At 54.0% G+C, this 41,076-nt stretch carries 31 protein-coding genes; 22 read left to right on the top strand and 9 right to left on the bottom strand.

Annotated elements, in window-relative coordinates; translation table 11 throughout:
- The first annotated feature begins 266 nt into the window (after positions 1-266).
- From IK012_RS11845 to IK012_RS11800, 10 genes are all read left to right on the top strand, one after another.
- Positions 267-1,886 (top strand): fibrobacter succinogenes major paralogous domain-containing protein, encoded by a 1,620-nt coding sequence (locus tag IK012_RS11845; RefSeq protein ID WP_290954851.1) that lies wholly within the window; start codon positions 267-269, stop codon positions 1,884-1,886.
- Between the two features lie 270 nt (positions 1,887-2,156).
- Positions 2,157-2,987 (top strand): Cof-type HAD-IIB family hydrolase, encoded by an 831-nt coding sequence (locus IK012_RS11840; RefSeq protein ID WP_290954841.1) that lies wholly within the window; start codon positions 2,157-2,159, stop codon positions 2,985-2,987.
- Between the two features lie 12 nt (positions 2,988-2,999).
- Positions 3,000-3,611: a hypothetical protein gene (locus IK012_RS11835; RefSeq protein ID WP_290954838.1), complete on the top strand. Its 612-nt coding sequence runs from the start codon at positions 3,000-3,002 to the stop codon at positions 3,609-3,611.
- Positions 3,612-3,642: 31 nt separating this feature from the next.
- Positions 3,643-4,557, top strand: a complete 915-nt coding sequence (gene rfbD, locus IK012_RS11830) for a dTDP-4-dehydrorhamnose reductase (RefSeq protein ID WP_290954835.1) — start codon at positions 3,643-3,645, stop codon at positions 4,555-4,557.
- A 2-nt stretch (positions 4,558-4,559) separates the two neighbouring features.
- Positions 4,560-4,700 (top strand): hypothetical protein, encoded by a 141-nt coding sequence (locus IK012_RS11825; protein WP_012820363.1) that lies wholly within the window; start codon positions 4,560-4,562, stop codon positions 4,698-4,700.
- Between the two features lie 9 nt (positions 4,701-4,709).
- Positions 4,710-8,678, top strand: a complete 3,969-nt coding sequence (gene hrpA, locus IK012_RS11820; protein WP_290954833.1) for an ATP-dependent RNA helicase HrpA — start codon at positions 4,710-4,712, stop codon at positions 8,676-8,678.
- Positions 8,679-8,745: 67 nt separating this feature from the next.
- Positions 8,746-9,567: a hypothetical protein gene (locus IK012_RS11815; RefSeq protein ID WP_290954831.1), complete on the top strand. Its 822-nt coding sequence runs from the start codon at positions 8,746-8,748 to the stop codon at positions 9,565-9,567.
- On the top strand, positions 9,564-10,850 hold the full coding sequence (locus IK012_RS11810) for a peptidylprolyl isomerase (RefSeq protein WP_290954828.1): 1,287 nt from the start codon (positions 9,564-9,566) through the stop codon (positions 10,848-10,850). Before IK012_RS11815 ends, IK012_RS11810 begins: the two co-directional genes overlap by 4 nt.
- Positions 10,851-10,869: 19 nt before the next feature.
- Positions 10,870-11,559 (top strand): cell division ATP-binding protein FtsE, encoded by a 690-nt coding sequence (locus tag IK012_RS11805; protein ID WP_173378150.1) that lies wholly within the window; start codon positions 10,870-10,872, stop codon positions 11,557-11,559.
- Between the two features lie 74 nt (positions 11,560-11,633).
- Entirely contained in the window at positions 11,634-13,316 is a 1,683-nt protein-coding gene (locus IK012_RS11800; RefSeq protein ID WP_290954823.1) for a glycoside hydrolase family 9 protein, read from the top strand.
- Positions 13,317-13,781: 465 nt separating this feature from the next.
- Here the strand turns inward: IK012_RS11800 and IK012_RS11795 are convergent, their stop codons facing one another.
- Positions 13,782-14,522, bottom strand: a complete 741-nt coding sequence (locus IK012_RS11795) for a pseudouridine synthase (RefSeq protein WP_290954820.1) — start codon at positions 14,520-14,522, stop codon at positions 13,782-13,784.
- 26 nt (positions 14,523-14,548) lie between these two features.
- Entirely contained in the window at positions 14,549-15,658 is a 1,110-nt protein-coding gene (gene hisC / locus IK012_RS11790) for a histidinol-phosphate transaminase (protein WP_290954817.1), read from the bottom strand.
- 162 nt (positions 15,659-15,820) lie between these two features.
- On the opposite strand from hisC, the gene IK012_RS11785 reads away from it, so the two are divergent.
- A complete protein-coding gene (locus IK012_RS11785) occupies positions 15,821-16,585 on the top strand; it encodes a fibrobacter succinogenes major paralogous domain-containing protein (protein ID WP_290954814.1) in 765 nt (254 codons plus the stop codon).
- 15 nt (positions 16,586-16,600) lie between these two features.
- Positions 16,601-17,137, top strand: a complete 537-nt coding sequence (locus tag IK012_RS11780; RefSeq protein ID WP_290954811.1) for a ribonuclease domain-containing protein — start codon at positions 16,601-16,603, stop codon at positions 17,135-17,137.
- A gap of 3 nt (positions 17,138-17,140) precedes the next feature.
- Here IK012_RS11780 and IK012_RS11775 read toward each other — a convergent pair whose 3' ends face one another.
- The 5 genes from IK012_RS11775 to IK012_RS11755 all read right to left on the bottom strand — a co-directional run bounded on the left by IK012_RS11775 (position 17,141) and on the right by IK012_RS11755 (position 20,946).
- Complete coding sequence (locus IK012_RS11775) at positions 17,141-17,986, bottom strand: arginase family protein (RefSeq protein WP_290954808.1); 846 nt, start codon at positions 17,984-17,986, stop codon at positions 17,141-17,143.
- Positions 17,987-18,027: 41 nt separating this feature from the next.
- Complete coding sequence (locus IK012_RS11770; protein WP_290954805.1) at positions 18,028-18,963, bottom strand: SPASM domain-containing protein; 936 nt, start codon at positions 18,961-18,963, stop codon at positions 18,028-18,030.
- Positions 18,956-19,954, bottom strand: a complete 999-nt coding sequence (locus IK012_RS11765) for a tRNA-dihydrouridine synthase family protein (protein ID WP_290954802.1) — start codon at positions 19,952-19,954, stop codon at positions 18,956-18,958. Before IK012_RS11765 ends, IK012_RS11770 begins: the two co-directional genes overlap by 8 nt.
- 43 nt (positions 19,955-19,997) lie before the next feature.
- Complete coding sequence (rdgB, locus tag IK012_RS11760) at positions 19,998-20,624, bottom strand: RdgB/HAM1 family non-canonical purine NTP pyrophosphatase (protein ID WP_290954799.1); 627 nt, start codon at positions 20,622-20,624, stop codon at positions 19,998-20,000.
- Positions 20,625-20,754: 130 nt separating this feature from the next.
- A complete protein-coding gene (locus tag IK012_RS11755; protein ID WP_290954797.1) occupies positions 20,755-20,946 on the bottom strand; it encodes a TM2 domain-containing protein in 192 nt (63 codons plus the stop codon).
- A 112-nt stretch (positions 20,947-21,058) separates the two neighbouring features.
- Here IK012_RS11755 and IK012_RS11750 point away from each other — a divergent pair, with 112 nt between their 5' ends.
- From IK012_RS11750 to IK012_RS11735, 4 genes are all read left to right on the top strand, one after another.
- Positions 21,059-23,866, top strand: a complete 2,808-nt coding sequence (locus IK012_RS11750; RefSeq protein ID WP_290954794.1) for a TIGR02171 family protein — start codon at positions 21,059-21,061, stop codon at positions 23,864-23,866.
- The gene (locus IK012_RS11745; RefSeq protein ID WP_290954791.1) at positions 23,851-26,586 is read left to right on the top strand and encodes a TIGR02171 family protein; all 2,736 of its coding nucleotides are present in this window, start codon (positions 23,851-23,853) and stop codon (positions 26,584-26,586) included. Before IK012_RS11750 ends, IK012_RS11745 begins: the two co-directional genes overlap by 16 nt.
- A gap of 70 nt (positions 26,587-26,656) precedes the next feature.
- Positions 26,657-28,141: a glycosyl hydrolase family 8 gene (locus tag IK012_RS11740; protein ID WP_290954788.1), complete on the top strand. Its 1,485-nt coding sequence runs from the start codon at positions 26,657-26,659 to the stop codon at positions 28,139-28,141.
- 90 nt (positions 28,142-28,231) lie between these two features.
- On the top strand, positions 28,232-29,431 hold the full coding sequence (locus IK012_RS11735; RefSeq protein WP_290954785.1) for a hypothetical protein: 1,200 nt from the start codon (positions 28,232-28,234) through the stop codon (positions 29,429-29,431).
- A gap of 56 nt (positions 29,432-29,487) precedes the next feature.
- On the opposite strand, the gene IK012_RS11730 is transcribed toward IK012_RS11735, so the two are convergent.
- Both IK012_RS11730 and IK012_RS11725 read right to left on the bottom strand, forming a co-directional pair.
- Entirely contained in the window at positions 29,488-32,199 is a 2,712-nt protein-coding gene (locus IK012_RS11730) for a TIGR02171 family protein (RefSeq protein ID WP_290954782.1), read from the bottom strand.
- An 11-nt stretch (positions 32,200-32,210) separates the two neighbouring features.
- A complete protein-coding gene (locus IK012_RS11725) occupies positions 32,211-32,966 on the bottom strand; it encodes a TrmH family RNA methyltransferase (RefSeq protein WP_290954779.1) in 756 nt (251 codons plus the stop codon).
- A gap of 118 nt (positions 32,967-33,084) precedes the next feature.
- Here IK012_RS11725 and IK012_RS11720 point away from each other — a divergent pair, with 118 nt between their 5' ends.
- From IK012_RS11720 to IK012_RS11695, 6 genes are all read left to right on the top strand, one after another.
- Positions 33,085-34,137, top strand: coding sequence for a hypothetical protein (locus IK012_RS11720; RefSeq protein WP_290954777.1), 1,053 nt, complete (start codon positions 33,085-33,087; stop codon positions 34,135-34,137).
- An 86-nt stretch (positions 34,138-34,223) separates the two neighbouring features.
- Positions 34,224-35,015, top strand: a complete 792-nt coding sequence (gene surE, locus IK012_RS11715) for a 5'/3'-nucleotidase SurE (protein WP_290954774.1) — start codon at positions 34,224-34,226, stop codon at positions 35,013-35,015.
- Complete coding sequence (gene gyrA / locus IK012_RS11710) at positions 35,015-37,684, top strand: DNA gyrase subunit A (protein ID WP_290954771.1); 2,670 nt, start codon at positions 35,015-35,017, stop codon at positions 37,682-37,684. The genes surE and gyrA overlap by 1 nt, the downstream gene beginning before the upstream one ends.
- A 160-nt stretch (positions 37,685-37,844) precedes the next feature.
- A complete protein-coding gene (locus IK012_RS11705; RefSeq protein ID WP_290954768.1) occupies positions 37,845-38,960 on the top strand; it encodes a glycoside hydrolase family 11 protein in 1,116 nt (371 codons plus the stop codon).
- 122 nt (positions 38,961-39,082) lie between these two features.
- On the top strand, positions 39,083-40,171 hold the full coding sequence (locus IK012_RS11700) for a glycoside hydrolase family 11 protein (protein WP_290954765.1): 1,089 nt from the start codon (positions 39,083-39,085) through the stop codon (positions 40,169-40,171).
- 158 nt (positions 40,172-40,329) lie between these two features.
- Positions 40,330-41,076, top strand: a 747-nt coding sequence (locus tag IK012_RS11695) for a glycoside hydrolase family 11 protein (protein WP_290954763.1), incomplete at its 3' end; no start/stop codon positions are given.

Genomic DNA, 41,076 nt, shown 5'->3' with positions numbered 1-41,076 from the left:
CATCGCTCAACATCCTCATCAAGCTCATGACCATGGTGAGCGTCGTGTTCGCCGGTGTCATCGTCCGCTTCGGCGGAGTGTTCTTCTAGCTTGCGGAGTCTGTAGAATTTATAACCTATGCTGAATTTGAGTACTACCCAAAATATTCTGATTCAACCCTTTGCGAAAAAATTATCTCGTCGGCAAAGGTTAATGACGAAGACTGAGTGGCAACCTTGATTCGATGCTCGGGATGTTGTTATATTTGAATTATAGTAGGAGGATATATGCGTTCCCATTGGCTATACATTCTTCTTTGTGCGGCGATGTTCGTCGCCTGTGACGACAAGAGTGCATCGGATCCCTTAGTAAGCCCCCCTCCCTTCCTGGAAACGGAGACTTTTGATGAACTTCCCGAATGTACCGACCAGTGGGATGGGGCGGAGGCTTATGTGGTAGAGAATGCTGCCACTTATGTGTGCGTAGATAAAAAATGGATTAAGGAGGGGAATAGTTCTGCTGTATCGTCAAGCAGCAGTTCTGCAAAATCTTCTTCCAGCGTCACACCGCAGTCGAGCGATAGCGAGACAAGTGTCTCGAGCAGCAGTGCAAAGTCCAGTAGCAGTTCGGCGAAGTCCTCCTCCAGCGTTAAGCCGGAGTCAAGTTCAAGCGAGACGAGTGAGTCTAGCAGTAGTGTAAGTATTTTTAACCCGAAAATTTCGTATGGGGAAATGACCGATTCCCGCGATAGCCATACCTATAGAACGGTAAAGATCGGCAATCAGGTGTGGATGGCGGAGAACCTGAACTACGAATCGGCCAATAGTTACGAATCCATGTATGGCCGCCTTTACACTTGGTCTGCTGCTCTGGAATCCTGCCCGAGCGGGTGGCATCTGCCAAGTTGGGCCGAATGGGATACGCTGATTACAGTCGTTGGTAAAGGCAACGGATACGCAGGCATGAAACTTAAGTCTGGAGCTGATTGGGTCCATGAAACCGACTTCAACTCTGAAGTCTATGAATCTTCGAATGAGTCTGGATTCTCTGCGTTACCTGCCGGTGGTAAGACCGCCGATTTGTATGAGGGCCGCTCAGGCCAAGCGGCTTTCTTTTGGAATTCTTCGGAGTTCACTGACAATGATGCGTACACGACGAACCTGTACTATGATGATACGAATGTGTCTTGGAAACGTGTGTCCAAGGAATATGCATATTCCGTCCGTTGTCTCCAGGGTGAAAAACAGTCATCCCCGTCTAGTGAGAGCCCGTTCAACCCGAATGCTGAATATGGTGAGTTGACAGATTCCCGCGATGGTCAAACGTACAAGACTGTGGAAATTGGCGACCAGGTATGGATGGCGGAAAATCTCAATTTTGAAACGGAATCTAGTTACTGCTATAACGATTCTGCGAAATTTTGCAAAAAGTATGGCCGGCTTTACTGGTGGGCGGATGCGGTTGGCAAATCTGAAGAGGAATGCGGCTATGGGAAAACGTGCTCCTTGCCGTCGGGGAATATTCAGGGCGTTTGCCCGGATGGGTGGCATTTGCCGAGTTATACGGAATGGGATGCGCTATTGACTGCCGTCGGTGGAAAATCAAAGGCCGGTACGGCACTCAAGTCTGCGTTTGGTTGGTATGGTGGGTATCCTAGTTATTCTGGAATCTATGGCGCGAATGAGTCCGGCTTCTCTGCGCTTCCTGGTGGCCACATGTTTGGTAGTAGGGATAATCCTGCCTTCGATGATGATATGGATGTATCTAACGCACACTTCTGGAGTTCTACAGAGGAAAACGGCGAAGTGTACGACATGAACTTGGATAAGGACCTCAATAGTGCGGGTCTGCTTGCTGATGAAGATAGTAAGGCGTTCGGTTTCTCTGTCCGCTGCGTGAAGAACTAGGCTAATTTCAGATAGCAACTAAAATGTCCTCCCTTTGGGAGGATATTTTGCTTGTAATAAATAGGGCTTACTATATTTACCGCAGATGATAGGAGAAAATGTGCCTTGTATGTCACCCTGGAGCAAGCGGAGCGCCGCGATAGGGTCCATTTTGTTTGTCTTAATGATACTTGCCGCCTGTAACGATGATGGTGACTTTGCGACGCGGGCTCCAGATGATGAACCGTCTACTGTCCGCTGTGTAAAGGAATAATTCTATATTTGCCCGCGATGAAAATTCTGTTCACAGACCTTGACGGCACGCTCCTGACCGACGATAAGCGCATCTCGGATACCGACATGCGCTCTATCCGCTCGATGATCGATGCGGGCCACAAGTTCGTCATCTGTACGGGCCGTCCGCTCACGAGCGCCAAGAAGTTGGCGGAGCAGTACGGCTTTCTGGAACCGGGCTTTCTGCTCGTGAGTTTCAACGGCGGGCTCATTTACGATTGCGGCGCACAGAAGCCAATTCTCACTCGCTACATTCCCGTTAGTGAGGTAAAGGCCATCATGGATGCCGCACACGCAAACGGCATGCATGCGCATACCTACTCGGGCGACCTGGTGGTTTCGGAATACGAAACGGAACAGCTCAAGACGTACTGCCGCCTGATGAAGATGGATTATGTGGTCGTGAAGGATATCCGCGAGTATTACGGCGAGTTTGTCAATGTTGTTGTTAAACCGCCCATCAAGGTGAATATCATAACGCCCTTCGAACATTCGAGCCTTGTAGATTTCCGTGCTGAAATGCGCAAGACTACGGCGGGCAAGCTTTTTGACGTGTTCAGTAAGCCCGAGATGCTCGAATTTTCGCACATGCAGAGCAACAAGGGTGACGCAGTGCGCTTTATGGCCGACTATTACAAGGTGGGCATCGAAGATACGATTGCCGTGGGCGACGAAGAGAACGATTGCCCCATGATCAAAGCGGCCGGTGTCGGGGTTGCCATGGCGAATGCTTCGCAGATAGTGAAGGACTGCGCCGACTACATAACGGTAAGCGACAATAACCACTCGGGTATCACCGAGGTTATCGAGAAGTTCGTGCTTGGCTAGAAATAGAAAAATATGCCAAACACTTATAGGATTGTTCTTGCTGTACTTGCCTGTGTCGCAATTGCTGTGGCTGCTCCCCAGAAAGGCAAGATGAAGGACCCCCGCGATGGAAAGATGTACGGGACTGTGATTTCCCAAAAGACGGGTGATGCTCCTTTGACATGGATGGCCGAACCCTTGGGCGGTGACACTGCATATATGTACAAGGATGCGAAAAATGCTTGCCCTGATGGGTGGCGGCTTCCGACTTTGGCGGAGACGATGTCCTTGCTGGGTAATGACGGCGGAGGTAAGGATGCACAATCGTCACGCATTGAATTTTATGTTCCGAAGGGGATGATAGGTGCGTTTACGCAAGATTGCTACCTGCGCTTCTTTACATCTGATGGCTTTAGGGTGTATATTAGCGACAGTTTTGATGATAAAACAAAATGTAGTGTATCCATAATGACGCTTGAGGGGTCTGTGGTGGCGAGTCGCCGACTGTTGGCTGTATCTCGTCTGTTGTCGAATACTCCTCAGGACGAACCAGATGGAATTCCTCCGGAACGACTTGCGCAAGAAGCTGAAGAATGGCACGATCAAGTCCGTTGTGTGAAACAAGCAGAAATACGGAAGAAGTAGTTTTTCTATTTTTTGCGCTAGAGGTTTTTCTATGAAATTCTTTGTGACGGGTGTAGGTGGCCAACTGGGCCATGATGTGATGAACGAATTGGCGAAGCGTGGCCACACGGGCGTGGGCTCGGACATGGCTCCCGCTTACAGCGGAGTCGCTGACGGGTCTGCCGTAACGACGATGCCTTATGTGCAGCTCGACATTACGGATGCTGCGGCTGTCGAGAAGGCAATTTCGGAGGTGAACCCGGATGCGGTGATTCATTGTGCGGCATGGACCGCCGTGGATATGGCTGAAGACGACGCAAACGTGGCGAAGGTGCGCGCGGTGAATGCCGGCGGCACGCAGAACATCGCGAACGCCTGTAAAAAGCTCGGCTGCAAGATGACCTACATCAGCACCGACTACGTGTTCGACGGTCAGGGTACGGAACCCTGGAAACCTGATTGCAAGGATTACAAGCCACTCAATGTTTACGGCCAGACCAAGCTCGAGGGCGAACTCGCCGTGAGCGGGACTCTCGAAAAGTATTTCATCGTGCGAATCGCATGGGTGTTCGGCCTCAATGGAAAGAACTTTATCAAGACCATGCTGAATGTGGGCAAGACTCACGATACCGTGCGCGTGGTGAACGACCAGATCGGTACGCCGACTTACACGCTCGACCTTTCGCGTCTGCTAATCGACATGAATGAGACCGAAAAGTACGGCTATTACCATGCGACAAACGAAGGCGGATTTATCAGCTGGTACGATTTTACCTGTGAAATTTACAAGCAGGCGGGACTCACTACGAAGGTGGTGCCGGTAACGACTGCGGAATATGGACTTTCCAAAGCGGCACGCCCGTTCAACAGCAGGCTCGACAAGAGCAAACTGGTGGAATGCGGGTTCAAACCGCTCCCCACATGGCAAGATGCCTTGTCTCGCTACCTCAAGGAAATAGGGGGTTAATGATGGAAGAAAAAAAAACTTACCGTGAAGTGATGCCGGGCGAGCTCCCGTGCGAAGTGCCGGAATGCGACGGCGTGATGGTCGTCGACCCGGACAACAGCTACAAACTCACCTGCGACAAGTGCGGGCATATTAAGGAGTAGTGGCAGGCGGTGGACTTGTCCGCTTTGAAAATCGAGTACCCCGAGCTTCCCGTTGTCGAACATCGGGAAGAGTTTTTTGAGCTGCTCGAAAAACACCAGGTGGTGATTGTCAAGGCGGACACGGGTTCCGGCAAGTCGACGCAGTTGCCGAAATTTTTGCTGGAATGGTTTTGCAAGGATGCGGGCGCAGTCGATGGTGGCGGGAATGCGCGGCCTTTCAAAATCGGTGTCACGGAACCGCGGCGTTTGGCGGCGATTTCCATTGCAGACCGTCTGCGTGAAGAACTGAAAGACGAAACGCTCGTCTCTACCAAAATCCGTTTTTGGGAGCAGGGCCAGAGCGACGCTCCCATCAAGGTGATGACGGACGGCATCCTGTTGCAGGAATTCCGTCGCGACAGGCTTTTTCGCCAGTATTCTGCCATCGTGATTGACGAAGCGCATGAACGCTCGCTGAACATCGACATTCTGCTCGGCATTTTCAAGACGGTATTGCACGAACGCCCGGATTTCAAGCTGATTGTGGCGTCGGCGACGCTGGATGCGAAACTCTTTGAGGAATTTTACGACAACAGCTGCGTGATGGAGGCCGAAGGCCGCACCTTCCCGGTGGATGTGGAGTATTTCTTTGATGGCGGCTCGTCGGCGCGGGCGGCACTCGATACCAGCGGCAAGGGCGATTCCGGCTTGCTCGATGAGGCGCGCGATGCGATTCTCGATTTGGAAACGCGCCACCGCGACCACCTGCTTTGTTTTTTGCCGACGGAACGCGATATCCAGGATTTGGCGGGCGAGTTGGCGCACGAACTGGATTCCGCGACGTTCGATATCCTCCCGCTGTACGGGCGCATGAGCCCGGATGAACAGCGCCGCATTTTCAGGCATACGGGAAAGACCCGCGTGGTGCTCGCGACGAACATCGCGGAAACGTCGCTTACGATTCCGGGAATCGCCTATGTGGTCGATACGGGTACGGCCCGCATCTCGCGGTATAATGCGCAGTCGCGAATCCAGGGATTGCCTGTCGAGGACATCTCGAAGGCAAGTGCCCGGCAGCGCACTGGGCGTGCGGGGCGCGTGAAACCCGGTGTTTGCATCAGGCTTTATTCTCCCGAAGATTTCGAGAAGCGTGACGAGTTTACGGAGCCGGAAATCCGGCGGAGTAATCTCGCGAACGTTGTCCTGCAATTGAGAAGCCTCGGGCTGGAACTCGAAAACTTCCCGTTTTTGCAGTCACCGCCGCATTCGGCGTTCCGCGGCGCGTACAAGACGCTTTTTGAACTCGGCGCGTTGACCGCCGATAACTCCAGCGGGCATGTGACCAAGCTCGGGCGTGAAATGACCCGCCTCCCGATGGACGTGGCGCTTTCGGCAGTGCTCCTGCGGGCGCGCGATGCCGGCGTCTTGCAACCCGCATTGATTGTCTGCTCGGCCTTGAGCATTCAGGACCCGCGCGTGGTGCCGAGCGAAGAACCCGAACGTACCCGCATCAGGCAATTGCACCGCAAGTTTGCGGGCCACAAGAGCGATTTCATCACGTTCATCTGCATGTGGAACGCTTTCTGCGCCGAATGGGATGGCAAGACCTGGAATAAGTTGCGCAAGTTCTGCGACAAGAACAGCCTGCACTTTTTGCGGTGCCGTGAATGGATCGATTTGTACGAACAGTTCGGGCGCATCCTCGACGTGAAATTTGAGAATCGCGTGTGCCCGCTGGACAGTTTCCACCGCGACAACTTGCACATTGCGCTCCTTTCGGGATTTTTGGGCGGCATTGCGCGCCGCGATATCGAGAACGGCTGCTACCGCCTGGTGAGCGGCCGCGAGACGCATGTATTCCCGGGCAGTGACCTTTACGGCAAGAGCGCGGAATGGATGTTTAGCGCCGAAGTTCGCGAGACGAGCCGCATATTCCTCAACAAGGGCGCTGAAATCAAGCCCGAATGGATTTTGCAGGTGGCGGAACCTTTCTGCACGCGTCGCTGGTTTGCTCCCACATGGAACCAGGAACGCGGTTTCGTGGAAGCGGTGGAGGAAGTGAGCTTCCGCGGGCTTGTGATTAGCCGCGGCCACCGCGTGGATTATGCCCGCGTGAATCCTGAGGAATGTGCCGAGATTTTCTGGCGCGAGGCCGTAGTGCTTGGCCAGATGGCGCGTCCGTTCTCTTTCATGACGCACAACGAGCGTGTGGTCGAGGATTTGCATGCGCTGGAAGCTCGCAAGCGCCAGTTTGGCCTCGCCCCGAGCGAAGATGCGCTGGTGGATTACTACACGCGTATCGCGCACAACGTCAATTCCATCAAGACGCTCAAGGACTACATCCGCGAACATACGGACCAGTTCCTGAAATTCGATGCAAAATTCTGGCTGGACCAGAGCGAAACGGGCGTAAGCTATACGGATTCCGGATTTAGCAACCGCGCTTTCGATGTTTTGGCGAAGGGCGACAAGAAGAAAAACTCCGTCAAGGCTCCGGAACCCACTCTCGGCGGCTCCATTGAACAGTTCCGCTTTGAAGGTTTGAATGGCGCCAGCCGCATGGTGACGGGTGAGATGGTCTTCGATGCGATGCGTGACTGCGACGGCATTACGCTCGATTTCCCGTACGACCTTTTGCCCGATACGACGCCCGCGACGCTTGCACTTTCGATTCACCAGTGGCGTGAATGGATGGAAGAATCCGTCATTCGCGAGATGCCCAAGACTGCGAAAAAGCAATTGGAAGGCCGCCGCACGTTTATCGATGACGCTTTCTGCGACAAACTCAAGGAAAATCCGCACAAGGCGCCGCTTTTGCTTTTGTACGAAGTCTTTGCGGGCATCAAACAGCTCGATTGCGACATCCCGACGGTGACGCCCGAAAAGGAAAATCACCTGCGCCTGCACATGAAGGTGTTCAAGCCCGGCTTTCCGGAGAAATTTGCTGTTGAATTGAATCCAGAATGGGGAAGTTACCGCCTGTTCTTGGCGGTGCGCCCTGTGGTAGTGACCTTCGGTATCGATTTCTCGCTAGAGGATATGCGCTTTGGCTGGCGCCTCGGGGATTCCGCGCTGATGGCCCCGCAGGAATCCGCCTTCTGGCAGGATTTCCGCAAACGCGTCGAAGGCCGCGCGCAGTCTAATACTGGAAATGCTGCGCAGTCCAATGCCGGAGACCGCACCCAGCCCGATGCCGACTCTTCGCTCATTGTCGATCGCTTGAACATGCTCGAAACGGGTGGCCTGTACTCCGACGGTTTCAAGACCGCGCTCAAGTCGTGGGTCCTTAAATCGCTTACCGCCGATAAACTGGATGCGAACCGTTGCGTGCGTTTTTCTGGTCTTGAATATTCCCGCGGTAAAAAAATTCGCGACTTCAGGAACCTTGCTGCAAGTACCCGCAGCGAGGACGAAGAAATCCGGCTGGCGCTGGTGCGAGCCACGTATGAATCCGCTCTTCTCGGGGCCGAAGCCTTCGTGAAATTCTGGAGCATGCTGAAGGAATTCTCCGTGGCCATGCGCCAGGGGGCTGACCATGCCCGTGATACGCTGGCTGCATCTTCTTTCAAAAGCAAGCTGACGCAAATTCTCTCGCTTTACAGCCTGAACAGGGATGCTACTTTGTTTGAAAGGCTCGCAGTGCTTTCCGAAATCATCGGCGCGCATCTTGCGGCCGGTGACAAACAAATGCACCTTGTTGTCGGCGACAAACCCGCCCGCCCCGAACTGTCGGTTCGCGACCTCCGCGAAAAGTTTCGCCCCTTCCTCAAGGCGCGCTTCATGAAGGATCACGAGCTCAAAAACGCACGTGACGCCCTCTCGAAAATGGAGCGCATGCAGCAGGACGATTCTGAATATCCGGAACTCTACTTGCTGGCTTCCGCTATGCTCGAGGACTTCGAAATTCTCAAGTTCAAGCGCAAGGGCGACGATGCCGAAGAGGTTGTCGAGGAAGATTCCCTGGCAAAGCTCAAGGGCCGCTTCGGCCGCCTGCGATAGGCGCTCCCGCCCTTTTTCGGGGACTTTTTGTGGGCTGACTGTCGCGAATTTTCTAAATTATGGGGCGATGAATTCTTTAGTTCGCATTTTGTGCTCGTTATCGCTCCTTTTCTTAGTCGCGTGTAACGTTCCCTTTTTTGGCAGTGATGACCCCGTTATCGTTTCGGTCGGGTCTACCAAGCTCACGCAGTCGATGGTGCATAAGCTTGTACCGCAGTGGGATTCCCTGGATGACCGTTCCAAGCTCTCGTTCCTGGAACACTGGATGGAAGAGGAAGTCATTTACCAGGAAGCCATGGATGCGAAAATAACTAACGATACCGTCCTGTCGCAGCAAATCGAAAGTACCGTGCGTAAGATGGTCGTAGATTACTACCTGCAGACGTTTGCCGATACCATGATGGTGGGCGATGCCGAAAAGCTCCGTTACTATCAGGAACATCGGGATTCCTACCTCCGCGGGAAGACTACCATTACGGGTGCGATGCTTCGATTCAAGTCTTGGGCGAATGCGGATGCCTATTACCGCGAGATGAAGTCGCGCGTTTTCAACAAGATTCCGACGGAACATGCGCTCATTGTCGAAATCATTCCGTTCGATACGGTCGATGTTTCGCCTGATTCTTGCGTTATCCAAGATCTCGTGACGTTCCCTGTGGGGAAACTTTCTTCTCCGCGCTATTGCAATGGCGCCATGAAGATTGCTGTGGTTACGGAAAGGCTCGATTCCGCCGAAGTGCGCCCGTACAAGGAAGTCGCCGAGGATGTGTCGAACTTGGTCTGGCTTGAACACAAGAATATGGTTATGGAACGACTCAAGAAGGAATGGAAGATGAAACGTCCCATTTTCTCCAAGTCGACCGTGTTTACTGAAAAGGAAAATCAATGAAGAAGTTTGGATTGTTGTTTTTTGCTCTGGGTTCCCTGATTTCCACGGCGTTTGCTGCGCCGGTGCTGATGGAAGGCATTGCCGCGATTGTCGACGGCAAGCCCATCATGCGTTCGGAATTCCTGAACAATCTCTACCATTTCCAGGAAACTCCCGAAGGCTCCGCGATGAGCGAAGAGCAGCAGAAGCAGTATGTGCTCGACAAGCTTATCGAGGAGAAGGTTCTCCTGAGCCGCATCGACCGCGATTCCATCGTGGTTAGTGATGCCGAAATCGACCAGCGCGTGACGGCGCACCTGACCCAACTTGCGGCGAGCCAAAACGTGAACCTCGCGACGCTCGAGAAGGCTATCCGCTCGCAGCTCGGCGTGAGCATGGCACAGTACCGTGACCAGCTTGCGAAGCAGATTCGCAGCCATGTGGAAGTCCAGCGTGTCCGCCAGCGCCACGTGGGTATGGTGAGCCCGACCAAGAAAGAGGTCGACGCGTTCTACAAGGCGTTCAAGGATTCGCTCCCGCGCCAGTACAACTGCGTGCAACTCAGCCACATCCAGTTGAAGATTGAACCGGATTCCGCCATTGTGGATTCCGTGAGACGCGTTGCCGAAACTTTGGTGGACAGCCTCAATTTCGGTGTCAAGTTCGAACTGCTCGCCAAGAACCATTCGCAGGATTCTTCGGCGGCGAAAGGCGGTGACCTCGGCTACTTCAGGCGCGGCCTTCTGGACCCGGCCTTCGAGAGGACGCTCGACCAGCTGAAGAACGGCCAGTATGCGTCTACTCCGGTAAAGACGGACCGCGGCTGGCACATTGTGCGTGTAATCGGCCGCAAGGAAGACGGTGTGCGCTCTGCCCATATCTTGCTCCGCACGATTCCGACGTCGGCGGACTCTGCCCGCGTGCTGCGTATTGCGGATTCGCTCCGTGCTACCATCAAGACGAAGGATGATTTTGCCGCTGCTGCCAAGAAGTTCAGTATCGACAAGTCGAGCAACTTTGCTGGCGGCCTGCTCGGTTGGTTCCAGAAGAACGAGATGGAACCCGCTTACGTCGACCCTGTTGCGAACCTTGAAGTGGGCGAGGTTTCTGAACCTGTCGAAATTGACGGCTCGTACCACCTGTTCCGCCTGGACGATTCCCGCCAAATCCGCGAGTTTACGCTCGAAGAGGACTACGGCAAGATCGAGGCCATGGCGGCGAACCACCTCGAGAACGAAAAGTTGAACGCGCTCCTCAAGAAGTGGCGCGAAGAGGTCCACATCGAAATCCGCATGACGGAGTAGTTTCGGGAAGGCGCTTGCCATGATTCACTTCACCCACGTGACGAAGTCCTACGAGGACAACTGGAAGGCGCTGAACAACATCACCTTCCGTATAAACAAGGGTGAGTTTGTTTTCTTGACGGGACATTCCGGCGCGGGCAAGTCGACCGTGCTGAAGTTAATTTATATGGACGAGCGCCCGGATGCGGAACGTGGCGGCCAGGTGATGGTGAAGTTTACCGGCGACTGCGTGTACGACAGCAAGAGCACTCCCGACGGCAAGATTCAAGCATTCCGCCGCAAGATGGGCATCATTTTCCAGGATTTTAAGCTCTTGCCGGACAGGAACGTGTTTGAGAACGTGGCCTTGGCGCTGCGTATTGTGGGAACTCCGAGCAGCAAGATTAATGCGGCCGTGTTCGATGCGCTTGCCCTGGTGGGAATCAGCCAGAAGCGTTTTGCGATGCCTTACACGCTTTCGGGCGGTGAGCAGCAGCGCGTGGCGATTGCGCGCGCGATGGTCCACAATCCCTATGTGCTCCTGGCCGACGAACCGACCGGTAACCTCGACCCGAAAAACGCCGAAGAAGTCTTCAGCATCTTCAAGGAAATCAATGCCCGCGGCACGACCGTCGTGATGGCGACCCATAACCCGGACTTTTACTTGAATAGTCCGTTCCGCCGTTTGGTCCTCGATCACGGTGAACTTTTGACGAGAGATTTGATCTAGCGTTGGTTATTCCTGTGTACAGAAAGTACTCGAAATAGGGAACTTTCACAGGCGCAAAAATCTAAAATTAAGGCATGAAGTTTTCGGTCCGCTACAACCATGTCGGCTACGCCCTCAAGGGGCCGAAGGTGTTTTTGCTTACGTGCGATTCGACGGACAATCCCCTGAAGGGGATGTTGCCGTGGTTCGAAGTCTTTGCAGAAAACGGTGAACGCGTGTTTGGCGCGGCTATGGCCGAGAAGGGCTCCTGCTCGTATACGGATGAGTTCGTGTGGGAAGGATGTTTCACTTCGCTTGAAGCCGTGGGCCGTTACCGCATTTCCGTGGTGGATACGAAGGGAAATGTCCTTGTTGAATCCAAGTTTTTCGAGGTGTCGGACAGGCTTGTCTTGGAACAGCTTTCGTCGACGCTCAAGTCTTTTTATTTCCAGCGTAGCGGCGTGGAATTGACTCCTGACCGCGCGGGAAAATGGGCGAGGCCTGCGGCTCATCTGGACGATTGCATAGAATTCCACCCGAGCATGGAACGCGAGGGCACGTGGAATGCCCATGGCGGCTGGTACGATGCCGGTGATTACGGCAAGTATCTCGTGAACGGCGGGGTCTCGGTCGCAACCCTCCTGCTAGCTGCCGAATTCGCGGATGACCGGCGCGTGGCTTTTGGCAATGCCGAATTGTTTTATGCGGGATCTTTCCGTGCGAACCTGCTCGAAGAAATCCGTTTTGAACTGGAGTTTTTCCTCCGCATGCAGGATACGGATGGTGGCGTGTTCTTCAAGGTGTCGCCTGTTCGTTGGGACGGCTTCGTGACACCGAAGGAATCCGACGAGGCTCAGAAGCGCCAGATTCTTGGCAAATCCACCACGTCGACGCTCAATTTTGCGGGGGCGCTTGCGCAGGCGCACCGCGTGTTTGCGAAGGCTTATCCCGGTTTTGCAAAACAGTGCTTGGAAGCGTCGATTCGCGCCTATCGCTGGGCAATCGAGAATCCCGATGTCACCTACCCGCACAATACCGAAGGTAGCGGCGGCTACGGTGACGAGCGCTATGACGACGAGTTTTTCTGGGTACGCGCGATGCTTTTCCGCGAGGTATGCGGCAAGGTATGCGTAGACTGCGGCCGGGAAGGCTGCGACCATTTCAGGAATCGTCTGCTTTCGGACATGGAAAAATGCCCGCCTTCGTTCGGGCTGGACTGGCGCGATACGCAGAACTTGGGGTGGATTGCGCTAGCCTTGCAGTCCGTGGACCCGGATTTGCAGGTACGTGCCCGCAATACGCTGAAGGTCGTTGCCGACGAAATCGTGCGGCTTGCGTCGGAAGACCCGTACGGGCTTTCCATCCGCAGGTTCATCTGGGGTTCGAACGGCGAAATTGCAAACCATGCGCTTACGTTGTTCTTGGTGAATGAATGGTTCCCGTCTTCTGTTTATGTGGATTGCGCGAAAAAGATGCTGGACTTCGTTTTCGGCAAGAATCCTGTGGACTGCTGCTTCGTGACCGGTTCCGCCTGGAGCTCCCCGAAGTTCATTCATCATCGCATAAGCCATTCCGACGGTATCGAGGAACCTATTCCCGGGCTTGTCGCCGGCGGAATCAACGCCGACAGGCAGGACCTGCACAGGTTCCCGCATTATCCGGGACCGCAGCCGGGATTCTCTTATACCGACGAGCGCGTCTCTTTTGCGAGCAACGAGGTCGCCATCAATTGGAACGCCCCGCTGGTAGCGGCGCTCTGTTTTGAATGCCTAAACTAGCGCTGTCCTAGTTTTGTTTTGTGCAGGTTCCCAACCTTCCTACGGAATAGAAAGCGAAATAGCCTGTAGTTCCTGCAGTTCCGCTAAACACGAAGTTCCGTTCCATTTAGAAATGTCGTAATCGCGAGTGTCCATATTTACAGTTGACGAACCGCCGTCGGCTTTGTCGGTAGTGTCCTGCCAATCTCCGACTAATAAAAGCACAATTCTGTGGGGAGAGGAACTTTGTTACTGATTGTAGCTTGTGGCAGGTTGTTATTTAATTCTTGGTTTTTTGTTTCGCCAAGGTCTAGAATAATATTTGCAACGGTATCTGATGTATAGGTGATGCAAATGCCTTCCCAGTCTGTCAGGTCGTGAGTGCCTGCGCTACCGAAGAAAACCCCTTCTTTTTTTCTGTAAGTCAGCTGGCTTGTGGGACCCTGATCTGCTTCGTCTATTTTTCAAAGGGGTGTTGCTGGAATTTTAGCGGAGATTCAGGGGGCGGATTTCGCCGGGTTTTAGGTCGCCGAGAACGTATTTGTCAAATTGGATGCGGATGAGGCGCATGACTTCGTAGCCCAAGTGGGCGAGCATGCGGCGGATTTCGCGGTTCTTGCCTTCGGATAACGTAATTTCGAGCCAGCAGTTCTTTTCGCCTTCGCTGTGGAGGACTGCGCGTTCGGCGTGCATAAATTCTTCGCTTTCGCCGAAGACTCTGGGTGGAACGTTGAAGCCCTTTTCCATCTGCTCAAGTTCGGCGGTGGAGGGCTTGCCCGCGACCTGCACGCGGTAAACTTTGAGGTGGTCCGCGCTGCACAAAACGGCGTCGGCCCATTTGGTGTCGTTCGTGAACAGCAGCAGGCCTTCGCTCGCGGCGTCGAGGCGGCCCACGGGCGCAATGTGCGGCATCGTCTTGCCGGGGAACATCTTGCCGTACTGCTCGCGGAAGATGTCCATGACCGTGGTGCGGCCTTTCTCGTCGCTTGCGGTGGTCACGGCTCCGCGCGGCTTGTTCATCGCGAAGTAGACGAACTCGCTTGCGGTGACGGGCGTGCCATCCACGAGGATTTCGTCGTTCTCGTAGGCAGGCGTATCGGGGTCGCGCACGATTTTACCACGCAAAGAAACCCGGCCCTCGCGGACCAGGTTTTCTGCGACGCTACGGCTGCAAAAACCGCGCTTGGAAATGACGCGGGCGACACCGTGAGGCTTTTCGCCTTGCACGGATTTCGCACCGAATGTTTCTCGGTTTACTTGCCGAGATATGCCTTGATGTTTTCGAGGCATTTCTTGTTCTGCGCTTCAGTGCCCACGGTAATGCGGAGCACGTCACCCATCGCGGGCTGCGGACGGATGATGGTGCCCTTCGCCTGCAGGAACTTGAACGCGTCCATCGGGTTGCTGAAACCGCTCACGGCGATGAAGTTCGAGTGGCTGTCCACATAAGCGAGGCCGAGTTCCTTGAAGCCGGCCTTGAGCTGTTCGAGGCCCTTCTTGTTGAGCTCGCGGACCTTGTTCACGTATTCCTGATCGTCGATGGCGCCGATGGCGGCGGCCTGGGCGATGCTGTTCACGTTGAACGGTTCACGCACGCGGTTGATGAGGTCGACGATTTCGGGGCGCGTGATGCAGTAGCCCACGCGGAGGCCGGCGAGACCGTAGATCTTGCTGAACGTGCGGCAGCAGATGATGTTCTTGCCCGCGGCGATGCGGCTGTTGAAATCCGGAACGAGTTCCGGCGTGTCTTCGATAAATTCGGTGTAGGCTTCGTCCATCACGAGCACGCAGGTGTCCGGGAGGCTATCGGCGAAGTCAATGATTTCCTTGGCGGTGAGGTCGGAACCGGTCGGGTTGTTCGGGTTAGCGAGGAACACGATGCGGGTCTTCTCGTTCACGGCGGTGCGCATGGCCTTGAGGTCGTAGTTGTAGGCCGGGGCCGGCATGTCGACTTCGATAATCTTGGCGTTCATCGCCATGGTGGCGAGCTTGTAGACGGCGAAGCTGTGCTTGCCCATCACGGCTTCGGTGCCGGGGCCGAGGAACACCTGGGCGATCATGTCCAGGAGCTCGTTGCTGCCGTTACCGACGGCAATCTGTTCGCGCTTCACGCCGCGGAACTCAGCAATCTTTCCGATGAGGTCATAGCTGCCGCCATCCGGGTAGAGGTTCACTTCTTCGAGGGCCTTGCGAGCTTCTTCCATGCCCTTCGGGCTCGGGCCGAACGGGTTCTCGTTGCTTGCGAGCTTGTCGATGTCTTTCGGGTCGAGGCCGAATTCGCGGGCGGTGTAGGCGATAGGCTTGCCGGTCACGTAGAGCGGCTGGTTCAAGATGTGCTTTTGTGCGAGTTCGTTAATGTCCATGATTTTAGTTCTTAGTTATTAGTTACTAGTTATTAGAATTGCTGGTTTCGGGATGTGTCATCCTGAGCGGAGAGCCGAAGGCTCGGAGTCGAAGGATCTAGTCCCGAGGTTATTTATGCCGCAAAAATAGCAAAAGCGTGGAAAAGAATATATATTTCTTGCATGAACAAACCCGTTTTCAAGCTTTTACTCGCAGGTCTCACCGCTCTTTTCTTTGTGGCCTGTACGACATCGCTCCCGGTAGAAGATGACGAAATTTCCGATGGCTGGAGCTGGAACGTGCCGAAGAAAGCCCGCATGAATCCTGACTATGACTACGGTACAATGATTGACACTCGCGACAACAAGACATATATGACCGTAACCATAGGCGAACAGACCTGGATGGCGGAGAACCTGAACTATGCCGACAGTGTCGCGACTCCTAGCCTCAAGGGCAGGAGCTGGTGCTTCAAGGATGTTGCCGCCAACTGCGAGGTGACGGGACGCCTGTACACCTGGGCTGCGGCAATGGATTCCGTGAAGACTGGTTGTGGGGATGATATGAAATGTTCTCTGAAATCGCCGGTTCAGGGGATCTGTCCCGATGGCTGGCACTTGCCTGATTCTACAGATTGGAGAGTCCTGTTCAAGGTGTTGGGAGGACAAATCTATGCTGGCAGGGTGCTCAAGTCCCAGTCTGGTTGGCTTAATAATGGCAACGGACCGGATTCTGTTTCTTTTTCTGCGTTGCCTGGTGGTTACAGACATTTTTATGAGGGATTTCTTGAGGATGGCCGATATGCGTATTTCTGGTGTTCTACCGATCGCATAGGAGGCATCAATGCGAACTACATGGATCTGTGCCATTTCGACACCGCTGCGTTTCTGGAATACGGGTACAAGGTCAACGGGTATTCTGTCCGATGCCTGCGGAACAGTTTTTAAAGGTGCGTTTCTAGCATGAAGGAAGTTTCTATAAAGATACTCCTTGCCGTTTTTGTCTCGGCTTTCTTTGTGGCCTGTACGGCGACGGGGGAATCTGTCGACGGCGATGACGAACTGGAGTCCTTGTCCAGCGTTGAGTCCTCTGGTGCAAAGGCCGGGAGCATCTATGACGCGGTGGAGGAATCCGGCCTGTATACGACCAGGGATTCCGTGGCGGCGTATTTGTGCAAGTTCGACAAGTTGCCTGCAAATTATGTGGGCAAGAACGAGGGTAAAAAGCTTTACGAATCCGAAACAGGCAAGGCATTTGAAAAGTGGAATTTTAACCCGTGGACAACGATTGGCGTGATGATAGGCGGCGACAATTTTGATAATTTTGCCTCGAATCCGGATAATTACCACGAAACATTGCCTGAAGGCTCATATCATGAGGCGGATGTGGAGTATTCTGCCAAGAACCGTGGAACCAAGCGACTTGTCTATCAGCCGGATTGCGTAATCTACTATACCGCAGACCACTACGAAACTTTCACAAGGCTGGAAGTAAAGTAAGAATTAGGATGCCGCGAAGGGAGCCAAAAACTCGGCTAGTTCGCGGTTGAGTTCGCTGTTCAGCGCGTCGGCGCGAGAGTCCTCGATGTCGCGGGCGCGCTCCCCGCAGATGTCGATGCCGAGAATCTTGTGGTTTGCGGCGAGATCTGCGACAATGCTTTTCAACATTTCGGTGCTGAGAGAACCCTGATCCCAGTTCGTTGCCGCGTTGGCGGGCGCGAGAGCGTCCTTGTCGATGGATATGTAGAGCGGCATGTCATTCTGGAGCCGCAGCGCGGCGATAGAATCCATGGACCCTATCGGTCGTCTGAAGGCTCCCTCCAGGGTGACAGCGGGTAGTTCGCTTTCTTTGATGAATGTTACTTTGTCTAAAACACGCGCGTTTTCCGTTTGCGAAATCTCGGTGCGGATTTCATCTACGAGGTGGTCGGCGATCCCGATAAGCGTTACGCCCTGCACAAAGGAATTGCTTTTCAGGACTTCGAGCACCCAGCCCCCGCAACTTAAGATGCCCCCGAATCTCGGGGCCTGCATGTCGGGATGGTGGTCAAAAACGACAAGCGAAAACGGTTCCTGGACCATGTCCGTCCAGATTTTGCTCATGTAGTGGTAATTCCCGCCGTCAATGAAGTGGATTCCGCGTGCGTCGGTAATACCGGCGTCAGTGATTTGCCCGCGGATGGCCTTTACCGCCTCGTCGTCGCAGTAGCAGTCCGTGCCTGCGATTTGTGTGCAGTCCAGCCAATGGATTTCGCGATTGGATGCAGCCGATTCCTGCAACCCTTGCATAAAGGGCTGCTTGGCGTAAACGCCCGAGAAATCGTGTACGGAGATAAGCTTGCGCTGCATGCGCTTATTATAGAAAATTCGTATGAAGTTGCGGTGGACCGCTATGGATGTTTAAAACGCTTGCAGAAGGAGCATTTTTGGCAAAACGGGTGCCGGAGTTCGTGCTTCTCGAACCCTTCGCGTATATTGCGGGCAGCGGGCGAGCTGAGAATTTCGGCGAGACTCTGGTCGGCGATGTTTCCGAGGGTGATTTGCCCACTGTGGTCGAGGCAGCAGGCGACCACCCGGCCGTCGTGCAATATGGCGGCATGCGTTTCGAGGGCATGGCAGGTACCTGCGGGATACTTGCTAGCGGATTTGTCGGCAGGTTCGCGGGCTTTATTTGCGTCCGGCCACTCAAATCTTGAGTCCTCATGGATGTACAGCCTTCCGGTAACGGGGAAGCTCTTGTGCCTGCTGCAGAAGTTTCCGGGGGATACCTGCGTGCCGAACGTTTCGTTTATGCGTGAAATCGCGTAGGAATTCCAGTCACCGGCGGTCATATCCCCGATGTTCCACAAGCGCAAATTGATGTACATGTCGGGTCGCGCGGCCAGCGCAATCCTGCAAAAATCGAGAACGTTTTCAAGGTGCTCGCGGGCGTCGCTTGGCGGGAGTTCCGCATAGGCGTGTGTCGAGAAGTTGACTTGCCGCACGGCGGGGCTGTTTAAAATATGGTGCGCTGTCCGCGCGATGGTGGTGCCATTCGTGGTCAGCGTGAGCTTGAGCGGCGTCTGTTCCAGTTTCTTTAGGTAATGCGCGAATCCCGGGTGCAGCGTCGGTTCGCCGAGAACATGGAAAAAAACGTTCTTCGCGCCGATTTCTTGCGCCCCGGCAATGCACCTTTCAAAAAGTGTGGTCGGCATGAAGGTGCGCTTGTTTGTATCCCGAGTGCCCTGCGATTCGCCCGAACCGGCCTCGTATTTGCAATCACTGCTGGGGCAGAAACTGCAGCGTAGGTTGCAGGCATCCGTTATTTCGATGTACACGTTATCCATCGGCCTGCTCCATGTCGAGCGACTGAACGGCCGCATCGTATTCGCCCAGGTTTCCTGCTTTCTTGATTTTCTTGAAGGATTTCTTGGGAATGCTTGGTTCCAGGTATTCCCAGAAGTTTTTGATGTGCGAGAGAATCTGGCTGTCGCCCTGGTAGGTGCTGCGCGCGTGTTCGTAGAGCCTGCCGTGCATCTCGAGGATTTTGCCCAACAAGTCTTTTTCGCTAGCGACGTCGGCTGCGGCCTTGTATTCGGCGGCGAGGCTTGGGCGGGCGAGCAACCCGCGACCAATCATGATGCCTGCCAGCTTGGGGTAGTTTGATTCCATTTTGCGAATCTGGCTCACGCTCGTGATGTCGCCGTTGTAGACGAGCGGGTGGCGACATTCTTCGTAGAACCGCTTGAAAGCGGTAAAGTCGATTGCGCCCTTGTATTGTTGCTTGCCGAGCCTCGGGTGAAGCGTGATGTGGGCGAGCGGGGCGTCGTTCAAAATGGGTAACAGCGCGAACGCTTCGTCGGGGGTGTTTTGCCCGAGCCGCATCTTGACGGAAAACTTTATGGAATCTTTGGCCGTGAACTTCTCGATTTCGTCCATGATGGCCTTGACCGTCTGAACGTCGCTCAGCAGGCCGGCTCCGCGATGGCGGCTGACTTGCATCGGGAAGGGACATCCCATGTTGAAGTCGATTTCCGTGAACCCTTTTTGCAAAATGGCGTCGGCGAGAACTTTGAATTCGTTGACGCTGTTCGCGATAATTTGCGGCACGGTTTTTGCACCGGCATTCAAATTGCAATCACCGGCTGCTGAATCTTGTTCACCGGCACTTAAATTGCAATCACCATCAATGTCGCGCAGGTCCTTTTCGCGGGGGCGCCCGTTTTCTATCCGCAGGAACGGTGCATAATAAGCGTCGACACCGCCGAAGATTTCGGCATGGACCTTGCGGTAGATGCCTGTGGTGTAACCTTGCAGCGGGGCGAACAGGACTTGCATGGTGCGGTTCCGTTATTGGCGCAGTTGAATGACGCCGAAAGACTTATTTCCCCAGCGCTTTTTTCAAGGCGCGGATGGCGTTTCCGCGGTGGCTGATGGCCTTCTTCTCTTCGAGTTCCATCTGCGCGAAGGTGCGAGTTTCGCCATCGGGAACAAACAGCGGGTCGTAACCGAATCCCATGTCGCCCACGGGTGCGAAGTTGATTTGTCCGCGGCATTCGCCTTCGAAAATCTGCGGTTCGCTTACGACGAATTTGCCGCTGGCATCAGGCGAAACGGTCTGGTACGAGAGTGCGCAAAAGTAACGCGCCTTGCGGTCTTCAATGCCGGTGAGGTTCTTTAAAAGCAGCGTGTTGTTCTCGTCGTCGTTGCCGTGGCCGCCGCTGTAGCGGGCGCTGTATATTCCGGGAGCACCGCCGAGTGCGAAAACTTCCAGGCCGGAGTCGTCGGCAAGTACCGTGGCCTCGATGCCGCGCTTGGCAAGCCACATGGCGGTCGTGTTCGATTTGATAATCGCGTTTTCGGCAAACGATTTCCCGTCTTCGATGATTTCTTCGTCGAATCCGATGTCCTTGAGGGTCTTGAATTCGTAATGGTCCGTGCCGAGGATGTGGGCGAAATCCCTGATTTTTCCGGCGCTGGCCGTCGCGATAACGAAAAGGTGCTTCATAATTTAGTGCTACGGGATTGTTTTTATTTTTTAGTTACTAGAATTTTAGGTTGCGGGATGTTTTACTCTGGGCCTAGTAACTCGGAACTCGTAACTAGGCTGAAAGCCGCAGAACTGTGCCGAAGGCACCTTAGTAGTGTTCCGGTTTCATGACGATGAGGATGGCATCTACGATGATGCCCACCCCGCAAAGTCCTCCGGTGCAGAGCCAGAGAATACCTGTCCAAATCTTGCCTTCGTAAAAGCGGTGCAGACCGAGGTATCCCAGGAGAATGCAGAGTGCGAGGGCTATCCATTTGTTGTGCTCACCTTGTGCTGGCATGGCGGCTCCTGTATCTATAATGCTTTTTGTCATTGTTGGCGAGAATTTAGCAAATTTCCGTGATGAAAAAATATGTTTTTTTGTTGCGATGTTGCTATATTGATTCATGATTATGAAGCCGCTGCAAGACAGCAAATCCGTCCTGACCCTGTTGGGGGTTTTGGCGTGTATGTGCTTTTTCGCTTCGTGTTCGAATTCGGCGGATGGTTACACCGGAGTCGTAGTGGAAACGGCGGGGGAGTCGTCCCCGGACATGCTTCGTATAACGACCTACGAGGCCAAGGTGGCCCTGGGTACCGATGATGCGCAGGCGAAGTCGAATGAACGCCCGCGGATGAAATCTGTTCTGGACTATTCGTTTTCGCTGGGCCGTCACGAGGTCACTTGTGGCGAATTCAGCGCCTTGATGAAAAACGAAACCGGGCTTGAACTTGACTGCTCCAGCGGCAATTTGCCGGCTACGAGCGTGACCTACTACGACGCGGTTCTTTTTGCGAATGCCCGTAGCAAGGCGGAAAAGTTTGATACCGCATACACTTACAGCGGCGTCGTACTGGATGCGCAAAAGCATTGCACGAATTTGGAAGGCTTGATGTTCCATCCGGAAGTCGATGCGTACCGCTTGCCCACGGAGGCCGAATGGGTGCTTGTCGCGGGATTGCACTGGGATGCTTCCGAGGGCTGGAATGCCGAAAATTCCGGATTTAAGCTCCACGAAGTCTGTACTTTCCCGAAAGCGGGTGACGGCCCCTGCGACATGGCCGGCAATGCGATGGAATGGGTGAACGATTGGCTGGGCCTGTTCCGCGATACGACGGTCTCGAACTATGTGGGCGCTCCTGATGGGGGCTCGCTGGGAGAACGCGTGGTAAAGGGCGGCAGCTACCGCAACCAGGCTTCGGCTATCACGCTTTATGGGCGCGGCGACATCTATACGGTCACGTCTTCGACGCGGGCGGACTACGTCGGCTTCCGCCTTGCTTTTGGGCAGATTCCCGATGCGGTGTGGATCGGCCGCGACGGCCGTGCGAATATGACGCGGATTGTACCGATTGCAAGTTCGTCGACATTGCGCTCGTTGACCGGAACCTACAAGGCTAAACTGGCTTTCCGTAACGACGTTACTAGAAATCTCGCCTACATGGACTATTCCAACGGAATCCTGTCGGTGGTTGAAATCCCCGATACGCTGGACGTTTACCATCCGGAGATTTCTCCCGATGGAAAGAAGGTCGCGTTCTGCACGGGGCTCGAGGGCGCTGCGGGAAAGTCCTCGCTTTATGTTCGCAATCTGAACGAGAACGGGACGGACCTTGTGAAGCTCGATGTGGAAAGTGCGGCAATCCCGCGGTGGCGCGTTCTTGAAAACGGTGATACGGCGATAGTCTATGTGACGGATGCCGGCAACAACAAGGAAGAGGCTTCTTTCAAGTCCGCTTCTACCTGGCAGGTGAAATGGTCGAATGGAAAGTTCGGCAAGCCCGAGAAACTTTTCGATGGCGCCTACCATGGCGGCATAAGCGAAGACAATACGCTTGCGGTTTCGGGAGCGAGGCTCCTGCGCGCCCGCGTTGCGGATTCCGGTTCCACTGTCGCGGCGAATGCTCGCGATACGGTATGGTACGGCGGTGAACAGGCCTGCAATGCTTCGCTCGCAAAAGACAGCAGCAAGCGTACGCTGTTCCTCGATTTTGGCGGCAAGACCGGTCGCGAATTTGTGGGGGAGGAATACGGCACGCATGAACGCCTGCTTGTCGTGGATAGTACCGGGTCGCTTGTCCAAAGCGCTCCGGCTCCCGCTGGCTATTCGTTCGATCATGGCGAGTGGGTTTCGGGCGGTAAGAACTTGGTCGTTGCGACGCTTGCGAATGCCGGTGGCGCGCACCAGAAGATTGTGCTGGTGAATCTTGCGGACAGTTCCGTGGTCAATCTTGTCGAAGGCGACGAGTTATGGCATCCGAGCCTGTGGGTGAATGCTGGCCCTGTGGTGCAGGGCGCTGTTGATCTGGACGTGGACAGTGCCGGCGTGTATTACCTGGAAGGCGGTGACGTGGGTTCAATTATCATGCGCTACAAGATGGAGTTGATTTGGCTCTACAAGGATGTGGCGAACGTGGCCATTCTCGGATCGTCGAGGACCCTTACGGGTGTTATTCCCGATAAGTTCAGCGAAGAATTCTTTGTGTTGAACTTGTCTAACGTGCCCAACATGGTAATCTCCTCGGAATTTATCTTGGAAAACTATCTGATTCCCCACGTAAAGAAGCTGAAGTATATCATCATCTCGCTCGATATAGACTTGTGGCATAAGGACGAAAATAGCGACTACAATTTCTTCTACATGGACTACAAGAAGATTCCTGGCTACGTTTACGACGAGAATCACAATTTCTGGAAGGACGGTTACCCGGAGGGCCTTGCCGAAAGGACATCGGAATCCTTGGGCATGGAATATTACGTAAAAGACCTCAAGATGACGCGTGGCTATACCTACGGCGAATCGGGAAGCTGGGAAGAAAATCCGTCCGTCGAGTTTGACAGCACGTGGATGAGCTATGCGTCGGACAACTTCTACGCATCGCTATCGCATTTAAGAAGAATTATTGAAATTTCGGAAAACTACGGAATTTATGTCATCGGAGTTGTTTTCCCGCAGAGCCCGAATTTCAAGAATACGGGTTCGTTCGGAAAGTATGGCATCTTGCGGAGCGAGGCTCCGGCCCTTCTGAAAAAGGTCGAGGAACTTCAAGATTCCTACCATAATTTTATATTTATGGACGAAAACAAGATGGGAAACCATGATTACGAAGACCAGATGGCTGGCAATAGGGATCATTTATGCTATCTTGGTGCTCTGCAAATGACTGCTCGGCTGGATTCGGTTCTGAAGTCGTTGGAGGGAAAATGGGAAGACTTTTAATTTTGCTGCTGTTGTGTGGACTGGCCGCCTGCTCCAATTCTGAATACATAACGCAGTCGGAAGCCGATATCAAGGAGGACTCGCTTCCGGGAATGATGCGGGTCTCCGCTACCAATGCGTTCGTTGTCCTTGGGACGGACGCTGAACAGGCGCGCCCCGATGAGCGCCCGAGCATGAGGGTCACCTTCAGCTATGATTTCTCGATTGGCCGGCACGAAGTGACCTGCGGTGAGTTCAATGCGCTCATGAAACCATCGGTTGGGCTGGTTCTGGATTGCAGGAGCGATGATGTTCCTGCGACAAACGTGACCTTCTACGATGCCGTCTTGTTCGCGAATGAACGGAGCAAATCCGAAGGCTTCGATACGGCCTACACGTATTATTCGATGAAATTCGATGGCGAAGGCCATTGCACGAATCTGGAGGGTTTCGCATATCACCCCGAGTTTGACGCTTACCGCATCCCGACAGAAGCGGAATGGGTCTTGGCGGCGGGCCAGAAATGGAATCCGCAAAAGGCATGGACGGCGGAAAATTCTGGCTATAGGCTGCATTCGGTCTGTGGCAAGTCTGAAGCCGGAGATCTCTGCGATATGGCCGGTAATGCGCTGGAGTGGGTGAACGACTGGCTGGGTCACTACCGTGATAAGACGATTGAGAACTATGTGGGCGCTCCCGATGGGGGTGTTATTGGCCAGCGCGTGGTGAAAGGCGGCAGCTACAGGAACCAGGCTGCGTCCATCACGCTTTATGGTCGCGGCGATGTCTACACGGTGACTTCGACTCGAACGGATTATGTGGGCTTCCGTCTTGCGTTCGGCCATATTCCCGATCCGCAATGGATGGGCGACGACGGGAATGTCAGCGAAAGCAGAATTTTGGGGAAGGCGCAGGCCTCGACCATCCGGGCTGTTACGGGAACCTACAAGGTGAAACTCGCTTTGAGGAATGATGTGTCCGGAAATTTGGCTTTTGTCGACTATTCCGGCGGCGTGTTGTCGGTCAAGGAAATAGAGGACACGCTCGAAGTGTTCCATCCTGAAATTTCGCCGAACGGAGTGCGCGTAGCCTTCAGTACGGGATATGAGGGAATCAGCGGAAAATCTAGTCTTTACGTGCGCGATTTGAATTTGGTAGGCACGAACCTTGTAAAACTCGATGTGGAAAACGCTGCCATTCCGCGCTGGCGTGTGCTTGAAAACGGCGATACGGTAATCGTGTACGTGACCGATGCGGGCAACAACAGCGATGAATCCGCCTTCAAGTCTACGTCTACATGGCAGGTGCGCTTTGCGAACGGTGCGTTCGGCAAGCCCGAAAAACTTTTTGACGGGGCCTACCATGGCGGCATAAGCGAAGACAATTCGCTTGCGGTTTCGGGGGCGAGGCTCCTGCGCGTCCGCGTGGCGGATTCCGGCTCCACGGTTGCGTCAAAGGCCCGCGATACTGTCTGGTATGATGGCGAACAGGCCTGCAATGCCGCAATTGCGAAGGATGGAAGCAAGCGTACGCTGTTCCTCGATTTCGGCGGGCAGGCGGGTCGCAAGTTCGTGGGCGAGGAGTATGGGACGCACGAACGCCTGCTGGTCGTGGATAGCACCGGAAAACTGGTTCAGTCTGTCGCGGCTCCAGCCGGATATTCCTTCGACCATACCGAATGGGTTCCGGGACGTAACCAGATTGTGGCCACGCTTGCGAACGTGGGCGGCGCTCACCAGAAGATAGTCCTCGTGAACCTTTCGGATAGCTCCTTCACGGACCTTCTGGAAGGCACCGAATTGTGGCATCCGTCCATGTGGGCGAAACCGATTGTCGTACCGGATGCCGATTCGGATCTCGACCTGGATAGCGCGGGTGTGTACCTTATGGAAAACCACGAATTGGAACAGGGCCGCTTCCGTATCAAGCTGGAAAAGTTCTGGAAGAGGCTCGGCACGACCAAGGTGTTCCTTTCGGGCAGCTCCAGGATGGAAATGGGCGTCCATCCGGATCTTTATCCGGAATGGGAAATGCTGAATTTCGGGGTGACGGGAATCGACCCTGCCAGGGACCATTACTTTATCAAGAACTATGCCTTGAACCATTCGGAGAATTTGAAGGCGATTGCCGTTTCTATCGATCTGGATGGTTGGCACTGCTATGAAGATCACCTGGCTCTGGTGCTTCTTGGCGGGCCCGGCTACCAATACGATTCCAATCACGACTTCTGGAAGGACAGCATTCCGAAGGGCTTTGTTGATGCGGTCGAGAATTCCTTCCCGGCTTCCGCGGAAGAGACGAACAGCTTCACGGACAGGGGAGGTCTGTATCCTCCGTCGCGTGGATGGGGTGCCGATGCCATCGAAGTCCTGATGGATTCCGTTTTCTCGGAAAAGGAAAACGCTTGCCTGGATGCCAGAATGGAAGACCTGATGGAAATTGTCGATATCGCATCGGAAAAAGGCATCTATGTGATAGGGATTATTTTCCCGCAGGCTCCGCAATACAAGAATACGGGTTCGTTCGGCCTGTACGGATTGCAGCGCAGCGTGGCTCCCAAGAAAATCGCGCGCCTGGATTCGCTTGCCAAGGCAAAACCCTATTTTGTGCTGATGGACGAAAATAAGATGGGAAACCACGATTACACCGATGAAATGGCGCAAAACCGTGATCATTTGAGTTACCAGGGGGCAATACAGATGACTTCGCGCTTGGTTTCGGTGTTGGAATCGTTGAAATAATTTTGATGCTGCCTGTAATGAATTATCTTTTACCTGGATGAACTTGCCTACTGGGCACAAGGAGATGTGTATGAAATGTTTGGTTAAAATGGGGCTTGCAGGCCTCTTTGCTTTTGGCCTTGCTCAGGCCGCAGTAAATTTTCCGTTCCCGCAGATGTCCGACTACGGTGGAAATGCGACGCTGTTGAGCGACAAGGCCGCTGCTTCGGAGCAACTGAAAAGCCAGTTCCAGGCTTGGATGAAGGACATGTACAACGAGCAGGGCGATGTGGCCGGTGTCCGTTCTAATCCGGGTTCCAATGAATACTTCTCGGAAGGTGTGGGCTATGGCATGCTCCTGATGGTCTATTTCAGTGACAACACCACGAGTTACCAGAGCCAGTTCGACAAGATCTGGAACTTCTATAAGTCGATGATGAACGAGAACGGCCTGATGGTATGGAAGGTCGGAAATCTTACGACGAAGTATGACCAGGGAGCTGCGCTTGATGGCGATATCGATGCCGCCGCAGCGCTGATTATGGCCTACTACCAGTTCGGTGACGAAAAGTACAAGGAAGACGCGAAAAAGCTTATTCAAGCAATGAAAAAGTCCGAGTTCGAAAGCAACGGCTTGCATTTGCCAGGCGACAAGTGGGGCGATGCTGGTTATAACCGTAAGAACCCAGGCTATTTTGACCCCGCGTATATGCCGTTGTTTGCTTTGGTCGATACCGAGAATGCCGAGTTCTGGAATACTACCGCTTACGATGCGAACATGAAACTGTACGAAGCGAGTTCTGCCGAAGTCAGCACGGGCCTTATTGATGACTGGACCGACAAGAACGGCAAGAGTGAAGATGACTACTACAACTATGATGCTTCCCGTGCCCCGTGGCGCAATGCGAAGGCCGTATGCTGGCATGGCGACCAGCGCGCTCTCGCTATCGACAAGAAGATGGCCGAATTTGTTTCTAAGGTCAGTGCGTCGAACATGAAGGGCCCCGTTCGCAGGGCTTCCGGTGACCTCGGCAATGACCACAACAGCACGTTTGTCACGTCGCTTATGACTGCGCTCATCTCCGATGCCAAGTACCAGAGCAAGCTTGACGAGTACTGGAAAGAGGCGGTGGCGCTTGGCAACGAGAACTACTTCAACCAGTCGCTCAAACTTTTGAATGGCCTCCTGGTTTCGGGCAACATGCCGAACTTCGCCAATCCTCCCGCCCCGCAGAGCTCCAGTTCTGTGCCGGTCAGCAGTTCTTCTGCAGTGCCTCCGCAGTCTTCCGGCGGCATTGTCGGTCCTGGAAGTTCCAGTTCGACATTCGCCATCGCTCCGGCCCAGCGCAAAATTGCATCTGCAATCCATTTGCAGGGGCGCACTCTCGAAATTGCCGGTTCCGAAATTGCCCGCATTGACTTGTTCTCCGTGTCCGGTGCTACCATCGGTACCCTGTGGGAAGGCAAGGCCAGCGGTTCCGTGAAGGTTTCTCTCGAGGGAATCCCGAGCGGGCTCTATGTCGTGAAGGCGAAAGTTTCGGGCGAAACTATTGTGCGTAAGATTAACGTGCGGTAGAAATTCTGCTTATTGCTTATACAAAAAAAAGTCTATGTGGGCTAGCCGCATGGACTTTTTTTATATTGTTATCAACAAATGAGGATTTTTATGAAGAATTTGCTTAAACCGTTGTTTGGCCTGTTTTTGGTCGCTTCTGCGTCTGCCGTGTTTGCCCAGCAGGGTGCACCCACGGGTGCAGCTGTTGACCCGACTGCCGACGAGCAGAAGGCGCTTTCGGCCCTCAAGGGAAAACTCGAAGGTGCGATTGTCTGGGCGACGAGCCGTGCAAATTCCCATCACGATATTTGGATCATGAACGCCGACGGAACAAATCAGCGTGCGCTCACGAGCGGCGACAATGTGGACTGGTTCCCGCGTATTTCTCCGGATGGCTCCACGGTGCTGTTTAACCGCAGCAAGGGCGGCTGGGTTCCCGAGAACGATGCAAACTATCCTGAAAAGTGGGACCTGTGGATGGTCGACATTTCGGGCGAGAATGCACGCAAGGTGGTGGACAACGCCACGTGGGGCACCTGGAGGCCCGACGGCAAGTCCATCGTGTTCAGCCGTGCGGGCAAGGTGTTTACGATGGATCTCGCAAGCAAGACCGAGAAGATGATTCTCGATGGCGAGAAGGCCTTCAACAAGTCCGGCGTGATTTTGCAGGAACCGAACATGAGCCCCGACGGCAAGCATGTCGCGATTACGCTTCGCGGTTCCATGCGCGAAACGGGCGTGTGGGATTTGGAAAAGTCCCAGTGGACCAAGTCCGGCGATGGTTGCCAGATTGACTGGAATTTCGACGGCAGCAAGATTTACCGCGTGAATCCGACGGGTAACGGCGGCACTGCTGCCCCGAGTGAAATCCTCTGGTTCTCCGCTAAAGACGGCAAGCAAATCGAGAAGGTTGGCTTCTTCGGCATCCCGAAAAACGTGAAGCTCATGGACCTGCCCGGACGCCGCAGTCATGAATACTTCCCGCGCCTCTCGCCCGATGGCAAGTGGCTCGTGTGGGGCGCAACCGACAAGGGTCACGACCACGATATCTTCGACTACGAACTTTACATCTGGAAGATTGGCGAACCGGTGGAAAGCGCGGCCCGCATTACGTACCATACGGGCAACGACCGCTGGCCCGATATCTGGTTCGGCAAGCTCCCCGTGAAGGAAGCTCCCGCGAAGGCTGTTGAAACCGCAGCTCAGGCTGCTACCGCCGCTGTCGCAGGTGGCGTGAGCGAAGCCAAGATGGACGAACTCATCCAGGCCATTGACCGCCTGACCGAAGCAGTGAAGGCGCTCTCCAAGTAACCGCTTTTGAGTAATGATTCAGAAGAAACGCGCAGGGAAAACCTGTGCGTTTTTGTTTATTCTTCTTCTTTTTTCCCGTGCTTCCACAAGATGGCGTCGATGCGGGCGGTAATCTTGTACCCGCCGTACACGTTCAGGTGGTCGTAGTCGTAGGCGAGCCTGTCGGGGTAGTCGTGATCGCCCATCTTGTTCTCGTCCATGAATATGAAGTTCGGGTAGGTGGACTGAAGATTGGCTATCCTTTCAAGAACCTTGGTCGCAGTGCTGCGCCTCATGCCGTGCCTGCCGAAGGCTCCGGTCTTTGCAAATTCGGGACTTTGCGGGTAGACCACGCCTAGGACCTTGATGTCCCTTTCCTTGGCCATGTCGAGGAGCTCTTTGAACTGCTGGAGGGCCGTTTCGTATATATTGTTGTCACTCCAGACGGAATCACCCACGACGACATTGGGATTATGCCCGTTGAAAGTCCAGGAATTCTCTTCGGAAACTTTTACGGCGCCCTTTGTTCTCAGGTATCCCATTAGGTAGTCCTGTTCCGAGAGCCGCAGGTTGCTCGCTTCTATTATGTACGACGCGTTTTCTTTTTTCCAGAAATTGTGGTTTATGTCGTATATGAATCCCGGTATCGAAAGGATGTTCCTCTTGACGTTGATTCCGGGTTCTTCGGACCACAAGTCCAGATCGAGGGAAACCACGAGGTATTCGAGTTTCTTGCAGTGGGGGAATACGTAGTTCTCGGCCAGGTAGAGTATGACGTCCATGTCGTTTGGAATCGTGGCCATGTTGAACGAGACTCCGTAGGTCAAGGCGATGGGCGTGAATCCGAGGCTTACTCGAGAAGATCCGAGGGCGACGATTTCTACGGAATCCGTTATAGCCCAGAAGGCACTCATTTTGGAGGCGAGCAGTTCGTCGTCGTTGCCGAGCCAGTAAGCGGAGGCACTGTCCTGGTCGAGCGGGGAATCGGTCTTGCTGGCTTCGCCAATCCAGATATCGGGGTGCCAGAGTTCGTCTCCCTTGACGATTTCCAGGATGGAGGAATCGGTAATATCCACCAGGGCGATTTTTTTGTGCGAGCCTTCCTGGTCGGTAAGCATTGTGGCAATCAGGTTCCCGGTAACCCATTCGGTATGGTCGAATGTGTAACCCTTGGGGGCGGGGATGGCTTGGATGAGTTTCCCGGTGCTGTCCGCGATGAGAATCTGTTCGTGGACATCGTAATCCTTGCCGACGAATTTGCGTCCCGTTTTTCCTCCGAAGTCGAGGAAGAGGGTGCGCTTGCTTCCGTCTTTGGCCAGGCTGACGTTGCACGCTTGCTCGGAGTTGTACCAGATGGTATCCTTGGAATCGGATGTCCTTGCGCGCAGGAGCGTGGAGCCCGTTACCGCGAATTTCAGGTCGTCGGCGACACCGCCATGGTATGCTCCGTCAAAGAGTTTTTTGGGTTCGCCGAATTTTCCATCGGAAAACGGAACCATCCATGTGGACTTGCTCATGAACGAAGGTTCGTACTTGTTGTTGGCGGCCGATGTCACGTAGATGATGACGGTGTCCTTGGAGTCAAGAACTTTCCAGCGGGGGATGGAGGCGTTTTCGACATCGAGCTTTACCAGGTTGGAGCCCTTGATGTTTAAATCGCGGACGTATACCTGCGATTGTCCGTTGACGCCCTCGGGACTGGTGCAGAAGGCGACTCGTTTGCCATCGGGAGAAATGCTCGGGTGGAACGTATTTATGGTATCTATGACGGCGAGGGGCGAAATGTCTCCGCTGGAGAAATCTACGAAGGCGAGACTTCCGCTAATGTCGTGGCGGAATGCAATCTTTGTCTTGAATGTCCCGGTCTTTTTGCGTATGGTGGCTGCGCTGATGGTAAGGTTGGTGGGAAGGTCCGCTGCGGTTAGCTCGCTCTGGAAATATTCGGCTTCGCTTATCTGGCCATATGCGAGTCTAAAGCCCAGATAATCGCTGGTCGTGGACGAAGTGACTGTATAGACGTCGCGGCGGCTGTCTATGCTCTTTTCAGCGGTGCGGTAGTTCCCGCCCTTGATGACTCGTTCACCGAGCGCGTTTGGGGTGCCTGCGCCGATATAGTTGGTGATGGTGGTATCCTTGATGGTGTTGAGCCAGTCGTTGACCCATTCCGTCACGTTGCCTTCCATGTCGCAGATGCTGATTTTATTCTGCCCGTTGCTGCAGACGGGATGGGGTGTGGACTTGGCATTGCCCGCATGCCAACTGTGGTTCGTGTTCCAGCCCTGTTTTGCCACGAAAACCCATTCGGCTTCGGTGGGAAGGCGGTATGCATTGGCGTTGGGCTGGAAGGAGAGTCCCTCTATCTTGGTGCAGTTGTATTCGTCGCACGTGACGGACGTGTAGGAATAGGCTGTATCCAGGCCATGGTCCTTGCTTTTTTCGTTCGCGAACAGAATGGCGTCTATGTAGGTGACGTTGGTGACGGGCAGGGAATCGTTGTCGCAGGATTTGGTCTTACGGTAGACCGAGTATTCCTTGCATGTGACTTCATGTTTTTCTATGTAGAAGTCGTAAGTAAAATTCACGATTAGCGAGAGTTCCTTGTCGGAATCGTTCTCCTGCTTTGTGTCCTTTATTTTTACGCTCTTGCCGGTGGCGCTGACCTTGTTGAATTCGACGGGGAAGTTTCCCGTGATGGACTGGTTTTCCGCAAAGGCGTAAAGTTCGCTGTTGGAACAGCCGATGAATAGTGAAAAACACAATGATGTGAATAGGAGTAGGCGGATATTCATTGGTGTTTTCGTTACGGGGTGTAGTCGCTGCGGATCTTGAAAGCCATGATGGCGAATGCACCTGCGACATTCATGCTTGCCTTGCGTCCGGCCATGGGGATGGTCACTTTCATGGTCGCTTCCGCCATGAGTTCGGGTGCGATTCCCAATTCCTCGTTCCCGAGGATGATAAGCCCTTTCTTGGGCCAGGAAACTTCATTGATGGCGGGAATGTCTTCGCCTGTTTCAAGTGCGATAATCTCGTAGCCGTTTTCCTTGTGCCATTTGACGCAGTCGAACGGGCTTTCCCACCGCTTGATGGGAATCCATTCCTGGCAGCCGCGGGCGGCGCTCTTGACTGTAACGTGGTCGGGCCCCGTGCTGTATCCGCTCAGGTGGACCCCTTCGAGTCCGAAACAGTCTGTACTCCTGATGATGGAACCGACGTTGAAGGCGCTTCGCAGGTTGTGAACGAGCACGGCAAACGGAATCGGCTTCTCGTTGGCGATTTCGCGGTCACCGGGTTCCTGTTCCAGGTACACGTCGCGTTCGAACCCGAGGCCTGCGCGTGTACGGAAAGTCTTGTACAGGTCTATCATTTGGGCCTGGTTTTTGCCCGTAAGGCGTTCCTCTTCGGGGAGCTTCATCCATCCGGCGTAGGTCTCGAATTCACGCCTTGCGCGGGGCACGTCGTCGCCCAGTTGCAAAATGATGACACGCAGGAGCTCGGCCATGCGCTTGGCCTTGGATTTCTCCTTCATCGCGAGAAATTTCGGTTCGGTGTACATTGTACGACAAATATACAAATATGGTTTTCTTTTTTCAAAAATGCTATATTATAAAAACATGACCTTTTAAGAAGGAACCCGGATGTCGTTCAGATGGATCTTACCTTTTGCCTTGCTTATGCTTGTTGCGTGCGGGCCCGATACCACGTCGGGGACGTCTACAGGCGATGAGGGGGATCCTGGTTCTGTGCTGGATCCGGATACGAGCCACAAGCAGATTGCCCCTAGGGATCTTTCTGAAAAGGATTTCTCGTTGCAGATGGATCGTGATTCGATAAAGGCGCTGTTGGGGAGTGACCGGTTTAAGCTCGTGTTCCGCAACAACGATGAGGAATACCTCATTCTGCTGGATTACACGGGCGATTCCGTGAAGATGATGAAATTGGCGGACGATTTCAATGCGTATCATCCGACGTTTTCACCCGATGGCAAGAAAATCGCTTTTTGCACTGCCTACGAAGGCGCACCGTTCGGTTCCGGCCTTTACGTTATAAACCTGGAACATCCCGAAGACATAGACACCTTGAAGGTCGATAACGCGGCGATTCCCAGATGGTTTGTGATGCCCGATGGCGATACCGTTATCACCTATATCGACTTTAACGGAGACGACCAGAAACTGGAATGGTTTTCGTCGGCAACATGGCGGGTTTCGTACAAGGGAAATAAGTTCGGTACTCCGCAAAAGTTGTTTGGACGCAGCTATAATGGGGGATTTGCTTACGATTTCAGCTTTGCGGCTACCGGAGCGTCGCGCCTGTATTTTCATTGGGCCAAAGACGAAGACGATGTCGTCGATGAACGCTACAACGAGCAGCAGGTTTGCAATGTGTCCGTTTCCAAGGATACTTCGAAGCTCGTCTCCTTCCTGGAAACGGCCGGACAAATGGGCAGGGAATTCACCCAGGATACATCGGGTATCTGGCATCGGTACGTCTTTTACGAAGATGAAACCGGAAAGATTGTGAAGGCCATCATATCGCCCGAAATGACGGTTTTCGACCATGTGGAATGGTTGTCCGGTATTCCGGTGCAGGTGGGTATTTTGTCGTCCATGGACCTGGCTTACTACGACGTTATTCTTATAGATTATCCCCAGTCCGAAGTGCACTATTTGGTTCGTTCGGACAGCGTTTCCCTGTGGCATCCCGATTTGTGGATTGGCCGGTAAACGGATTGCGGAATTTGGCTGTTTTAGGGCAAAAATTACTTTCATTTTACTTAAAATTTTAAGGGTTTTTCTATATTTCTGTGCACATGCAAAACGCACGGAAACCGCGTATCCTCATTACGAATGACGATGGGGTAAAAAGCGAAAAAATGCACGCCCTCGCAGGCGCTCTCTCCCAATTGGGGGAGGTTTTCGTGTTTGCTCCCGAAGTGGAACAGAGCGGGGTTTCGCATGCCTTTACGGTCCGTCGCGCGCTGCGCGTCCAGGAAGTACCTTCCGAGGGCTACAAGGCGTTCACTCTGGATGGAACCCCCGCCGATTGCACAAAGTTTGCCCTAGGGCATTATGCAGCCTATGGATTGGGAGATACCTCGGGGCTTGGTTCGGGTCCTTTCGACGTGTGTTTTTCGGGCATAAACGCGGGGGAAAATTCCGGCGTCTCGTCGCTTTACTCGGGCACGGTCGCGGGAGCCCGCGAAGCCGCCCTCTGGGGCGTCCCGGGAATCGCGCTTTCTCTGCGCGGTTCGGGCGAAGGCATGCTCCAGGTCGCAATCGATTTTGCCGCGAAGGTAGTCGAAAGGCGCTTGTTCGAAAAGATTCCTGCCGGCGTGTTCTGGAATGTGAATTTCCCGAAATCTGCCGGAGAATCGTTCAAGGGATTTCGCGCGACCCGTATGGCGCTCGGGATGTTTACCGACCATTATGCGCACGATGGCGAAATGTGGCAGCTCGACGGCGACAAGCTGTGGAACGAGCAGCCCGCCGACAGTGACGATTACCTGCTCGATAAGGGCTATGCGACCATTACGCCGCACCGTATCGACCAGACGGACGAAGAAAGTTTTAAAGAAATAAATGCATTACTAGAGGAAAAATAATGTCAGAAGAATTGGTACCAGGATCGCAGTTCAAGAGCCTGATCGAACAGGACATGCAGGATAGCTACCTCCGCTATTCCATGAGCGTGATTGTCGCCCGTGCACTCCCTGATGCGCGCGACGGTTTCAAGCCGGTGCATCGTCGCGTGATGTTCAGTATGCACAAGTTGGGCGTGGTTCCCAACAAGTCTACCGTGAAGAGCGCCCGTATCGTGGGCGACGTGATTGGTAAGTACCACCCGCATGGCGACTCCGCCGTTTACGAGACCCTCGTCCGCATGGCGCAGGACTTCTCGCTGCGTTACCCGCTGGTGTTCGGCCAGGGCAACTTCGGCAATATCGACGGTGACGGTGCCGCCGCAATGCGTTACACCGAAGCGAAGATGAACAATGTGGGCGCCCTGATGCTCGAGGACCTCGAGAAGGATACCGTCAACATGGGCCCGAACTTCGACGAGACCCTCGACGAACCGCTGGTGCTGCCTTCCGCGCTCCCGAACATGCTGGTGAACGGTACTACGGGTATCGCCGTGGGTATGGCGACCTCGATGGCTCCGCACAACCTTCGCGAAATTGCCGCCGCCATCCATGCGGTTGCCGAAAATCCCGAGCTTCCGGACGAAGAACTCTTGCAGTATGTGAAGGGCCCTGACTTCCCGACGGGCGCCATCATCTGCGGGCGTGCGGGCATCCGCGATGCTTACCTCACGGGCCACGGCCGCGTCCGCGTGCGCGCCCGTACCGACATCGAAGTCGACTCCAAGGGCAAGCCGCGCATCATCGTGACCGAAATTCCGTACATGGTGAACAAGTCTGAACTCTGCAAGAAGATTGCGGAACTCGTGCGCGAAAAGCGCGTGGACGGCATCACCGATATCCGCGATGAATCGGCCAAGGATATCCGCATCGTGATTGAACTTCGCCGCGACGCCGTGGGTGAAGTTGTCCTGAATAATTTGTTCAAGTACACGCAGTTACAGACGACGTTCAGCATCTACAACCTGGCGCTCGTGAACAACCTGCCTAAGCTCTTGACCCTCAAGGACTTGGTGCAGATTTACATCGACCACCGTATGGACGTGGTGACTCGCGCTACGCAGTTCGACTTGAAGAAGGCGAAGGCTCGCCTCCACATTATCGAAGGCCTGCGCATCGCGACCCAGAACATCGACGAAGTCGTGCAGATTATCAAGTCGAGCAAGACGACCGAAATCGCGAAGCAGAACTTGCAGGATCGCTTCAGCCTCGACGAAATCCAGTCGCAGGCGATTGTCGACATGCGACTCTCCCAGCTCACGGGCCTCAACCTCGAAAAGTTGGAAGCCGAGTACAACGAGCTCATCGTGACTGTCGCCGACTTGGAAGATATCCTCGCGAAGCGCGAACGCCGCATTGCGATTATCCTCAAGCGCCTCGACGAAATCGTCGACAAGTTCGGCGACGATCGCCGCACCACCATCGGTGAATCCGTCGATGACAGCGATTACGAAGACCTGATTGCCGAAGAGGAACAGGTGATTACCTTGAGCAAGGAAGGCTACATCAAGCGCCTCCCGATTGACACCTTCAAGACCCAGAGCCGTGGCGGCAAGGGCATTATCGGTGCTGGCCTCAAGGAAGAAGACGACGTGGACCAGATTTTCACGGCAAGCACGCACAGCTACCTGCTCGTGTTTACCAACAAGGGTCGCGCCTACTGGACGAAGGTTTATCGCCTGCCCGAAGGCACGCGCAACGGCAAGGGCCGCCCGATTGTGAACTTCGTGGGCCTTACCGAAGGCGAAAAGGTTCAGGCTATCGTACCCGTGCGCAAGTTCGGCGGCTACTTCTGCCTCGTGTTTGCGACCAAGAAGGGCATCATCAACAAGATGGACCTCACGCTGTTCAGCCGCCCGCGCAAGGCCGGCGTGAACGCCATTACCCTCGACGAGGGCGATGAACTTGTGAAGGTGCAGCTCGTGGGCATGACCGAAGAAGAATACAAGGCCTCCCTGAACGCCGGTGAAGGCGACGACAATGCGCCCGAAACCGATGCTGCCGATGCGCCGGAAGTCGAAGGCGATGATGCCGACGATGTCGAAGGACGCCCGATTGCGAAGGACCTGCTTATGCTCGCCACCCGCAATGGCCAGGCGGTCACGTTCCCGATTACCTGCTTCCGCCCGATGGGCCGCGGCACGCACGGCGTTCGCGGTATCAAGCTTGCCGAAGGCGACGAGGTCATTTCGCTCCTGTGGCTCAAGGAAGGCAACAAGGTGCTTACCATTACCGAGAAGGGTTACGGCAAGCGCAGTGAACCTTCGACCTACCGCGTTACCAAGCGTGGCAGCAAGGGCGTGAAGAACCTGAACGTTACCGACAAGATCGGCCCGGCCGTGTTTGTCGACAGCGTTGCCGACGATTACGACCTGATCATCACGAGCAAGGAAGGCCAGGTCATCCGCATCAAGGCCGATTCCATCCGCCTTACGGGCCGCAATGCCCAGGGCGTGAAGGCGATTAGCCTGCGTGACGGCGACATGGTGCAGGATGCCACCGCGCTCCCGAGCGTCGAGGATATCGAGCACGATAGCGCCGAGGCGAAGGAAACCTTCGACCATGTACAGGGTGTCGAGGTTGACGATGACTCCGTCGAAAAATCCGCACCGGAAACACCTGTCGAAGAATAGCCTGCGTATTATATAGCGTGCAAAAAAGGCGTTTTCCACTCCGGAAACGCCTTTTTTTTGTTTTTTTGTCCTGAAAATGATTGCAGGGAAAGTAAAAAAAGTTGAAATTGTCGAAAATAAAATATATATATGTAAAAAAACTTACAAATCGGAGGGAAAAATGAATGTAAGGATTTTGGGGGCTTCGGCTCTTTGCGTGGCTTTCGCTGCTTCTGGTGCTTTTGCACAGGACTTCTGCAATGCGAGCCATGGTGGCTCGAAAAAGACGGTGTCTTTCAGTGTCGGTGCAGGCTCGGACAAGGGCGAAACCGGCAATATCGGTGATTACCACTATGAACAGTGGACCAAGAGCGGCAGCGCTACTACGGATTTCTATACCGACGGCTCTTTCTCGTGCTCGTTCACCAACACGGACGACTTCCTGTGCCGTGAGGGCCTTTTCTACGGGCAGAACAGCGGCAAGGATCCGCTCGGGGTGGGCAACCTCGTTGCCGATTATAGCATGAAGACCTTTAGCAACGACAAGTCCATTTCGTATGCCTATGCCGGTATTTACGGATGGATGCAGAACCCGCTGATTGAATGGTACATCGTGGACAACTGGGGGCCGGCCTCCAGACCGAACTGGCTTGGAACGTCGAAGGGCAAGATTACTGTTGACGGTGCCGAATACGAAGTCTTTACGGCGAGTGCGAACAGGGCTACCATCGAAGGTTACAAGGCTTTCGACCAGATTTACAGCTTGAGAAGTACGGCCCGTAAATGTGGTACCATCAGCATTACGGAACATTTCAAGGCCTGGAAGGAAAAGGGTATTGCCCTTGGTTCCTCCCTGTACGAAGCCAAGATTCTGGGTGAAGCCGGCCAGTACCCCGAACAGCAGGGTGCCTCTGGCAAGATCGATTTTAACTACGCCAAGGTGTACGTCCAGAACGACCCGCCCAAGAGCTCTAGCTCTGCTGCGGTTTCTTCCAGCGCGGTTGCCCCGTCTTCTAGCTCTGTCGCTCCGGCCTCCAGTGCGGTTGCGCCTCCGTCTTCCAGCGCGATCAAGCCTGCTGAATCCTCCAGCTCGACCATCGCTCTGCCAATGGTTGCCCGCATGGCCACGCAGGACCGCAACATGATGGTCTTCGATATGCTTGGCAATTCGCTAGGTCAGGTGTTTGTTCCGGCAGGGACGAGCGTCAATAGCGCCCTTCTCGCCAAGTATGGCAAGGCTGGCGTCTATATGGTGAAGTACGGCGGAAAGGTCCAGATACTCACTGTAACGAAGTAATTTTTGCGGAAAACGCAGTTTTGTGACGTTGTTTTAAAGAACAACGTCATTTTCTTTTGCGCCTCCACTTAGGGAACATGATGTTGTATATTATGTATGTAAAAAATAATAACTGGTGAAATATGAAAGATAAAATGATGAAATTGGGCCTTGCCTTCGCGTTAGGGCTAGCTGCCTCTGTCCATGCTTCCGATGGGTGCTCTATCCGAGATACGCTCCTTCGGGGGGAAGCACACCTTGTGACTGGCAACCAGACGGGGGCCATCTCTGGAACCTCGATGGGATACCAACTGTGGCTTGCCGAGGGCAGTGTCCCTAACAACTCCCTGACCTACTATGATAATGGCTTTTTCAAGGCCGAGTGGCAAAATACCCAGGACTACTGGGCTAGGGTTGGGCTGACCTACGAGGCGACCAAAGGAATGCCCCACAATTACAAGAAATTGTCCTTGGAATACAATTATACAAAGACCGTGGAGTCCGGATCTGTCTTTATCGGAGTCAATGGCTGGACGGTGGATCCGGCAGGCGAGTTCTTTATTATAGATGACTGGATTGCCCAGATTGATGAAGCCTACGTTGGGCGGAAATTTGGTGAATATGAGGTCGACGGCTCGAAATACGCCGTTTACGCCCTCATGACCGATGAAGGGGAGTCCTGGAGGGGATACACCCACCGCGTGCGCTTCACTAGCGTCCGTGAGACTCCGCGGGAGTGCGGTTATATGGATATTACGGCCCATTTTAACAAGTTTGACGAACTCTTTACGGGCCAAACCGACACCATTCCGAATGCTCGCGGGATCCGTAAGAACTCCGTGCTTAAATTCGGCAATTTGACCGACTTGATGGCCACGGTCGAGGTCTTTGACAACGGCAAGGGCTCTATCGACTATGCCTATATGCGCTTTGGCGATTTGTATGCGGACGAATCCTCCAGTTCTGCGGCTCCGGAATCGAGTTCTGTCGCCGAGTCTTCTAGCTCTGTGGCGGAGTCCTCCAGCTCGACGCACGCCTTGCCTGCGACCGCTCACATTAGCATGTCCGATCGCAATTTGCTGGTTTTCGACGTGCAGGGCCGCGTGCTCGGTAAGGTGTTCGTACCTGCGGGTTCGACCATCGGCAGTGCCATCCTCGCGAGGTTCGGTGTCGCCGGCGTCTACATGGTGAAGGTTGACGGAAAATTAGGCATGCTTTCCGTGAGCAAATAGAATCCATCTTATTGATTTTATGAAAAGTTTACAAAAAACGCCCTTTTTGGGGCGTTTTTGACGTTGATGTTTACAACAACGCTTTGTTGTATTATATAAGACAGCCGAATATTTTTTAAATATAGATTTGGTAATACGGGATATTATAAGGAGTTATTATGAAAACAAGATATTTGGCTGTTATGGGCCTAACCGTTATGATGGGTTTTGCAACGTCTGCCTTTGCGGCTGACGCTTGTAACGATAACATGGGTCACTCTGGAAATGGTCGCCAAGTTTCTGGCAACCAGGTCGGATCCATTAGCGGAACCCCTTGGGGTTACGAACAGTGGTACCAGGGTGGCAATGCTTCCATGACCTACTATGACAATGGAACGTTCAAGGCAAACTGGAGCGGTTCCAGCGACTACTTGACCCGTGTGGGTTACCAGTACAATGGTAACGGCATTAGCCACACGACCAAGAAATTCGCGGTCGATTACAAGTACACCAAGACTGGCAACGCCCAGTACGGTTACATCGGTGTTTACGGCTGGACCAAGAACCCCGAAACCGAATACTACATCGTGGACGACTGGTACAGCAAGCCGAGCGAACAGTACGTGGGTGAAAAGTTTGGCGAAATCACCGTTGACGGTGCCAAGTACACCATTCACGCCTTCCTCCGCCAGCAGGAACCCTCCAAGTCGGGTACCTCCACGTTCGTGCAGTTCTTCAGCATCCGCGAGACTCCGCGTCAGTGCGGCCACATCGACATTTCCGCTCACTTCAAGAAGTGGGATGAACTCTTCACCGGTCAGAACAAGCAGCTCCGCGGTTCGAAGGGTGGTGCTTCTGCTTCGCTCAAGTTCGGTAACGTGACCGAAGTTATGCTCATGACCGAAGCCGGTGGTAACGCTACGGGT

The sequence above is a fragment of the Fibrobacter sp. genome (assembly GCF_017551775.1).
GTDB lineage: Bacteria > Fibrobacterota > Fibrobacteria > Fibrobacterales > Fibrobacteraceae > Fibrobacter.
Note: the sequence above shows the minus strand (reverse complement) of the source record. Positions and strands in the feature narration are given on the sequence as shown.

Coding starts and splice junctions, on each gene's coding strand:
- IK012_RS11845 (WP_290954851.1), top strand. CDS start 267: ATGCGTTCCCATTGGCTATACATTCTTCTTTGTGCGGCGATGTTCGTC.
- IK012_RS11840 (WP_290954841.1), top strand. CDS start 2,157: ATGAAAATTCTGTTCACAGACCTTGACGGCACGCTCCTGACCGACGAT.
- IK012_RS11835 (WP_290954838.1), top strand. CDS start 3,000: ATGCCAAACACTTATAGGATTGTTCTTGCTGTACTTGCCTGTGTCGCA.
- rfbD (WP_290954835.1), top strand. CDS start 3,643: ATGAAATTCTTTGTGACGGGTGTAGGTGGCCAACTGGGCCATGATGTG.
- IK012_RS11825 (WP_012820363.1), top strand. CDS start 4,560: ATGGAAGAAAAAAAAACTTACCGTGAAGTGATGCCGGGCGAGCTCCCG.
- IK012_RS11815 (WP_290954831.1), top strand. CDS start 8,746: ATGAATTCTTTAGTTCGCATTTTGTGCTCGTTATCGCTCCTTTTCTTA.
- IK012_RS11810 (WP_290954828.1), top strand. CDS start 9,564: ATGAAGAAGTTTGGATTGTTGTTTTTTGCTCTGGGTTCCCTGATTTCC.
- IK012_RS11805 (WP_173378150.1), top strand. CDS start 10,870: ATGATTCACTTCACCCACGTGACGAAGTCCTACGAGGACAACTGGAAG.
- IK012_RS11800 (WP_290954823.1), top strand. CDS start 11,634: ATGAAGTTTTCGGTCCGCTACAACCATGTCGGCTACGCCCTCAAGGGG.
- hisC (WP_290954817.1), bottom strand. CDS start 15,658: ATGGACATTAACGAACTCGCACAAAAGCACATCTTGAACCAGCCGCTC.
- IK012_RS11785 (WP_290954814.1), top strand. CDS start 15,821: ATGAACAAACCCGTTTTCAAGCTTTTACTCGCAGGTCTCACCGCTCTT.
- IK012_RS11780 (WP_290954811.1), top strand. CDS start 16,601: ATGAAGGAAGTTTCTATAAAGATACTCCTTGCCGTTTTTGTCTCGGCT.
- IK012_RS11775 (WP_290954808.1), bottom strand. CDS start 17,986: ATGCAGCGCAAGCTTATCTCCGTACACGATTTCTCGGGCGTTTACGCC.
- IK012_RS11770 (WP_290954805.1), bottom strand. CDS start 18,963: ATGGATAACGTGTACATCGAAATAACGGATGCCTGCAACCTACGCTGC.
- IK012_RS11765 (WP_290954802.1), bottom strand. CDS start 19,954: ATGCAAGTCCTGTTCGCCCCGCTGCAAGGTTACACCACAGGCATCTAC.
- rdgB (WP_290954799.1), bottom strand. CDS start 20,624: ATGAAGCACCTTTTCGTTATCGCGACGGCCAGCGCCGGAAAAATCAGG.
- IK012_RS11755 (WP_290954797.1), bottom strand. CDS start 20,946: ATGCCAGCACAAGGTGAGCACAACAAATGGATAGCCCTCGCACTCTGC.
- IK012_RS11750 (WP_290954794.1), top strand. CDS start 21,059: ATGAAGCCGCTGCAAGACAGCAAATCCGTCCTGACCCTGTTGGGGGTT.
- IK012_RS11745 (WP_290954791.1), top strand. CDS start 23,851: ATGGGAAGACTTTTAATTTTGCTGCTGTTGTGTGGACTGGCCGCCTGC.
- IK012_RS11740 (WP_290954788.1), top strand. CDS start 26,657: ATGAAATGTTTGGTTAAAATGGGGCTTGCAGGCCTCTTTGCTTTTGGC.
- IK012_RS11735 (WP_290954785.1), top strand. CDS start 28,232: ATGAAGAATTTGCTTAAACCGTTGTTTGGCCTGTTTTTGGTCGCTTCT.
- IK012_RS11730 (WP_290954782.1), bottom strand. CDS start 32,199: ATGAATATCCGCCTACTCCTATTCACATCATTGTGTTTTTCACTATTC.
- IK012_RS11725 (WP_290954779.1), bottom strand. CDS start 32,966: ATGTACACCGAACCGAAATTTCTCGCGATGAAGGAGAAATCCAAGGCC.
- IK012_RS11720 (WP_290954777.1), top strand. CDS start 33,085: ATGCTTGTTGCGTGCGGGCCCGATACCACGTCGGGGACGTCTACAGGC.
- surE (WP_290954774.1), top strand. CDS start 34,224: ATGCAAAACGCACGGAAACCGCGTATCCTCATTACGAATGACGATGGG.
- gyrA (WP_290954771.1), top strand. CDS start 35,015: ATGTCAGAAGAATTGGTACCAGGATCGCAGTTCAAGAGCCTGATCGAA.
- IK012_RS11705 (WP_290954768.1), top strand. CDS start 37,845: ATGAATGTAAGGATTTTGGGGGCTTCGGCTCTTTGCGTGGCTTTCGCT.
- IK012_RS11700 (WP_290954765.1), top strand. CDS start 39,083: ATGAAAGATAAAATGATGAAATTGGGCCTTGCCTTCGCGTTAGGGCTA.